The 51,352-nt window shown below is 29.5% G+C and carries 50 protein-coding genes and 2 other annotated features (1 of these 52 only partly in view); of the genes, 44 read left to right on the top strand and 6 right to left on the bottom strand.

Features of this window, described 5'->3' with window-relative positions:
* The 8 genes from L1S49_RS09175 to L1S49_RS09210 all read left to right on the top strand — a co-directional run.
* A protein-coding gene (locus L1S49_RS09175; RefSeq protein ID WP_021803140.1) for a spore germination protein crosses the window boundary here: on the top strand, positions 1 to 321 show its final stretch. It extends 1,077 nt beyond the left edge of the window; the window shows 321 of its 1,398 coding nt (coding positions 1,078-1,398); its start codon lies beyond the left edge, outside the window; the stop codon is at positions 319 to 321.
* A gap of 2 nt (positions 322 to 323) precedes the next feature.
* Entirely contained in the window at positions 324 to 1,445 is a 1,122-nt protein-coding gene (locus tag L1S49_RS09180; RefSeq protein ID WP_238903783.1) for a Ger(x)C family spore germination protein, read from the top strand.
* 122 nt (positions 1,446 to 1,567) lie between these two features.
* Complete coding sequence (locus L1S49_RS09185; protein ID WP_238903785.1) at positions 1,568 to 2,710, top strand: RNA-binding domain-containing protein; 1,143 nt, start codon at positions 1,568 to 1,570, stop codon at positions 2,708 to 2,710.
* Between the two features lie 51 nt (positions 2,711 to 2,761).
* Positions 2,762 to 3,184, top strand: a complete 423-nt coding sequence (locus tag L1S49_RS09190; protein WP_073020658.1) for a hypothetical protein — start codon at positions 2,762 to 2,764, stop codon at positions 3,182 to 3,184.
* A gap of 125 nt (positions 3,185 to 3,309) precedes the next feature.
* The gene (gene tyrS, locus L1S49_RS09195; protein WP_238903787.1) at positions 3,310 to 4,530 is read left to right on the top strand and encodes a tyrosine--tRNA ligase; all 1,221 of its coding nucleotides are present in this window, start codon (positions 3,310 to 3,312) and stop codon (positions 4,528 to 4,530) included.
* Positions 4,531 to 4,628: 98 nt separating this feature from the next.
* Positions 4,629 to 7,145: a hypothetical protein gene (locus tag L1S49_RS09200; RefSeq protein WP_238903789.1), complete on the top strand. Its 2,517-nt coding sequence runs from the start codon at positions 4,629 to 4,631 to the stop codon at positions 7,143 to 7,145.
* A gap of 5 nt (positions 7,146 to 7,150) precedes the next feature.
* Positions 7,151 to 7,414, top strand: coding sequence for an EscU/YscU/HrcU family type III secretion system export apparatus switch protein (locus L1S49_RS09205; protein WP_073020664.1), 264 nt, complete (start codon positions 7,151 to 7,153; stop codon positions 7,412 to 7,414).
* A gap of 5 nt (positions 7,415 to 7,419) precedes the next feature.
* The gene (locus L1S49_RS09210; protein ID WP_238903791.1) at positions 7,420 to 8,109 is read left to right on the top strand and encodes a metallophosphoesterase; all 690 of its coding nucleotides are present in this window, start codon (positions 7,420 to 7,422) and stop codon (positions 8,107 to 8,109) included.
* Between the two features lie 38 nt (positions 8,110 to 8,147).
* Here the strand turns inward: L1S49_RS09210 and L1S49_RS09215 are convergent, their stop codons facing one another.
* Both L1S49_RS09215 and L1S49_RS09220 read right to left on the bottom strand, forming a co-directional pair.
* Positions 8,148 to 9,122, bottom strand: coding sequence for a methyl-accepting chemotaxis protein (locus tag L1S49_RS09215; protein ID WP_238903793.1), 975 nt, complete (start codon positions 9,120 to 9,122; stop codon positions 8,148 to 8,150).
* Positions 9,123 to 9,154: 32 nt separating this feature from the next.
* On the bottom strand, positions 9,155 to 9,937 hold the full coding sequence (locus L1S49_RS09220; protein ID WP_238903796.1) for a DUF2225 domain-containing protein: 783 nt from the start codon (positions 9,935 to 9,937) through the stop codon (positions 9,155 to 9,157).
* Between the two features lie 111 nt (positions 9,938 to 10,048).
* Here L1S49_RS09220 and L1S49_RS09225 point away from each other — a divergent pair, with 111 nt between their 5' ends.
* The 5 genes from L1S49_RS09225 (at position 10,049) to L1S49_RS09245 (ending at position 15,084) form a co-directional block, all read left to right on the top strand.
* Complete coding sequence (locus tag L1S49_RS09225) at positions 10,049 to 10,846, top strand: GTP pyrophosphokinase family protein (RefSeq protein ID WP_073020672.1); 798 nt, start codon at positions 10,049 to 10,051, stop codon at positions 10,844 to 10,846.
* Between the two features lie 137 nt (positions 10,847 to 10,983).
* On the top strand, positions 10,984 to 11,760 hold the full coding sequence (locus L1S49_RS09230; protein ID WP_238903798.1) for a hypothetical protein: 777 nt from the start codon (positions 10,984 to 10,986) through the stop codon (positions 11,758 to 11,760).
* A 21-nt stretch (positions 11,761 to 11,781) separates the two neighbouring features.
* Positions 11,782 to 12,900, top strand: coding sequence for an AAA family ATPase (locus L1S49_RS09235; RefSeq protein ID WP_238903800.1), 1,119 nt, complete (start codon positions 11,782 to 11,784; stop codon positions 12,898 to 12,900).
* Between the two features lie 13 nt (positions 12,901 to 12,913).
* Positions 12,914 to 14,248, top strand: a complete 1,335-nt coding sequence (locus L1S49_RS09240) for a VWA-like domain-containing protein (protein WP_238903802.1) — start codon at positions 12,914 to 12,916, stop codon at positions 14,246 to 14,248.
* 185 nt (positions 14,249 to 14,433) lie between these two features.
* Positions 14,434 to 15,084 (top strand): hypothetical protein, encoded by a 651-nt coding sequence (locus tag L1S49_RS09245; RefSeq protein WP_238903804.1) that lies wholly within the window; start codon positions 14,434 to 14,436, stop codon positions 15,082 to 15,084.
* Positions 15,085 to 15,139: 55 nt separating this feature from the next.
* On the opposite strand, the gene L1S49_RS09250 is transcribed toward L1S49_RS09245, so the two are convergent.
* Positions 15,140 to 15,469 carry a HesB-like protein gene (locus L1S49_RS09250; RefSeq protein ID WP_021803125.1) on the bottom strand — a complete coding sequence of 110 codons (330 nt, stop codon included), beginning with the start codon at positions 15,467 to 15,469 and terminating at the stop codon, positions 15,140 to 15,142.
* A gap of 208 nt (positions 15,470 to 15,677) precedes the next feature.
* Between L1S49_RS09250 and L1S49_RS09255 the strand changes: the two genes are divergently transcribed.
* Both L1S49_RS09255 and aroD read left to right on the top strand, forming a co-directional pair.
* Positions 15,678 to 16,412 carry a hypothetical protein gene (locus L1S49_RS09255; RefSeq protein ID WP_238903806.1) on the top strand — a complete coding sequence of 245 codons (735 nt, stop codon included), beginning with the start codon at positions 15,678 to 15,680 and terminating at the stop codon, positions 16,410 to 16,412.
* 47 nt (positions 16,413 to 16,459) lie between these two features.
* Entirely contained in the window at positions 16,460 to 17,224 is a 765-nt protein-coding gene (gene aroD, locus L1S49_RS09260) for a type I 3-dehydroquinate dehydratase (RefSeq protein ID WP_238903808.1), read from the top strand.
* Positions 17,225 to 17,264: 40 nt separating this feature from the next.
* On the opposite strand, the gene leuS is transcribed toward aroD, so the two are convergent.
* Positions 17,265 to 19,715 carry a leucine--tRNA ligase gene (gene leuS / locus L1S49_RS09265; RefSeq protein ID WP_238903811.1) on the bottom strand — a complete coding sequence of 817 codons (2,451 nt, stop codon included), beginning with the start codon at positions 19,713 to 19,715 and terminating at the stop codon, positions 17,265 to 17,267.
* A 61-nt stretch (positions 19,716 to 19,776) separates the two neighbouring features.
* Positions 19,777 to 19,985 (bottom strand) — a binding site (T-box leader).
* A 126-nt stretch (positions 19,986 to 20,111) separates the two neighbouring features.
* Between leuS and L1S49_RS09270 the strand changes: the two genes are divergently transcribed.
* The 26 genes from L1S49_RS09270 (at position 20,112) to L1S49_RS09390 (ending at position 47,658) form a co-directional block, all read left to right on the top strand.
* Entirely contained in the window at positions 20,112 to 20,474 is a 363-nt protein-coding gene (locus tag L1S49_RS09270; protein WP_238903812.1) for a YccF domain-containing protein, read from the top strand.
* A 755-nt stretch (positions 20,475 to 21,229) separates the two neighbouring features.
* Positions 21,230 to 21,925 carry a response regulator transcription factor gene (locus L1S49_RS09275; protein ID WP_238903814.1) on the top strand — a complete coding sequence of 232 codons (696 nt, stop codon included), beginning with the start codon at positions 21,230 to 21,232 and terminating at the stop codon, positions 21,923 to 21,925.
* Entirely contained in the window at positions 21,900 to 24,173 is a 2,274-nt protein-coding gene (locus L1S49_RS09280) for a HAMP domain-containing sensor histidine kinase (RefSeq protein ID WP_238903816.1), read from the top strand. Before L1S49_RS09275 ends, L1S49_RS09280 begins: the two co-directional genes overlap by 26 nt.
* A 183-nt stretch (positions 24,174 to 24,356) precedes the next feature.
* On the top strand, positions 24,357 to 24,899 hold the full coding sequence (locus L1S49_RS09285) for an NADH peroxidase (RefSeq protein WP_238903818.1): 543 nt from the start codon (positions 24,357 to 24,359) through the stop codon (positions 24,897 to 24,899).
* Between the two features lie 165 nt (positions 24,900 to 25,064).
* Entirely contained in the window at positions 25,065 to 25,346 is a 282-nt protein-coding gene (locus L1S49_RS09290; protein ID WP_021803117.1) for a metalloregulator ArsR/SmtB family transcription factor, read from the top strand.
* Between the two features lie 70 nt (positions 25,347 to 25,416).
* The gene (lon, locus tag L1S49_RS09295) at positions 25,417 to 27,825 is read left to right on the top strand and encodes an endopeptidase La (RefSeq protein ID WP_238903820.1); all 2,409 of its coding nucleotides are present in this window, start codon (positions 25,417 to 25,419) and stop codon (positions 27,823 to 27,825) included.
* A 285-nt stretch (positions 27,826 to 28,110) separates the two neighbouring features.
* On the top strand, positions 28,111 to 28,263 hold the full coding sequence (locus tag L1S49_RS09300; RefSeq protein WP_156337861.1) for a hypothetical protein: 153 nt from the start codon (positions 28,111 to 28,113) through the stop codon (positions 28,261 to 28,263).
* 19 nt (positions 28,264 to 28,282) lie between these two features.
* Complete coding sequence (locus L1S49_RS09305; protein ID WP_238903822.1) at positions 28,283 to 28,918, top strand: accessory gene regulator B family protein; 636 nt, start codon at positions 28,283 to 28,285, stop codon at positions 28,916 to 28,918.
* Positions 28,890 to 29,054 (top strand): cyclic lactone autoinducer peptide, encoded by a 165-nt coding sequence (locus tag L1S49_RS09310; RefSeq protein WP_181602648.1) that lies wholly within the window; start codon positions 28,890 to 28,892, stop codon positions 29,052 to 29,054. The genes L1S49_RS09305 and L1S49_RS09310 overlap by 29 nt, the downstream gene beginning before the upstream one ends.
* A gap of 68 nt (positions 29,055 to 29,122) precedes the next feature.
* Positions 29,123 to 30,433 carry a sensor histidine kinase gene (locus tag L1S49_RS09315; protein ID WP_238903824.1) on the top strand — a complete coding sequence of 437 codons (1,311 nt, stop codon included), beginning with the start codon at positions 29,123 to 29,125 and terminating at the stop codon, positions 30,431 to 30,433.
* Positions 30,434 to 30,445: 12 nt separating this feature from the next.
* Positions 30,446 to 31,162, top strand: coding sequence for a LytTR family DNA-binding domain-containing protein (locus tag L1S49_RS09320; protein WP_021803115.1), 717 nt, complete (start codon positions 30,446 to 30,448; stop codon positions 31,160 to 31,162).
* Between the two features lie 128 nt (positions 31,163 to 31,290).
* Entirely contained in the window at positions 31,291 to 31,413 is a 123-nt protein-coding gene (locus L1S49_RS23200; protein WP_275299559.1) for a hypothetical protein, read from the top strand.
* Between the two features lie 105 nt (positions 31,414 to 31,518).
* Positions 31,519 to 32,535 (top strand): 3-deoxy-7-phosphoheptulonate synthase, encoded by a 1,017-nt coding sequence (gene aroF, locus L1S49_RS09325; protein WP_021803114.1) that lies wholly within the window; start codon positions 31,519 to 31,521, stop codon positions 32,533 to 32,535.
* A 17-nt stretch (positions 32,536 to 32,552) separates the two neighbouring features.
* On the top strand, positions 32,553 to 33,608 hold the full coding sequence (aroB, locus tag L1S49_RS09330) for a 3-dehydroquinate synthase (protein ID WP_238903826.1): 1,056 nt from the start codon (positions 32,553 to 32,555) through the stop codon (positions 33,606 to 33,608).
* A 16-nt stretch (positions 33,609 to 33,624) separates the two neighbouring features.
* Positions 33,625 to 34,902 carry a 3-phosphoshikimate 1-carboxyvinyltransferase gene (gene aroA / locus L1S49_RS09335; RefSeq protein WP_238903828.1) on the top strand — a complete coding sequence of 426 codons (1,278 nt, stop codon included), beginning with the start codon at positions 33,625 to 33,627 and terminating at the stop codon, positions 34,900 to 34,902.
* The gene (gene aroC / locus L1S49_RS09340) at positions 34,883 to 35,956 is read left to right on the top strand and encodes a chorismate synthase (protein ID WP_238903830.1); all 1,074 of its coding nucleotides are present in this window, start codon (positions 34,883 to 34,885) and stop codon (positions 35,954 to 35,956) included. Before aroA ends, aroC begins: the two co-directional genes overlap by 20 nt.
* Before the next feature lie 6 nt (positions 35,957 to 35,962).
* On the top strand, positions 35,963 to 37,099 hold the full coding sequence (locus L1S49_RS09345; protein WP_238903832.1) for a chorismate mutase: 1,137 nt from the start codon (positions 35,963 to 35,965) through the stop codon (positions 37,097 to 37,099).
* Between the two features lie 9 nt (positions 37,100 to 37,108).
* Entirely contained in the window at positions 37,109 to 37,915 is an 807-nt protein-coding gene (gene aroE, locus L1S49_RS09350; protein WP_238903834.1) for a shikimate dehydrogenase, read from the top strand.
* 14 nt (positions 37,916 to 37,929) lie between these two features.
* Positions 37,930 to 38,448, top strand: coding sequence for a shikimate kinase (locus L1S49_RS09355; protein WP_238903836.1), 519 nt, complete (start codon positions 37,930 to 37,932; stop codon positions 38,446 to 38,448).
* Between the two features lie 233 nt (positions 38,449 to 38,681).
* Positions 38,682 to 39,695: a 3-deoxy-7-phosphoheptulonate synthase gene (gene aroF, locus L1S49_RS09360; protein ID WP_238903838.1), complete on the top strand. Its 1,014-nt coding sequence runs from the start codon at positions 38,682 to 38,684 to the stop codon at positions 39,693 to 39,695.
* 26 nt (positions 39,696 to 39,721) lie between these two features.
* Positions 39,722 to 40,555, top strand: a complete 834-nt coding sequence (locus L1S49_RS09365) for a prephenate dehydrogenase (protein WP_238903840.1) — start codon at positions 39,722 to 39,724, stop codon at positions 40,553 to 40,555.
* A gap of 217 nt (positions 40,556 to 40,772) precedes the next feature.
* Positions 40,773 to 40,989, top strand: a binding site (T-box leader).
* Between the two features lie 66 nt (positions 40,990 to 41,055).
* Positions 41,056 to 42,357 carry a dicarboxylate/amino acid:cation symporter gene (locus L1S49_RS09370; RefSeq protein ID WP_238903842.1) on the top strand — a complete coding sequence of 434 codons (1,302 nt, stop codon included), beginning with the start codon at positions 41,056 to 41,058 and terminating at the stop codon, positions 42,355 to 42,357.
* 391 nt (positions 42,358 to 42,748) lie between these two features.
* On the top strand, positions 42,749 to 43,648 hold the full coding sequence (locus L1S49_RS09375; protein ID WP_238903844.1) for a DUF4931 domain-containing protein: 900 nt from the start codon (positions 42,749 to 42,751) through the stop codon (positions 43,646 to 43,648).
* A 162-nt stretch (positions 43,649 to 43,810) separates the two neighbouring features.
* On the top strand, positions 43,811 to 44,980 hold the full coding sequence (locus tag L1S49_RS09380) for a galactokinase (protein ID WP_238903846.1): 1,170 nt from the start codon (positions 43,811 to 43,813) through the stop codon (positions 44,978 to 44,980).
* Positions 44,981 to 44,998: 18 nt separating this feature from the next.
* On the top strand, positions 44,999 to 46,483 hold the full coding sequence (galT, locus tag L1S49_RS09385; protein WP_238903848.1) for a UDP-glucose--hexose-1-phosphate uridylyltransferase: 1,485 nt from the start codon (positions 44,999 to 45,001) through the stop codon (positions 46,481 to 46,483).
* 185 nt (positions 46,484 to 46,668) lie between these two features.
* Complete coding sequence (locus L1S49_RS09390) at positions 46,669 to 47,658, top strand: LacI family DNA-binding transcriptional regulator (protein WP_238903850.1); 990 nt, start codon at positions 46,669 to 46,671, stop codon at positions 47,656 to 47,658.
* A 160-nt stretch (positions 47,659 to 47,818) separates the two neighbouring features.
* On the opposite strand, the gene L1S49_RS09395 is transcribed toward L1S49_RS09390, so the two are convergent.
* Positions 47,819 to 48,373 carry a CYTH domain-containing protein gene (locus L1S49_RS09395; protein WP_073020723.1) on the bottom strand — a complete coding sequence of 185 codons (555 nt, stop codon included), beginning with the start codon at positions 48,371 to 48,373 and terminating at the stop codon, positions 47,819 to 47,821.
* A gap of 125 nt (positions 48,374 to 48,498) precedes the next feature.
* Between L1S49_RS09395 and L1S49_RS09400 the strand changes: the two genes are divergently transcribed.
* From L1S49_RS09400 to L1S49_RS09410, 3 genes are all read left to right on the top strand, one after another.
* Positions 48,499 to 49,539: a nucleoid-associated protein gene (locus L1S49_RS09400; protein ID WP_073020725.1), complete on the top strand. Its 1,041-nt coding sequence runs from the start codon at positions 48,499 to 48,501 to the stop codon at positions 49,537 to 49,539.
* 92 nt (positions 49,540 to 49,631) lie between these two features.
* Positions 49,632 to 50,027: a hypothetical protein gene (locus L1S49_RS09405; protein ID WP_238903853.1), complete on the top strand. Its 396-nt coding sequence runs from the start codon at positions 49,632 to 49,634 to the stop codon at positions 50,025 to 50,027.
* 33 nt (positions 50,028 to 50,060) lie between these two features.
* Positions 50,061 to 50,405 carry a hypothetical protein gene (locus L1S49_RS09410; RefSeq protein ID WP_238903855.1) on the top strand — a complete coding sequence of 115 codons (345 nt, stop codon included), beginning with the start codon at positions 50,061 to 50,063 and terminating at the stop codon, positions 50,403 to 50,405.
* A 62-nt stretch (positions 50,406 to 50,467) separates the two neighbouring features.
* On the opposite strand, the gene L1S49_RS23205 is transcribed toward L1S49_RS09410, so the two are convergent.
* On the bottom strand, positions 50,468 to 51,352 hold an 885-nt coding region (locus L1S49_RS23205), incomplete at its 5' end, for a hypothetical protein (RefSeq protein WP_275299560.1).

Below are 51,352 nucleotides of genomic sequence, written 5' to 3' on the forward strand. Positions count from 1 at the left end.
GCCGTAGGCGCTGGGTTAGCTTCTAGAGTAACAATTTTAGTTGTTGCTATAAGTACTTTATCATATTTCTTAATCCCAAAAACCTATGGAGCAATATCTTTATGGTCAATTATATTAGTAATAGTAGCCTCTTTATTTGGAATACCTGGATTTATTATAGGATCTATGATATTAACTAGCCACTTAGCTTCACTACAGAGCTGCGGATATTCTTTCTTGTTTCCATTAGGAAGCATAAGAAGGTATGGATTTAGAGATGTTATATTAAGAGGTAATTTAGAAGATATATCTAAAGATGTAATAAAGGATGAGGAGGAGTAGGCATGAAACTAATAAAATATGCGGCTGGATTAATAATAATTATTACTACAGCCTTCTCATTTACAGGCTGCTATAATTATCAAGATATTAATAAAGTTACATTTGTAACTGCTTCAATAATGGATATAGATGAAGATGATAATGTTTTAATATACTTAGAATGTATAAATCCATATAGAAGTACTAATGAAAGTTCAGATAAAGGGCAAAAGATGATATATGTAGGAAGAGGTAAGACTTATCTTGAAGCAATTAGGGATGTCAACAGAACCTCAGCCTATAAGATAAATTTTTCTCAAAATAGAGCACTTATATTTACAGAAAATGCAGTCACGAAAGGGATAAAAAAACATATAGACTTAATTAATAGAGACCAGGAGTTTTTAGTAAAACCTTATATGTTTATATATTACGGAACAGTGGATTCATTATTGAGTTATGGGCAAAATAAGGATGAATATTTAGGCCTATTTTTAGATGAGTTAACTTTAAAAACCAAAGCTACGCCTAGGGTTATAGCTGAAAATACAAATGATTATCTAACTGAAAGATTGGCTGGTAATGGAATAGCGTTGATGGGAGGTTTAAAGTTTAAAGAGGAGTTAGGAAAAAGTAATCTAGAGTTATTTGGTGGGGGAATATTAAAAAATGATACTTTAGTTAAAAATTTAGAGGTTGAAGATACTTTAAGTTATAATTTTCTAAATGATAAAGTAAGAACAGGAACTTTGGAAATAAAAAATCCTCAAGCACCTAATGAGTTTATAACTTTAGAAATCCTCAAAAGTAAAACCAAAACAGACTTAGAATATGATGGGGAAAGGATTAATTTATACAAAACTGTCTATTTAACAGTTACTATTGCAGAATCTCAGCATAGATTAGTTATAGATGATACTGTAATAGAGATTTTGAAAAGAAACGAGATTAATAATATGAAACAATTTCTTAATGATGTTTTCAATAAATACAAGAATGAAGGTGTAGATATATTTGAAATAGATAGATTGCTAGAGCGAAAATATCCTAATTTGGTTTTGGAAGATACTATAGGAATAACAGATTTAATATTAAACATAAAAGTGGATATTGAAGGGGCTACTAAAATAAAAAATACATATTAAAGATAGATATAAGTCATTTTTAAAATATAACAAATTTATATTTTGGAAATGACTATATTTTTTATACTTATTTGATTATTATATAATATAATGTATATAAGGAGCTAGTAAGGGGCATAGTTATGGATAGAAAGAAACTACTTACTTTAATAAAAAGAGATGAAGGAATAAAATTAGATTATAAACAGAAAATAGATATAAATTCTGAGTATGGTAAGAAAGAACTAGCAAAGGATATATGTGCTATAGCTAATTCAAGAGGGGGAAGAGGTTATCTTATAGTTGGTATTGAAGATAAAAGTAAACAGATAACAGGATATGAAAAGCAATACTCTTTTACTGAAGAGCAAATACAACAAATCATATCAACAAGATGTGAACCACCTATACCGATTAAAGTTGATGATATTTATATAGATGGAAAAGAAGTATCTGTAATAACTATTTATGATGGGCATCAAAAGCCTTATCAAATAAGAGAAAATGGTGCTTTTTATATAAGAAGAGGATCAACTACTGATGTAATGAGAAAACAAGAGTTACTTTCAGCATTTCAAGAAAATTTAAATCTTATTTTAGAATCTTATCCAGTTATAAGAAGTAGTCAGGAAATTTTAGATAATGATACTATAGAAAAGTATTTTAAGAGCAAGGGGATAATTTTAAATAGTGATAACAGAGAATTTTTATTGGAAAGTGCATCTATAATATATAAAGATAGAGATTTAGGAAAATATTGCTGTACTTTTGGTGGTTTATTGGTATTTTCTAATTTTAACAACTTGTATATTCCCCATAATATGGTTAGAATAAAATTAAACAATAAAAATAATATAGTAATAGTTCAGGGCAAATTATTAGATATAATAGACAAATGCGAAAAAGTATTATCTGAAGAATTACCTAATAATTATCCTAAAGAAGCTGTAATTGAAGCATTGAAAAATGCGGTATTGTATAGAGATTATACGCATACAAATAGAGATATAGAGATAATTATTAGCAGAAAGTCAATAAGTGTAATTAGTCCAGGAAATTTGATTTATTCCAAAGAATCTAGTCAAATACCAAATGATTTAAGTAGAAATTCATGGCTTTATGAGAAATTAATTACTTTAGATGATAAAAAGAGATTTTTGCAGACCAGAAGGGGCTTTTATTTAATGAGAAATTCTTTTATTGGAAAAGGGAAAGTAAAAATTATTAATTCAAAGGCTGAAGGAACCTTTAAGGTCATTTTTCCAGGAACATCTGTGTTTGAATAATAAAAAAATAGAAATTTCTATTTTTTATTAAATATATAAGGGGTGGTACCAATGATTCATGTATTTTGTGGACAACGAGGATCAGGAAAAACCAAAAAGCTTATAGATTTGGCTAACGACAATGTTCAATTTGCAAGAGGAGAATCAGTTTATATCGATGATGACAATAGAGCTATGCTAGTTTTAAATCGAAATATACGATTTATTTCAACAGATGATTTTAAGTTAAAAGATTATGAAAGTTTTTATGGCTTCTTATGTGGGCTTATATCTGAAAATTATGATATAGAATATATCTATATTGATGAGTTATCTAATATTGTAAGAGGAAAGGACCTATGTAGCGCTAATTCTTTATTTGAGAAAATTAATGAATTAAGTAGGAGGTATGAAGTTAAGTTTTTTATAAATCTTAATCATGATTGCGAAGATTTACCTGAGTTTATAAAACAGTATAACTATAATTACAACTAAAATTGAAAACAATTACCTTGATATATAAAGCCCCAATGGGGCTTTTAATTTTAAGTATATGTTGATTAATAAATGAATTATTTATATACTAATATTATCTTTGTATGAGTTCTAGGAGGAATAGTATGGAAACAGTTTTGGATGAATTAATGGAACGTGGGTATATAAAACAATTTACTCATGAAGCTGAAACAAGAGAATTATTAGAAAAAGAAAAGATTACATTTTACATAGGATTTGATCCAACAGCAGATTCACTACATGTAGGGCACTTTATCGCAATGATGTTTATGGCACATATGCAAAAAGCAGGACATAGACCTATAGCTCTTCTAGGAGGAGGAACTGCAATGGTTGGAGATCCTAGTGGAAAAACAGATATGAGACAAATGCTTACAAAAGAACAAATAGAGTCTAATGTTTCATCAATAAAGAAGCAAATGGAAAAGTTCATTGATTTTGAAGATGGCAAGGCTCTAATTGTAAATAATGCAGATTGGTTATTAAATTTAAACTATGTAGATTTTTTAAGAGAAGTAGGAATGCATTTTTCTGTTAATAGAATGCTTACAGCAGAATGCTTTAAACAAAGACTTGAAAAAGGATTATCCTTTTTAGAATTTAACTATATGTTAATGCAAGGATATGATTTTTATGTATTAAATAAGGAATATGGATGTAAAATGCAGCTTGGTGGAGATGACCAATGGTCCAACATGATAGCTGGTGTTGAATTAATAAGAAGAAAAGCAAGTAAAGATTCTTTTGCAATGACTTGCACACTACTTACTAATAGTGAAGGTCAAAAAATGGGTAAAACAGTAAATGGAGCATTGTGGTTAGATCCAGAAAAAACTTCTCCTTATGAGTTTTATCAATATTGGAGAAACGTTGGAGACTCAGATGTTCAGAAATGTTTATCCTTATTGACATTTGTGCCTATGGATGAAGTAAGAAGGTTAAGTAGCTTAGAGGGTGCAGAAATTAATGAAGCTAAAAAAGTTTTAGCTTTTGAGATTACTAAATTAGTTCATGGGGAAGAAGAAGCTAATAAAGCTAAAGAAGCATCAGAAGCCTTATTTGGTTCAGGCGTTAATATGGATAATGTACCTACAACTACTATTTCAGAAGATAGTATAGGGAAAAGCATATTGGATGTATTAGCAGAATCTAAAATTGTTCCATCAAAGGCAGAAGCTAGGAGATTAATACAGCAAGGTGGACTTTCAGTTAATGGAGAGAAAGTAGTTGATATAAAGAGAGAGCTTACTATTAACGATTTTCAAGATGGTTCAGCACTTATTAAAAGAGGAAAGAAAAACTATAATAGAATAGTTGTAGAATAAAAATTGAAAGCAATAAGATTTTTTAACTTATTGCTTTTAGTTTTGTATAATAAGATACGATAATAATATATAGTATTTTGTATGGGAGTGGAGCTAAGATGCCTGGTATTTGGAATATAAATTCAGTATATAATGTAGGTTCAAAAAAATTATCATCTAAGTTAACATTTGAAGTAGGTGAAAAATTTGCAGGCAGAGTAATGCGAATTAGCCAAAATAAAGGAGAGTTTACAATAAAGCTTCTTGATGGCTGGCAATTCATGGCGCAAGTCGATGAAAATTTAACACCAGAACAATTAGAAGGACTACTAAAGTTTCAGGTACTAGGGTTTCAAGATGGGAAATTAAAATTAAAATTAGTTAGGCAAGAAGATAAAGCAACTAGTGAGGAGAACAATCCACTCAATGCATTAATTAAATCTCAAGGTTTAGCGAAAGAAGAAATTGAAACTTTAAAGCAGTTAGTAAAATTTAATATACCACTAACTAAAGAGAATATATCAAAGTATTCGTCTATATTTAATTTCAACGAAAAAATAAAAGTTGATGAAAAAGAAGTAGATAATTTTATAAATAATTATATTTCAAGTAAAAATATCCCTATTGACTCAGAGGAATCTAAAAATATTAGGGAAAAACTACAAAGTTTTTTTAAAGAATTTAAAACTATGAAAGCAGAGGATATTTTAACTTTTATAGAAAATGATATAGATTTAACCGAATCAAACATAAAGGCGTTTAATAGGATATTTAAAGGTGAGGAGTCTATAGAAAAAATTATTTTGAAAGCTCCTGTAGAAGGAAGTAGTATAGAAAAAAATATTGATAGCGATGAGATTGTAAAATTAAATGTAAAAAATACAGAAGATTCTATTAATAAGGAATTAAAGAATATATCACCCAAAGAAGCCTACGTAAATTCAAATAAAGAGAAAAAAATAAGTGTTTTAGATATGTTAAGAAAATTATCAGGAGATTTTGAGGAAATTAATAATAATAAATCAGTTGACTTAAACATAGATAATAAGGTTAGTGGTAAGGATATAATAGTAAGCAAAGATAGTGTTATAAAATATCTTAAAGATAACAATATAAACACAGAACTAATAACGGATAAGGATATAGAAACATTTGTAGAATTAATAAGAAATCAAACTTCAGAAGAGTTTAATAAACAGGATTTAAAATCAAAGAACATACCATTTAATACAACAAAAGATATAAAAGCGTTGATAGATTTATTAGGAAAGCAAGTGAGTATATCAGAAAATTATGGGGAAGATGATGGGAATAAATCATCAATTTTAAAAAACAATGACTTCTTACAGGAAAAAGAATTAGGTAGTGATATACAGAAGTTGAATCAACAGTTAATAAAAGAAGGTTTTACAAATAAAACTTTAAGAGACACAATTATAAATTATCTTAAGGAGAATAATGTAAGCAAAAAACCTATAACGGATAAGGATATAGAAGCATTTGTAGAATTAATAAAAAATCAAACTCCAGAAGAGTTTAATAAACAAGATTTAAAATCAACGAACATTCCATTTAATACAACAAAAGAGATAAAGGCGTTGATAGATTTTTTAGGAAAGCAAGTGAGTATATCAGAAAATTATGGGGAAGATGATGGGAGTAAATCATCAATTTTAAAAAACAATGACTTCTTACAGGAAAAAGAATTAGGTAGTGATATACAGAAGTTGAATCAACAGTTAATAAAAGAAGGTTTTACAGATAAAACTTTAAGAGACACAATTATAAATTATCTTAAGGAGAATAATGTAAGCAAAAAACCTATAACGGATAAGGATATAGAAGCATTTGTAGAATTAATAAAAAATCAAACTCCAGAAGAGTTTAATAAACAAGATTTAAAATCAACGAACATGCCATTTAATACAACAAGAGAGATAAAAGATTTTATAGATTTATTAAAAAAACAAGTACCTACTTCGTCAAATGATAAGGGAAATGAGATAAGTAGTTCATCAGGTTTAAAAAATGACGAACTGGTACAAGCAAAAGAGTTAGTTAGTAATGTAAATAAAGCTATTCCAGAGATGATAAAAGAAGGTATTAAAGAAAAAGCTTTAGACATTAAAGATATAATTAAAGAGGTTATACTATCTTCTAAATATGGAGATGATGAAGGTGAAGCCTTTAATAAGGTTATGGAGTTTATTAAAGGTAATGCAGCAGAAGTAAAGGTGTTTAATTCAGTAAGCAATAATTATTATTACATGAATATACCTTTAAAAGTGAAGCAAGATGAATACGAATGTAAGCTTATAGTTAAAGATGAAAGAGGAAAAGGGAAAAAATTAGATTCTAGCAATATAAAAATGATTGTATCTGTAAAAACATTAAATTTAGGAAATGTGGATGCATATATAAAGCTTCAAAACAAGAATTTAGATATTGATTTAAAATGTTCAAAGGAATATGTTAAAATTCTTGATAAAGAAAAAAATAAACTTATAGAATCATTAAATACCATAGGATATAATAGTAAAGTAATAGTATCTAGAGCCATAGAAGAGGTTAATATAAGTACATCAAGGGAATTTTTTAATTCTACTAATCTAGTTATATTAGATAGAAAGGTGTAAGGATAATGAAACAGAGAAAAAAAGCAGTTGCACTTAAGTATGAATTAAATAATGAAGCTCCTATAATAACAGCAGCTGGTATGGGACCAATAGCTGATAAAATAATTGAAAAAGCTGAGGAAAGTGATGTGCCTGTAGTTTATAATAAGGAATTAACCGATTTATTATCAAATGTTGATATCGGAAAAGAAATTCCTGAAGATTTATATGAGGCTGTAGCATATATTATTGCATTTGTAACAGATTTGGATAAAAAGAATGAAAGGTGAGTATTATGGCATTATACGCTATATCAGATCTTCATTTATCTTTTAGTACGGATAAACCTATGAGTATTTTTGGAGATAATTGGATAGGGCATGAAAATAAAATAAAAAAAAATTGGGAAGAGAAAGTCAATGAGAGTGATACTGTTTTAATTGGGGGAGATATATCTTGGTCAATGAGCGCAGATGAATCTAGAGAAGACTTAAAATGGATTAATGCTCTTCCAGGTAGGAAGATAATAATTAAAGGTAATCACGATTATTGGTGGAGTAGTATAACAAAGCTTAATTCGCTATATGATGGGATGAATTTTATACAAAATAACTATTTTAGTTATAATGAGTGGGCAATATGTGGAACTAGGGGATGGATATGCCCTGATAGTGATAAGTTTGCTGAGAAAGATAAGAAAATATATGACAGGGAACTTATAAGGCTTAGATTATCTTTAGATGCAGCCAAAAGAGATGGATATGAAAAATTTATATGTATGATACATTATCCTCCAACTAATGAAAAATTTAATTCATCAGGGTTTGTTGAAATTTTTAATGAATTTAAAGTTGAGAAAGTTATATATGGTCATTTACATGGTCCAGCTCTTGGTAAGGTAATACAAGGAACATATGATGGAGTTGAGTATATTATGACATCCTGTGATTTTATAAATTTTGACCCAGTTAAAATAATGGATTAGTATAACATAAAAGGAACCTATTAAAGGTTCCTTTTATGTTATTTATTTATAATATTTAAAATAGATTCTATGGAATCATGAAGATCATTACAAGCTTGAGAGTCTATTTTTACTGCGGCAGAAATCTCTTGAGTTAAGGCTGTGTTTTCAAGAGTTATAGTTTCTAAATCTCTAACCAAACTAATAGAATCATCTTTACTAGTTGCAACAGAAGTTAGGTTTTCAATAAATTCATCTATTTCAGTAACAGCTTCATTAATAGATGTTTTAATATTTTTAAAAGTTCCTTTAGTTGATTCAATAGCATCTTGTTGAGAGCTTAATGCAACATTTCCAGTACTCATAGCTGTAGAAGCACTTAAAATGTCCACTTTAATTTCTCCTAATAAATTAGTTATACTTTGAACAGCTTGCTTAGAATTTTCAGCTAGCTTTCTAACTTCTCCAGCAACTACAGAGAATCCTCTACCAGCTTCTCCAGCACGTGCAGCTTCAATTGCAGCATTAAGTGCAAGTAAGTTTGTTTGGCTAGCAATCTGGCTTATAGAATCAGTAATTGAATTAACATATTCAAGCTTGCTAACTAATTCATTGATAGTATCAGAACTTACAGTAAACGCCTGTTTAAGTTCGCTTAAAGAATTATCTAAAGTATTTATAGTCTCAACACCTTGATCAGCAGAAGAATCTGTATCAAGAACCTTAATATGTACATTAGTTACGTTATAGGCTAACTCTTCTAGTGAAGCACCAATGCTTCGTATAGAACTACTAACATTAGATAATTGATCACTTTGTTTTATAGATGAATCTGCTAAAGAAGATACAGAGTCTTCTATGTTACCGATAGAATTTTTTAAACTTTCAGAGTTTGCCTTCGTACTTTGTAACTCTGAAGATATTGAATCTAATATAGTAGAATCATTAGTAGGTTCAATAATAGCGTTTTTTGAGGAAATATCTTGCGAAATTTCCTTAGGTTCAACATTTTTCTTTTTTGAGAATAAACTCATAGTAAAATCCTCCTAAGTTTTATTTGATAATATTATTTGTTTTTATAATCTTTTATAAGATCTTTACAATCTCTTGCAAGATCTTTAACTTTTTGAGGAACTCCAGGGGTCGTAATAACGCTAGAGAACCATCTTAATGCCTCATCATAATTACCAACTCTTCTATTTAATTCACCAATTAAATACATTATACTATATCTATGCATACCATATATAGGGAAATCCTCATTACTATATGCTTCGTTAAAACCATTCAAAGCTTGAGATAAAAATGAAATCTCGTTGTCAGTATCTTCTAGGAGCCTGTACATCCAAGCTGTTTTCAAACAAATCATTGCTTTAGTACTATTTTTTGCTTCCATGAATATAGCGTTAACTAAGGCTAATTTGAATCTCTCTATAGCTACTTTCTCATCAAAAACTTCAGGATATTCTCTTCCTTTCCATTTTGGAGTAATTGAGGATAATATAATTTCCTTTTGAAAAGCCTTTATTTTAGGAAAATCAGCTTTCATGGCAGTATATCCACAACTATTACAAACCCATACATCATATAGATAGGGGTTAATTACATCATAATGAATAAATAAGTCAGAATCTTGTCCCCTCATTCTAGGGGAATTAACTTTAACAGATTTAACCTTGAAAGAAGCACTACAAACAGGACAATCTACTTGTTTATCAAATATATGACTCATAGGGTCCAATTCTTTCTTCTCAACTATAGTCTGTTTTTGCTTTTTTTCTTCATATACTTTTAAACCGTTTAAATTATCGAATCCCAGATTCTCTAATCCGGAAAAAATGTTACCCATTGTCAACACCTCTGTAAAATTGTATTAATATCATTATATCATAAATTTTAATTATCAGAAGTACTTTATTTTGGTATAATAAATATAGATTTAAGGAGTAGGTGAGACAATATGGCGATAAATGACTGGAAAAAATTTCTGATACCCTATGAGCAGGCAGTAGAGGAATTAAAGATAAAACTAAAAAGTATTAGAAAAGAATATAGAAAGAGAAAAGAATACTCACCAATAGAATTTGTGACAGGAAGAGTGAAAGAAGTTAGCTCTATGTTAGAAAAGGCTAATAAATTTGAAATTCCTTTAGATAGATTGCAGTATGAGTTAGAAGATATTGCAGGAGTAAGGATAATGTGTCAGTTTGTTGACGATATAGATAGAGTGGTAGAAATATTAAGAAAAAGAAGAGATATGCAAATTTTATATGAAAAAGATTATGTGAGAAATGTTAAAAGTTCAGGATATAGGAGCTATCACATGATAATAAAATACCCAGTTAATATGGCGGACGGACAAAAAGAAATTTTAGCAGAATTTCAAATAAGAACTTTGGCTATGAACTTTTGGGCAACTATAGAACATTCCTTAAATTATAAGTATAAACATCAAAAACCACAGGAAATAATGTCAAAATTGAAAAGTGCAGCCGATGCAGCCTTCAGACTAGATGAAGAAATGCTTTTAATAAAAGATGAAATAAAAGATGCTCAAAAATTATTCGAAGTTAAGTCTGATGTAATATCCAGCATAATGAATAATATATTAACATTAATGGGATTAGGTAGAATAGCTGAAGCTAGCAGATTTCAAAATTCTCTTAATAAATTATTAGAAGAGGGAGAAATGTGGGAATTTAACAACTTACTGTTTTTAATTCAGCGAGAAATCGAAAAATATAAAGAATCTAGATAAAGGAAACTTCAAATAATAGAAGTTTCCTTTTTGATAATTATTATTAAGTAATAGATAAAATCTTTTTAGTGGTATATAATTATATTAAGAAAAAAGTTATTTTATATTATTAACATAGAGATTGAAGGGAAGTAAAAATGGAGAAATATGATTTGGAAATAAAAATTAAGGATAATCCTATTTATATTAGAGAAATAGATAATCCTAGTGAAGATATTAAAATATTGGCAGTAAGAAAAAATGGAACAGTTATAAAATATATAAAAGAACCTTCAGAAGCTGTTCAAATAGAGGCTATAAAAAACAACCCACTTTCTATAGAATATATAGAAAATCCAACTGAAGAGGCTTCAATAATAGCTGTTAAAAGCTTATGGAATGCATTAAAGCTTATAAAGTATCCAACAGAAACAATACTTAGAGCTGCTATACAAACTAAGGGGTGGGCAATTCAGTTTGTAAATAATCCTAAAGAAGAACTTCAAATATTAGCTGTAGAAAATGATTATGATGCAATAAAATATATAAAAAAACCAACTGAAAATGTGGTGTTAAAAGCCATAGAGAACTACTGGGGGGCTATTAGGTTTGTTGATAATCCATCAATGGAAAGCAAGAAAAAGGCTATATCATTAAATGAAGAAGCTATAAACTATATAAATTATACCTATGAAGAATTAGTTGAACTAATTGAAGTTAATATTAATGTAGTAAAGTACGTTTATAACGATATAAACATTGATTTAGTTGTAGATATACTAACCAAAAAGGTTAGGGAAAATAGTATAGATGAGAAATACTTAAAAGATTTCTTAAATCTAGAGGTTTTAGAAATGGACAAAATAAATTTTATAAATAATTTTGGTAGTAAGACAGCAAGAAAAATCTTAGTTGATTATAAACTTTCAATTTAGCTTAAGAAAGGACGAAAAAAATTGAATTTTAGAGAAGCATTAAAAACAGTGGAATTAATTATAGAGGCCAAAGATGTACCACTACTAATTGGAGAAAGTGGAATAGGAAAAACATCATTAATAAAAGAATTAGCAAATAATAAAAATTGTGAATTAGTTACTATAGATGCAAATTTATTAAAGGAGGGAGAAATAGGAGGATTACCAACTGTAGAAAAAAGAGAATTTTTAGTGAAGGGAATTTCTAAGAGTAGAAAAGTAACTGAATACGCTACTCATTCAAAATTGATAGAGGTAGATAGTTATATAGAGCAAGGTAAACAAGTGGTGTTGTTTATAGATGAATTAAATAGATGCGAACATACAGTTCAACAGGAACTTATGAATTTAATATTAAATAGAGAAATAAATGGATATAACTTAAGTGAAGATGTTTATGTAATAGCGGCTATGAATCCATCTAACAAATATGATGATTATGAAGAAAGTGAATATCAAGTAATAGATATGGACCCAGCCCAAGAAGATAGATTTGTTTGGATCCAAATGGAATCAGAACTAAAAGAATGGGTAAGATGGGCTATGACAAAAGGGCAGATACATGAGCATATAATAGAGTTTATATCAACTTTTCCAGAATTTCTTCATACACCAAACTCTAAGGAGCATATAAAAGCTACCCCAAGAAGTTGGGAGAGGGTTTCTAAAGGCTATAAAGTATTTTTAAAGCATAAAGACTCTATGGCTAAAAATATATTTTTTAATTTGGTTAAAGGAAACGTGGGAGCTTCAATTGCTGGAGATTTTATAAACTTTTTAGACAATTTAAAGAATCCATTAATTAAACCAGAAGAGGTATTTAGAGAAAATATATTAGTATTTGATATTAAAGATAGAATCTCAAAGGAAAGTCATTCACGCCTATATATATTATCTAAAAATTGTTTGAATTATATTGAGTCATTATCTATAAGAGAAAAAGAGATATCTGTTTTTTCAGAGTTACTTGGTTTTTATCCAAAGGATTTAAGGCTAGGAATAATGAAAGAAATAAAAAGTGATTACTCAAAGGAACTTTATGACGAGATGCTTGAGAATGAAAACTTCCTAGATGCATTTTTTAATATCTATTCTAATTAATTGGGGTGATATTATGGATTTTGAAAAAAATAGTAAGGAATTATTGAAAGTATGTTATGAAATAGAATCTCAGAATGATTTTAAAGATTATCATAAAAGGAGATTTTGGGAACTAATAGAGTTTATAAATATAAGTCTTTTATCCAGCGAAGATAATTTCTTTGGACAATTTATGATTCAGATTAAGAGGGAGATTAATTTTAACATTACTTGGCCCATAGCAACGGAAGTTACGCTGGAAGGCTATAAAATGCATTTTAACCCATTTTTAATGCTTCCTTTATCTCTTAAGGAAATGGAAGCACTTATAAAACATGAGATATATCATATAATGTATAACCATTATGAAAGGGAGCGTAGTCTAAAAAACAAAGTATCTACCTTAGCTATAAATATAGCAATGGACTTATCTATAAATCAGTATATAAAAAATCTACCTGCATTTTGTAAGAAGCTTCATACAGTAAACATAGAGTATGATTTAGATTTAAAAGAAGATATGCCCATTGAAGTATATGCAGAAGAGATACAAAAGGCTATAGATAAAAGAAAAAATAAAAAGGTAATAAATAAAGATTCTAATATACAAAGGTCTATAGACTTAGAAAGAGCTCATGAGTTATGGGAAAGAGGAGAGTTAACCTTAGATAATATTAAAGATATAAAGAAAAGAACCTCTAAAAGTGCATATAAAGGGAAAGCGCCTAAGGATATTGAAAAAATGATTTTATCTTTTGATGAAAAAGAAGAAATAGATTGGAAATCTCATTTAAAAAGATTATTGAATACCTCTAAGATAGGTTATAAAAAAACCATAACTAGAAAAGATAGAAGGCAGCCTGATAGATTGGATATTAGAGGGGTGTTACCTAATAACATACAAGAAATATTAGTTGCTATAGATATATCTGCATCTATGAGTGATGGGGAAATAAAAAGCATAATGAAAGAAATATTAGCTTTATGCAGAAATAAGCTTGGAAGGATAAAAGTAATTGAATGTGATAACCAAATTAGGCGTGTTTATGAACTTAAATCTACTAAGGATATAAAACAAAGAATGAATAAAAGTGGAGCCACTCAATTTTCTCCAGTATTTAATTATATAAAAGAGAATAACTATAGAAATCATATATTGATATATTTTACAGATGGAGTAGGAGAAAAGGAATTAACAGTTAAACCTATAAACTATAAAACTATATGGGTTTTAACCTCAAAAGATAATCTTTCATTAGATAAAAACTATGGTGTAGTTACAAGATTAGAAAAGGTACAAGTTGAAGGATATGGTTATGATTATGGACTACAAGCAGTGAGAGATGCTATACATGATTGGGCAAGGTAAATAAAAGAAGCTATTACAGGAAGTGATAGCTTCTTTTATTATAAGGAAATTGTTAACAAAGAGTTTATGGTAATATTGTTAAGGAGATGCTATTATTTCTATAGGGAGATAATAATTATTGATGTCAATAATTGTAGAAAAATGAAAGATGGTGTGGTATAATTATCAAAATAGGGGGGGATTGAATGAGACAATTATCCGTAAAGAATTGTTTTTTTATTGTGGTCATAATTCTTGTGATAAGCTTTTCATTAAATATTTATTTTGCCTTAGATAATAAAAAGTATGAGAAAAAGATAGGCGAAAAATCCAATAATGAAATTTGTTCAATTAAAGATAAAAATGAGGCCAATCTTATAATGCTTGAGATGGTTACAGAAAAGGGAAGTATATCTAAAAAAGACATAACTAAGCTATACTCTAATTACAATGATATTTCAAAGAATTTATATACCTTACTTGAGGAATATAATGAGTATAAAGAGGATAGGACAATATTTAATAAGAAAGTTGTAGAGAGTAATGGATTAATTTTAGATGATATTTATGCAAAGGGAAATACATTTATTTTATATATAATGGAGAATAATGAAACACAAAGTGTAGAAGGTACAAAAGTGTTTAAACTTAATGAATCAGATAAGGTTAATTTTAAAATGTTATATAATCTATCATTAGAAATTCAAAAATACTTTGAAGATCTTACTGAAAAGTTTCCTATTAGTGGGAATGAATTTAAAAATGAAATTATAAATAACAAATTATGGATAGACATCTTAGATGATTTAAAGAAAATAAATGATAAATATAGTAGCTTTACTTTACCAGTAAAATAGAAATATAAAAAAGGAAGAAGTTCATTAAAATGAATTTCTTCCTTTTTAAATATTATTAGTGACATCCACCACAAGTTCCGCAACCGCTACTTTCAGATTCTATAACAGGTCTTAAACTTAATCCTCTTCCATCATTTTCATCAGTAGAAAGAATTATAAAACCTCCGAATTCATCTATAAGATTTTCTTCAGCAAAAAAAGTAATATCATTAACTTTTTCAACAACATCATTTTCTTTAGGTTCTTCAACTGATATATTAAAAGCAGGACCACTACATCCATAACCAGCAAGATTTACTCTTACGTTAAAATCAGTAATATCATTTTCACCTAAAAATCCTTTAAACTCAGTATATGCTTCTTCACTTAATATAAATTTATTCATCAACTTCACCTACTTATTTCAATTAATAATAATTATTAATTACATTATAGAATATTTTATAACAAACTTCAAGGGGGGATTTATAAAAAATATTTCTAAAAAATGTAAAACGTGTTATTATAGTAAAGAATGTATTTAATATAAGATCATTAATCATAATATATAAGATACAATTAATTGACATTATAGTTAGAATGGAAGTGATTATATGCTTTTTGATAGAGCATATTATATAGATAAAATAAGAGAGTATAATAAAAAAATCAAATGTGAAAAAATCAATAAATTTGAAGTTTCTAAAATCGACGGATTAAAAGGAATAATTCCTCATTATCTTTATGAATTAAATGAGGAGATAGAAGAACCTATAATAGAATTAAGCGATAATACTAAGACTTGGATGCGATTAACTCCATTAGAAATAGAAGGCTGCTATGAAAGTATAAAAAGAGCAAAAGGAACTGTTGGGGTAGTAGGATTAGGACTTGGATATTTTATTCAAGAGATATTAAAAAAGAAGGAAGTTAAAAATATAACTGTATATGAAACTTCAAAAGATGTTATAGAGATTTATAAACATAATTTTGGCGAAGATGATAAAATAGAAATAATACAAGAAGATGCTTTTAAAAGCCAATCAAGAAATTTTGATTTCTTTTTTGTTGATATTTATGAATATAAATTGACTTCTAAAATAGCTGAGGATTATAATTTTTTTAATGAACTTCATGATATAAAGGAATATTCTTTCTGGGGGGTTGAAAGGTTTCTGTTAAGTTGTACTATGGAGGATTTAATGCATTTATGTATTCCAGAAGAATGGATGGATATGGCAAGAGATTTATATGATAAATTTAATGATTCCTATTACTTTAACCAGTTTAAACCGCTAGACTATAAAGAGATAGAGAAATTATTAAATGCCTTTGAGCGAATATTATAAAATTATTGGAGAATAAGCTGTGGAGAACTATTGGGGGGATTAAGTAAATGGAGAAAGTAGTTAAAGTAAAAGATGTAGTGATTGGAGAAGGTTTACCTAAAATATGCGTTCCAATGGTTGGTGAAAGTCTTTCTGAGCTTTTAGAAGAAGCAAATTATCTAAAAGATTTAGATGTAGATATAGTTGAGTGGAGAGTAGATTTTTTTGAGCATGTTACTGATATAAAAAAAGTAAAACAAGCTTTAAAAGAAATTAGAGAAGTATTAAATTCTAAACCTATTATATTTACATTCCGTAGCAAAAAAGAAGGCGGAGAAAAAGAGATCAGCTCAGAATTTTATGTTGAATTAAATAAAACAGCAGCAGAAACAAAACTTATTGATATAATTGATGTTGAATTATTTAATGAAGAAAAAGATGTTAAAACATTAATTGAAGTAGCTCATTTAAATGATATAGCAGTTATAATATCGAATCATGATTTTGATAAAACTCCAGCTAAGGAAGAAATAATATCACGTCTAAATAAAGCTGATGAATTAGGAGGAGATATACCTAAAATAGCGGTTATGCCTAATTCTGTTGAAGATGTAATTACCTTATTAGATGCAACAAGAATAGTTAAAGAAAAGTATATTGAGGGTCCAATAATTACGATGTCTATGGCAGGAAAAGGTGTAATAAGTAGAGTTTCTGGAGAATTATTTGGATCAGCTTTAACTTTTGGAGCTGCTAAAAAGGTTTCTGCACCAGGACAAATCTCAGTAGTTGATTTACGCAATATAATAGAGGTACTTCATAAAAACCTATAATATGTGAAAAAGCAGTAAGGCGTACCCTACTGCTTTATCTTTATTTAACAACTATATTTACAAGTCTTCCTTTTATAACTATTACTTTAACAACATTTTTACCATCAATAGCGGCTACAACTTGTGGGTTAGCTAAAGCTTCAACTTTAATTTCTTCTTCAGCTAAACCAGAAGCAATATTTATCTTAGCTTTGATTTTACCATTAATTTGAATAGCTATTTCAATTTCGTCCTTAACTAAGGCTTTCGGATCAAATGTTGGCCATTTTTCGTTAAAGATAGAATAAGAATTACCAAGTAATGACCATTGTTCTTCAGCAAAGTGAGGAGCAAATGGTGCTAATAATTTTAAATAATCGTCTAAAGCTTCTTTTAAGAAGGATGCATTCATATCACTTTCTTGAGTGTACTTAGAAAGTGCATTTACAAATTCCATCATTCTAGCTATAGCTGTGTTAAATTGAAGTTTATCTGTATCTTCTGTTACTGATTTTATAGTATTATGTCTCCAGAAGTTTAATTCTTTTTCTGCTTTATCTAAAGTAGTTTTGGAATCTTTATTAGCTTCTATAAATTCTCTTGAAGTTTCTAGGACTCTTTCAATTCTTTCAACAAATCTATTTACAGATTTTATTCCATCATCGCTCCAAGCGCCACCTTCAGTATATGCAAAACCAAACATCAAGTACATTCTAAATACGTCTGCACCGTATTGTTTTATATAATCATCTGGAGATATAGTATTTCCTTTTGATTTACTCATTTTAAGGCCATCTGGTCCAAGTATAAGACCTTGATGAGTTAAGCTTAAGAATGGTTCATCAAAATTTATATATCCCATATCTCTTAAAGCTTTAGTAACAAATCTTGCATATAATAGATGCATACATGCATGCTCAGGTCCACCTACATATTTATCTACAGGAAGCATTTTGTTAATCATATCTGTATCAAATGCTTTTTCAGAATTATGAGCGTCTGCATATCTTAAATAATAGAAAGATGAGCAAACGAAAGTATCTAAAGTATCAGCTTCTCTTTTAGCTGCGCCACCACAACAAGGACAAGTCGTATTTATAAAATCCTCATTTTTAGCAAGTGGTGACTTTCCATCTGGAGCAAATTCTACATCATAAGGAAGCATAACAGGAAGATCTTTTTCAGGTACTGGAACAGTTCCACACTTTTCACAATGGATCATTGGAATAGGTGAACCCCAGTATCTTTGTCTAGATACTAACCAGTCTCTTAATCTGTAGTTAACTTTTTGTTCTCCAAGATTGTTTTTCTCTAGTTTCTTAACTAGCTTAACCTTAGCTTCTTCTGTTGTTAAACCATCAAACTCTTCTGAATTTACAAGCTTTCCATATTCACAATAAGGAAGTTCTTTAGAATCTCCATTTTTAGCTACGATTACTCTTTCTATAGGTAATTCAAACTTTGTAGCAAAAGCAAAATCTCTTTCATCATGAGCAGGAACAGCCATAACAGCTCCAGTACCATAAGTAGCTAAAACATAATCTCCAACCCATACAGGAACAGTTCTTCCGTTAATAGGATTTATGGCATATGAACCAGTAAATACACCAGTTTTTTCTCTAGAAATTGATTGTCTTTCTATATCAGATTGCTTTTTAGCAGCTTCTTTATAAGCTTCTACAGCTTCTTTTTGATCAGCTGTTGTGATTTCATCAACCAATGGATTTTCAGGAGCTAAAACTACATAAGTAACTCCAAATAAAGTATCAACTCTTGTAGTAAATACATCAAAGCTTAAATCTGAATCCTTCATATTGAAAGTAACTTGTGCACCAGTAGATTTTCCTATCCAGTGTTTTTGCATTGCTACTGTTTTTTCTGGCCAATCTAAGGTATCCAATTTTTCTAATAATTCATCAGCGTAATCAGTGATTTTTAAGAACCATTGAGTTAAGTCTTTTTTAGTTACCTCAGTTGAACATCTTTCACAGGCACCATCTACAACTTGCTCATTTGCAAGAACTGTATTACAAGATGGACACCAGTTAACAGGAGCCTTCTTTCTATAAGCTAATCCTTTTTCGTAAAGTTTTAAAAATAACCATTGAGTCCATTTATAATAATCAGGCTGGCAAGTTACAACTTCACTTTCCCAGTTAAACATAGCGCCCATAGCTTTAAGTTGCTTTTCCATAGTTTCTATGTTTTTTACAGTTGAATCCTTAGGATGTATTCCAGTTTTTATAGCATAGTTTTCTGCTGGAAGACCAAAAGCATCAAAGCCCATTGGTTGAAATACATTATATCCATTCATCTTTTTAAATCTAGCCCAGCTATCTACTGGTCCATAATTAAACCAATGCCCTGCATGAAGCTGACTTCCTGATGGATAAGAGAACATCTCAAGGACATATAACTTCTTATCTAAATTTTCTTTATCAAACTCATATAATTTTGTTTCTTCCCACTTATCTTGCCATTTCTTATCAATGGAAGTTCCGTAGTTTCCCATAGTATTTTCCTCCTTAAACAATAAAAAATAAAAAAATAAAAACCCATCATCTCATAAAAAATTAAGAGACGAAAGGTTAAGTTCCGCGGTACCACTCTTGTTGAAATAAAATTAATTATTTCCACTTGAAACTTTAACGCAGTTAACGTCTTTGCTTTTCACAAAGAAACTCCTAGACAAGTTCATATTTATTCATTACTGTTTTGCACCAAACAACAGCTCTCTAAATAAATGAAATAAAATATTACTACTTCTAATCAATGCTTTAAAATATTACATTATCGTTATTATATTCTATTACAGAATTTAAATCAAGAAATTCCTTTATAAAGATATTTAATAGCAAAAAGAATTAAAGGATAGTATAATATTAAAAATGAATACTGGAGGAGTAATATGAATTTTTTAGGAAATTTAGTTTGGATAATATTTGGGGGATTAATTCATAGTATAGGTTGGCTTCTAATAGGAGCATTGTGGTGTTTAACTATTATTGGGATACCTATAGGGGTTCAATGTTTTAAGATGGCATCTCTTCAGCTTGCACCTTTTGGAAAAGATATTGTGACTGTAGATAGTGGAGGAGTAAGTTTAATTGCAAACATATTTTGGTTAATATTCGGTGGACTAGAGCTTGCTATAGGAAATGTCATTTCAGGTGTAATAATGTGTGCAACTATTGTTGGAATTCCTTTTGGACTACAGTTTTTTAAAATGGCGTCATTAAGTTTAATGCCTTTTGGGAAAGAAATCAGATAATATTAATAAGGCTATTACAAATTTAATTTGTAATGGTCTTTTTGTTTTTAAGAGAGAATTGTTTTAAATAGTAAAACTAAACATTAGGCTAAAAGTTATATAATATTAGGTGGAAGAGGGGGCCCAACATGAGGCCCAAGACAAGGCCCAAGATAAGGTGATTATAGAAATAAAATCTGGGTTAAAGAGTAAAAGTATGAAGAAGCCAAGGGAAGAAGCTCCTACAGTATAGAAGTTAAAAGGAATTTAATGAGACTTGAGGAGAAGTCTCTACAGTGCAGAAGTTAGAAGGAATTTGATGGAGCTGCACTACTGTTTTGTAGAGACTGTCATTTAGTCTCGCTAGATTCCTTTAAGAAACGCTCCTACAGTGCAGAAGTGCACTTTGTTGCGGTAGACGCGCTTTTCAGCGTCAGTCTAATCATTAAGAGGAATTTATAAAGTTTAAAGAAATCTAATGGAGCTTGGGAAGAAGCTCCTACAAGTTAGAAGTGCAGAAACTCAGAAGATCAGAAATTTAGAAACGTAGAAATTTAGAAATTTTTCTAAGAAAATATGAAAAAATACTATTCTGTGAGTTTATTATTTCTAGCTCTAAGTGAGGATTTAATATAAATCTTTAAATTTAATAATTTGTAATGGAATCTTAAGAATTACAAGGGTAACTTTGTAATTTTTTTTATTTAACATTTTAATAGAGCTAAATCAGCAGGGGGTGTTATAATAATGCTAGGAATTTTAAGGGGGATGCTAGTATGGAAAAATACAATGTTTTAGTAGTTGACGATGAGGTTGAAATAACGGATGCAATACAAATATATTTAGAAAATGAAGGATATAAAGTATTTAAAGCTTACGATGGATTAGATGCTTTAGACACACTAAATTCTGTGGACATACATCTAATAATAATGGATATAATGATGCCAAAACTAGATGGAATGAGAGCAACTTTAAAAATAAGAGAAAATAAAAATATTCCTATAATAATGCTTTCAGCAAAATCAAGGGATACAGATAAAATTTTAGGACTTAACATGGGAGCAGATGATTATATTACAAAACCCTTTAATCCTCTAGAACTTATAGCTAGAGTTAAATCTCAATTAAGAAGATATGTGAACCTTGGAAACTATGGAGGAGAGTCAAAGGAAATCCTTAGAGTAGGAAGCTTATATCTTAATAAGGAGACTAAAGAGTTTAAAGTTGATGAAGAGGATGTAAAGATAACTCCATTAGAATTTAAAATTTTAACTTTACTTATGGACAACCCAGGACGAGTTTTTCCTATAGAAGAAATTTATGAAAGAGTATGGAATGAACCCTCTTATAATGCAGACACAGTTACAGTTCACATAAGAAGAATTAGAGAAAAAATAGAAATAAATCCGAAAGAACCAAGATATTTAAAGGTGGTGTGGGGAATTGGCTATAAAATTGAAAGGCAGTAGAAAAGTTGGGGTTATATGTATAATATTATTTATTTCTTCAATTTTAGTTGGTGGATATGCGATATTAGATATAAAATTTAATGGATATTACTTGGATAAAGATAACTATACAGAAACAATTGAATTCAAAAACATAATGTCAGAATACGTTGAAGCTGTAACTAAATCTTACATTAGATATGGGGAGTCAAAAAACAGCGATAAATTTAACGAAGTAACTGAAAATGATTTAAAAGCAAAAAGAACTGAGTATGAAGAAAAATATACACAAGGAAAGGCTAATTTAAATCAAGCTTTAAGCAATGGATACATTAGTGAAAATAGTTCAGATGAAAATTCTAGTAGTTATTACAGTCTTACAGATGTAGGTAATGTAAGCGGATATTTTGATGGATTAGATAAGTTAGAAGCAACATACAAAGTTGACGATGAAAACTTAAAAAAAGTAATATTAGATGAAAGAAGAGTTCAGTATAATTCCTATGAGAATTGTATAGAGCAGTATAAGAATCTTCAATATGTACTTTATGAAAACAATAATGTAGTTAAAACAAATGTTGAAAAAGAATATATAAATGATGATAATTTAAAAGAACTAATATATAGCTCAAAATCATATTTAATTTTAGATGGAACAAAACTTGGGAATTTATTTCAAAATGTTGAGGGAACATTTCCACCTGACTATTTTATATACAATACAAAGAGCTATGAAGATATAAAAAACTATAAATTAAAGTTCATGTTATTTGTTCCAAAAGATTTATATTATGATGATATGATTAAAATTTATTCTAATAAGTTCACAATGCAACATGATAAGTATAAGAAAGAATGTATTGTTATAGCAATTGCAGCGTTTATATCATTAATATCATTTGCATATATAATGAAGTTTAGAAAAAAAGTGTTTATAAGATATAATAATGACCATAAGGAAAAAATGACTTATAGATTGTATAAGAAATTATGGCTAGAGTTAAAACTTATATTAATTCCAATAGACGCATTAATACTATTTGTGCTTTTTGATAGTTTTGAATATATGATTCGTTACGGTTCACATGGAAATAAGTTACTGTATTTAATAGGGATTTTTATTTCTTATGTAATCAGCTTAGAAACCTATAAAACACTACTAAAAGAAATAGATAAAAAGGGATTAAAAAATGTTATAAAAGAAACAAGTTTATTATATAAATTTTATCTATTAATAAAAGAAACTTTTATTATAAGGAGTGTTGGAGTAAGAATTGCAGTATTTAGTGTAGCGACTATTGTATTTATATTTTTTACTGCATTAGCATTGCCCATGTTATTTGAAGGATATAGGGGCGTTTACTTTTTTCTATTTATGATAATTTATATATTTATTTATATATGCTCTATGGGGTATTTTGTTTTTAAATTTGTAGGAGGTTTTAACAAAATAGTCCTAGGTGCTCATAAGATATCTCAAGGAGATCTTAATTATCAAATTGAAGGTAGTTCTATAGCTGTTTTAGATGTATTAGCTAAAGACATAAACAATATGAGAAGTGGGCTTGGAAATGCCATTCAAAATGAAGTTAAAAGTGAAAGAATGAAAACGGAGCTTATAACTAATGTTTCTCATGATTTAAAAACACCATTGACTTCTATAATAAATTATGTGGACTTAATTAAAAAAGGTGATTTTACTAAGGAAGAGATTGAGGATTATATTAAGATAATAGATAGAAAATCTCAAAGACTTAAAGTTTTAATTGAGGATTTATTTGAAGCATCAAGTGCAGCTTCAGGTGAAATGGAGCTAAATATAGAAAAGCTAGATATTGTAGCTTTACTTAAACAATCTATTGCTGAGTTTGAGGAAAAAATAAAAATTAGCAAGTTAGATTTTAGAATAAATATACCTAATGAAAAAGTTTATGTTAAGGTTGATGGTAAGAGGACTTGGAGAATATTTGAAAACCAAATATCTAATATATTAAAGTATTCTTTAGATAATACAAGGGTATATATAAATCTTGAAGAAAGTGAAGATAGAATCATAATAATATTTAAAAATATATCTGCCTATGAAATTGACTTTAATGAGGATGAGATAACAGAAAGATTTAAAAGAGGGGATCAGTCGAGACATACTGAAGGATCGGGTCTTGGTCTTGCAATTTCAAAAGGTTTAACAGAACTTCAGGATGGCATATTTAAAATAAAAGTTGATGGAGATTTATTTAAAGTGGAAATTCAACTAAAAAAAGCATAGATATAAAACCGCTGCATATATAGTTATACAGCGGTTTCTTTATATATTTTATTATAAATCATGGAAAATAATTTGGAAAAAGTTTAAGAAAGTACTTTACAATAAATAATAATTGTTATAGAATAATAATTGTCGAAAATAAATAAGATGAAAATTAAAGTTATATAGAGGAGGATTTTTTTTATGAAAAAATTTGTTTGTACAGTATGTGGATATGTTCATACAGGAGATGAAGCTCCAGCAAAATGCCCAGTTTGTGGAGTTCCAGCTGAAAAGTTTATGGAGAAATCAGGAGATTTAGCTTTTGCAGATGAGCACGTAATAGGTGTAGCAAAAGGCGTAGATCCTAGAATAATAGAAGGATTACAAGCTAACTTTATGGGAGAATGTACAGAAGTTGGTATGTATTTAGCAATGTCTAGACAAGCTGATAGAGAAGGATATCCAGAAGTTGCTGAAGCATATAAGAGAATAGCTTTTGAAGAAGCTGAGCATGCAGCAAAATTCGCTGAATTATTAGGAGAAGTAGTTGATGCTGATACTAAAGCTAATCTTCAAGTAAGAGTAGATGCAGAGCATGGGGCTTGCCAAGGTAAAAAAGATTTAGCTACTTTAGCTAAACAATTAAACCTAGATGCTATACACGATACAGTTCATGAAATGTGTAAAGATGAAGCTAGACATGGAAAAGCATTTAAAGGATTATTAGATAGATATTTCAAATAAGATTTATAAGGGGTTATTGCAGAGTAATTTGTGATGACCTCTTTTTATTATTTATAAAATTCTGAAAAGAAAAATAAGTTACAGATAACTACAAGTATTGACAATGATTATTAGTTATGATACTATAGTTCTATAATTATAGAACTACAAGGTGAGGAAGTCTTTATGAAACTTGATGAAAATACTATACAACAAGCAGTTAAAGTTTATAAGGCTTTAGGAGAGCCTACAAGAATAAAAATAATTCAGATTTTATATAAGACTGAGGAATTAAGTTGTAATGAAATAGAATATAAAACTTGCATATGTGCTAAGTCAACTTTATCGCATCACATGAAGCAACTAGCAGATTGTGGACTTATTGAACTTCGCAAGGATGGTATATATCATTATTACAGCTTAAATAAAGAACTATTAAACAAATTTGTAACAATAATTTGGGAATAAAAATAAAAATTTTTTAATAAATAGTTCGATAAAAATAGAACTATCGAATAATTTAATGGAGATGATGAAAATGAAAGAATTAATTAATAATACAGCATTACCTATAATAGCAATCCCAAATACAGTTTTAATGCCAGGAAAATCAATAACATTAAAAGTTAATTCAGCAATAGGAAAACATATCACTAATAAAATGGAGAATGAGAATTTTTATGGTGTTGCATTAGCTATTAGAGAGGAATATGAAGGTGGAGATTTTTCTAGAGAAGATTTTTATACAGTTGGAACATTAGTAAAGCTAGAAGAAAGTAAAAAGATTAAAGATGGATATAATATAACTTTAGAGGTTATAGAAAGAGTAGAAGTTGAGGACTTTGTGTTAGAAGACAATAACTTCAAAGCTATTTATAACACTATACCTGATATAGAAGACCTGGACAAACAAAATCAAAAAGAAATCATGCAATACATGAGAAACCTAATTTCAGAAATAAGTAAAAATTTCAGAGGCTCTGAAACTTATGTGGAATATGTAAATAGCCTAGAGGATATTCAAGGAATAATAGCATATGTATTCCCATTTATGAACCTATCTTTTAGTGAGAAACAAGCTTTCTTAGAAATTCGTTCTTTAAGAAAAAAGAGTTTAAGATTTTTGGATATACTAATAGAGCAAAAAGAAACTATTCAATTCCAGATGGAGCTTGCTCAAAAATTTAATGATAAAGTTAATAAAAGCTATAGAGAAAACATGTTAAGACAGCAACTTAAAGCTATCCAAGAAGAGCTGAATGAAGGTTCAGAGGATAATGTTAAGAGTAAAAATAAAAAGAATTACAGAGAAAAAATAGAAGCTGCTAACATGCCAGAAGAAGTAAAAGAGATTGCTTTAAGTGAATTAGAGAAGTTTGAAAGACAAGGACCTAATAGCTCAGAAGCAAATGTTATTCAAACTTATCTTGATTTATTAGTTAGTCTTCCTTGGGAGAAGAATAAAGTTAAGGATATAGATATTGAAAAGGCTAGAGAGATACTTAACAGCAAGCATTATGGTCTTGATAAGGTTAAGGATAGAATAATACAGCACTTAAGCATATTGAAGCTAAAAGAAAACAAACAAGGATCTATATTACTTTTAGTAGGGCCTCCAGGAACAGGAAAGACAAGCCTTGGAAAAAGTATAGCTGAAGCCTTGGGAAGAAAATATGTCCGTATTAGTTTAGGTGGAATAAGAGATGAAGCAGAAATCAGAGGACATAGAAGAACTTATATAGGAGCTTTACCTGGTAGAATAATTCAAGGAATGAAAAAGGCAGGAGAAAAGAATCCAGTATTCATTTTAGATGAAATAGATAAGATGATGGTTTCAAATAGTGGTGATCCGGCAAGTGCTTTATTAGAAGTTTTAGATCCAGAGCAAAACAATACTTTTGCAGATCATTATTTAGAAGTACCATATGATTTATCAGATGTATTCTTTATAGCAACTGCTAATTCATTAAGAAGTATACCAGGACCACTAAGAGATCGTATGGAGATAATAGATATATCAAGCTATACAAGTAAAGAAAAGTTTTATATAGCAAAAGATCATTTATTACCAGCGGTTTTAGATGAAAATGGTCTAAACTCTAGTCAACTTCAAGTTGATGATGATGCTATGAAAGCCATAATAGATAATTATACAAGAGAAGCGGGAGTAAGAAGTTTAAAGAGACAATTATCTTCAGTTGCAAGAGTTTCAGCAGAAAAGATAGTTCTTAATAAGGTTGAACTTCCACATATAATAAAAGAAGACATGCTATTTGATGTTTTAGGTCATGAAATAGCTCGTTATGATAAGGTTAATCAAAAAAATGCTCCTGGTGTAGTTACAGGGTTAGCTTGGACACCAGTAGGCGGAGATATACTATTTATTGAAGGTGTATTTATGCCAGGTAATGGACAATTAATGTTAACTGGACAACTTGGAGATGTAATGAAGGAATCAGCAAGGATTTCACAAAGCTTAATTCGTTCAAGGTTTGCTTTAAATCTAAAGTATCTTGAATTAAATAAAAATGATTTACACATCCATGTTCCAGCAGGGGCTATACCTAAAGATGGTCCATCAGCAGGAGTAGCTTTATTTACAACTATAGCTTCATTGATTACAGGAATAGAAGTAGATCCAAAGTTAGCTATGACAGGTGAGATATCCTTAAGAGGAGCAGTTCTACCAGTTGGAGGGATCAAGGAAAAAGTAATAGCAGCACACCGTTCAGGTATAAAGAGAGTTATCTTACCAAAAGATAATGAGATGGATATAAAAGATGTTCCACAAGAAGTTAGAGAGGATTTAGAATTTATTCTGGTTGAAACAATAGAAGAAGTAATAAAAGAAACTATCGGAATAGAGCTTCCTAAAGTGGCAATGCTTCAGATTGCTGCTACAGAAGAAAAAAATAATGAGAATTTAAAGTTAATTAATGTTGATTAATAATATAAAAACAGAGACTTTACCGATTTTTGAGGTAAAGTCTCTGTTTGTTTTATCCTACATAAGTTATCTAGATATTAGATATTTCTACAAAATTATTAATGTAATAAACGTTCAATATTTAGTAATAATCGTAGAAATTTATGAAAATAAGTATGATTTTTACCTTTAAATTATGCATTGTTATATAAGTGTGAATATTATACATTTTCATGCTAATATTTATATTAAGATAAATGTTGTAAATTTATGGTGGATAATAATACTTTATAGAGGTGGGAAATTGTGAAAGATAGCATAGCATTATTTTTAGTATTTACTTTGCTATTGATTCCTTTAGTTTTATTAAGTGGTATAGAGTTTATAATAAAAATACTATTAATGACTGGAATTGCTGTATCATTAGGGGTTCAATATGCTTTAATAAGCAAAGATTAATTAAAGTTGTGGTGATTTTATGAAAACTATGAAAGTTAAAAGAAAAAACTATATTGAAGAAATATCTAATAGTTTAACTCAAGTTTTAAAAACTAGAAGTAGCAATCCTAATTTTAATGAAAATATAGTTAAATATGGAATAGAAATTGTTTTGATAAATTTTACAAAGAGCGCATTTATCATGGCTCTTGCAGCTATGTTAAATATATTTTGGATAATCCTTATAATAATGATAAGTTATGGAGCGTTAAGAAGATATGCTTATGGTGTACATGCTTCCACAAGCTTAGGATGTACATTAACTACTATAATATGCTTTTTTTCAGGAGCCTTTTTAAGTAGTTATGTACCAGAAAATAAGTTTATACTAGCAGGTATGTTTACTATTTCAATTATCAGTATTCTTGCCTTTTCCCCAGCAGATACAGAGGCAAGACCATTACTTGGAAAGAAAAAGAGAGACAAGTTAAAAAGAAAATCAATTTATGTGTGGCTAATTTCATTTGTTTTAGCTATATACTTAAAAGACTTTAGGATAGGTTTTTTAATAACCTATGGAAATCTGCTAGAGGCATTTATGATAATGCCAATAACCTATAAGGTGTTTAAAAGGAGGTATAAAAATTATGAGAGATATGAACAAGGGACTATTTGAAGAATTAAAGGATATGGTACTAGATGGGGTTGAGAAAGCATCTGTTAAGGTCGCAGAAAATTCTACTTCAAAGTGTATATTTTGGATGGCATATGAAACTAAAATGCCTGAAGAACTTTTAAAGGAAGAAGAATAGTAAATAATTGAAGTTATAGTACATATCTGCTAATATTAAATAAAAAGGCAACTAGTGGGGGAAGAGTTTTGTTTAATTTCATTATTGTAACAATAGCTTGTTTTTCTTTTATTTTTTCAGTATATAATATAGGCATTGTTGACGTAGATAAGAAAAAAATTGTAAAGAATTTTATAATTGTAGATCTTTTTATGATACCTATTGCAAATATTAATGTATCCTTAGGTATGCCAATAATGTTTTTAATAAGCTTTTTACTTCTGTATTTTGATAATAAGAGATTATTTTTGAATATTATTAATTGTATTTTTGCAACTATTATAGTTTTTATATCAGATGGTTTAGTAGCAAGTATAGCAATACCAATTATAGGCGAGGAATTCTATACGGCTATGGAAATTCCACGTTTTAAAATAATGGTACATATAGGAATGCTAGTAATAGTTATAATTATTACTCAAGTGGTTAGATTTCTAATTAGAAAGTTCAAAGTTAATCCAGAAAATATAAAAATAAAAAACAAAATGACTATATTAATGATAGTCAACATTTGTATAATAGCTATTACATATTACTTAAATGCCATTGTAGCCCAAACATATATGGCTAGGAATACAACAATGCTTATTTATGTTGCATTGATGATAGTTTATCTTATATCAATGTCAGTAATTACTTTTGTTGTAGCAAACAACATGAAAAAAGAAATACAATATGAAAATCGTAAAATAGAATTAGAAAACTTAAAGGAGTATAACTCCAATTTGGAAGCTATGTATAACGATATGAGAGGATTTAGACATGACTACACTAACATATTAACTGCAATGTCTGGATACATAGAAGAAAAAAATATAGAAGGTTTAGAGGAATTTTTTTATAAAAAAATCGTTCCTTTAAATAGCGAAATGAATAGAAAAAACAATAGAATAGGATTACTACAAAATATACATATCACAGAAATTAAGGGACTTATAGCATCAAAGGTCATAAGAGCTCAAGAGTTAGGAATAGATGTGTTGGTAGATATTGTAGAGCCAGTGGACAAGATTAATATGGATATAATAGATTTAAGCAGAACTATAGGTATATTATTAGATAATGCCATTGAAGCTGCTATTGAATGTGAAAAATCATGGATAAAATTAACTTTTATACAAAAAGAGAATTTTGTCCTTTTAGTTTTTATAAATTCATGTGTTGAAAGAACCCCACAAATATATCAGATATTTGAGAAAGGTTTTTCAACTAAAGGTGATAATAGAGGGTTAGGTTTATATAACTTAAAAGAAATAGTTAATAAATACCACACGATATCACTAGATACAAAGGTTGATAAAGGCGAATTTACTCAAGTTTTACAAATTTCTAATAGTTAAATAGGGGGAGTTATGCTAAATATATATGTTTGTGAAGATGACGAAAAGCAAAGAGATAGTTTTGCTAAATTTATTGATGACATAACTATAATAGAGAACTTAGATATGAAGTTAGCGTTAAGTACAGGTGATCCGTACGAGCTAATAGAATATGTTAAACAAAGCAAATACTCAGGTGTGTATTTTTTAGATGTAGATTTAAATTCTAATATAGATGGTATAAGATTGGCAGAAAAAATAAGAAAATATGATTCAAGAGGATTTGTTATATTTGTTACGACTCATGCAGAAATGAGCTATTTGACTTTTGTTTATAGAGTTGAAGCCTTAGATTATATTATAAAGGATGATTATTTAAATATAAAAAATAGAATACATCAATGTATTTTAGAAGCTCTTGATAAATATAGCAGAAGAAAAAAAGACAATGATGTTTTTACTATCAATACTGATGAAAGAATAATTAATGTTGAATATGATAAAATACTTTTTTTTGAAACTTCCAAGAAAATTCATAAAATTGTACTTCATGCTACAGATAGGCAAGTTGAATTTTATGGACAAATGAAGGATATAGAAGAGGACTTAGATGAAAATTTCATAAGAGTACATAAATCTTATTTAGTAAATAAAAAAAATATATCTGAGATAAATAAATTAAGCAGGAAAATAACTATGAAAAATGGGGAGCAGTGTATTATTTCTATAAAAGCGTTAAGAAAAATATAGAAATATTGAGAATATATAAAAAATTTAAATAAAAATTAATGAAAAAGTTTTCTCAGTATTGACATACTATTTTTATTAGTATACAATTTAGAAAAAGATTTTTACAGAAATTCACATAGGAGGTTAGTATGCTTAAAGGAGTTAATAGAATAGCAGGACAATTATTTGGATACTTTTACTTTAGCTGGGGCTTTTATTTTAGCGCTGGTTCATCGTTCTGCAATAAAATACTGTTAATTTCTAATGAGTAGAAATAACCTTAAAACCTTGTATCAAGAAATAATTATGTTGGAATAATAAGACTCATTAGATGAGTCTTATTTTTTTTATAAAAAATCATTAAGGGGGCAATTTATATGATAGTAATTTTAAAACCAAAAACAGCACAAGAGGAAGTAGAAAAATTATCAAAATCTATTGAAAGACTTGGGGTAGAAGTACATCCAGTTATAGGTAAGGACTTAATAATCTTAGGATTAATTGGTGATACCACTAAAATAGATGCAAGAAAAATAGAAGCTAATAAAAGTGTTGAAAGAGTAATGCATGTTCAAGAACCTTTCAAGAAAGCTAATAGATTATTTCATCCACAAAATTCTGAAGTTAAAATAACTGATGATATTTCCATTGGAGGAAAGAAGATAGCTTTGATAGCTGGACCATGTTCAGTAGAAAGTGAAGATCAAATTATAGGAATAGCTAAAAATGTTAAAGAATCAGGAGCAAGACTATTAAGAGGAGGAGCATTTAAGCCAAGAACTTCTCCATACAGCTTCCAAGGATTAGAGGCAGAAGGATTGGATCTATTAAAAATAGCTAAAAAAGAAACTGGTTTACCAATAGTTACTGAGTTAATGTCTGAGAAGTATTTAGAAAGATTTGTTGAAGATGTTGATATAATTCAAATCGGAGCTAGAAACATGCAAAACTTCGATTTATTAAAAGAATTAGGAAAAATTGATAAACCTATACTTTTAAAGCGAGGATTATCAGCAACTATCGAAGAACTTTTAATGTCAGCTGAATACATTATGGCTGGTGGTAATGAAAGAGTAATACTTTGTGAAAGAGGAATAAGAACTTTCGAAACTTACACAAGAAATACTTTAGATTTAAGTGCAGTACCTGCAATAAAGAGATTAAGCCATTTACCAGTAGTAATTGATCCAAGTCACGCAGCAGGGAAAAATTGGATGGTAGATCCTTTGTCAAAAGCAGCTGTAGCGGTTGGTGCTGATGGACTTATTATAGAGGTTCATAATGATCCAGCAAATGCTTTATGTGATGGACCTCAATCTATTAGACCAGAGGAATATGATAAATTAGTTAAAGAACTTTCTGTAATAGCTCAAGCTGTAGGAAGAGAAATATAATTAAGGGGGATGGAGCCTTGGAATTAAAGGTAAATTTAGAAGAAAACTCATACCCGATTATAATTGAAAAAGGAAGTATAAAAAATATTAGCAAACACCTTAAAGATAGGTTTAAGGGAAAGAAAATAGCAATAATATCAGACAATATTGTTTATGGGATATATGGTGATGGCCTTAAAAAGGCACTTGAGTGTGAGGGATATACAGCAAAAGGTATAGTTATCCAGGCTGGAGAAAAGAGTAAATCTTTCTCTACTCTTCCAGCTGTATATAACGAACTCTTAGAGTTTAAATTAACTAGAACTGACATAATCCTAGCATTAGGAGGAGGAGTTGTAGGAGACTTAGCTGGGTTTGTAGCTTCAACTTATTTAAGAGGAGTACCTTTTATTCAAATTCCTACTACACTTTTAGCACAGGTTGATTCTAGTGTTGGAGGAAAGGTAGGAGTTGATTTAGAAAAAGGTAAAAATCTAGTAGGAGGCTTCTACCACCCTAAACTTGTTATTATAGATCCAGAGGTTTTAAATACTTTATCAGATAGAATATTTAAAGACGGTTTAGCAGAAGTAATAAAATACGGCTGTATTAAAGATAAAGATTTATTTGATAAACTTAAGGCTTATAAAGATAAAAAAGCGTTAATAGAAGATATTGAAGAAATAATATATAATTGCTGTGATATTAAAAGAAAAGTTGTAGAGGAAGATGAAAAAGATACTGGGGAAAGAATGCTTCTTAACTTTGGTCATACTTTAGGTCACGCAATTGAGCAATATTATAAATATGAAAGATATACTCACGGGGAAGGAGTAGCTATAGGTATGTATCAGATAATGAAGAGTGCTTATAGTAAAGGATTAGTAGCTGAGGGTGTAGCAGAAGAAATAAAAGATATTCTTATTAAATATGACTTGCCTTATTCTTTAGACGGAGAAAATATTGATGAACTTATTAATGTAATAAAATTAGATAAAAAAAATATCAATAACTCCTTAAGTTTAATACTCTTAAAAGAAATTGGTGAAAGTTATATATATCTAAGTGATGAAAATTTCTTTTCGGATATTTAATTAAGGGGGCTATTAAATGAATAGTGTTAAGATTACTCCAGGAAAGCTTAAGGGAGAAGTTAAAATTCCACCATCAAAAAGTATGGCTCACAGAGCAGTTATATGTGCTTCATTAAGTAAAGGAAAAAGTAAGATAACTAATATTGAGTACTCTGACGATATAATTGCAACCATAAATGCTATGAGAGCTTTAGGATCTGAAATAGAGATATTTGATGATCATTTAGAGATAGATGGTAGTAGTGTTTTCTCCAAAAATGTTGGAGAAATAGATTGTAATGAATCTGGATCAACTCTAAGATTTATGGTTCCACTGGCTATAGCTAAAGAAGCAGAAATGAGATTTATAGGTAAAGGTAATTTAGGCAAAAGACCTTTAACAACTTATTATGAGATATTCGATAGACAAGGAATTGAGTATAGCTATAAGGATGGAGAACTTGACCTTAAAGTTAAAGGAAGCATTAAAGGAGAAGAGTTTAAGATAAGAGGAGATATAAGTTCTCAATTTATAAGTGGATTATTATTTACGCTTCCTCTTATTAAAGAAGATTCTAAAATTATTATAACTACTAATTTAGAATCAAAAGGATATATAGATTTAACTTTAAGTATGTTAGATTACTATGGAATCAATGTAGTAAATAATGACTATAAGGAATTTATAATCAAAGGTAATCAGAAGTATACACCTAAGGATTATAAAGTGGAAGGTGACTTTTCTCAATCAGCATTCTTTTTAGTTGCAGATGCCTTAGGAAGTGATGTTTTAGTTAAGGACTTGAACATGGATTCTCTTCAAGGAGATAAAGAAGTTATAGAAATAATAGAAAGAATGGGATGTAAAATCTTATCTAAAGAAGAAGGAATTAAAGCTAAAGTAAAAGATTTAACTCCAACAATAATAGATGCAGCTCAGTGTCCAGATATTATACCTGTTTTAACCGTTTTAGCTTCCTTAACTACAGGAATAACTAAGGTAATAAATGCAGAAAGACTTAGAATAAAAGAATGTGATAGGTTAAAAGCCATTACTAGAGAATTAAATAAGTTAGGTGCTAGTGTAACAGAATTAGAAAACTCTTTATTAATAGAAGGAGTGGAATCTTTAACTGGAGGAACTGTGAGTTCTTGGGATGATCATAGAATAGCTATGAGTTTAGCTATAGCAGCTACTTGTGCCAAGGATGAAGTTATTATAGAAAATCCAAGTTGTGTAAAGAAATCTTATCCTAGCTTTTGGAGAGATTATAAATTATTAGGAGGGAAAGTAGATGAGCGTTTGGGGAAATAATATAAAAATATCTATTTTTGGTGAATCTCATGGAATAGCCTTAGGAATCAATATAAGTGGGCTGCCTTCAGGTATACTTTTAGATATGGAAGCTATAGAAAAAGAAATGGAAAGAAGAGCACCAGGAAGAAGTAAGATAGCTACTGCAAGAAAAGAAGGCGACAAAGTAGAAATAGTAAGTGGTGTATTTGAAGGAAGAACAACTGGAGCACCTCTTTGTGGAATCATAAGAAATGGAGATACTAGAAGCCAAGACTACTCTAAACTTAAAAGTTTAATGAGACCAGGGCATTCAGATTATCCTGCTATGATTAGATATAATGGGTTTAATGATGTTAGAGGTGGTGGACACTTTTCAGGAAGAATAACTGCTCCATTAGTATTTGCAGGTTCTATAGCAAGACAAATACTAAAAGAAAAAGGTATAACAATAGGTGCACACATTAAATCTATAAATAGTATTGAAGATGATAGCTTTAATCCATTAGCTATAGACGAAGCTTTATTAACTTCTTTAAAAGAAGGCGATATAGCAACTATAAATAAAGCTAAAGGCGAAGAAATGAGAGAACTTATTTTAGCTACTAAAAAGCAAGCAGACTCATTAGGTGGAGTAGTAGAGTGTGCTGTTACAGGAATACCAGCAGGAATAGGAAATCCATTTTTTGATTCAGTAGAAAGTACTTTGGCTCATTTAATGTTTTCAGTTCCAGCAGTAAAAGGAATTGAATTTGGAGCAGGTTTTGGAATTACTAAAATGAAAGGTTCTGAAGCTAATGACAGCTATTATTATGATGGTGATGAAATTAAAACAAAAACTAATAATAATGGTGGTATCTTAGGAGGAATTACTAATGGTATGCCAATTATATTTAGGGCAGCTGTAAAACCAACTTCATCAATAGGCTTATATCAAGATACAGTTGATGTAGTTAATAAGGTTGATGATAAACTTCAAGTTGTAGGAAGACATGATCCTTGTATAGTAACTAGAGCTGTAGTTGTTATAGAATCAGTAACAGCACTAGGAATTTTAGATTTGATGATGGGGTGAAAAATAGTGGATGGATTAGATGGCTGGAGAAGTAAAATTGACGAAATTGATTATGAAATCATAAAGTTATTTCAAGAGAGAATGGCTTTGGTAGCTAATATAGCTAAATATAAAGAAGAAAATAATCTTCCCATATTTCAAGAGGATAGAGAGAAAAAAGTTATAGAGAAGAACTTAAAGTATGTTACTAATGAGAATATGAAGGAATATGCCGAAGAATTTATTCATGATTTAATGAATGTAAGTAAAAAATATCAATGCAAAAAAGTTTTTTCAGAGAAAAATATAAATTTAGATGTGAAAGAATGTAGAGATAAAAAAGACATTGATAGTTTTAAAATAGGTTATGGCGGAGTAGAGGGAGCATTTTCAGAAGATGCTTTAATTAAGTACTTCGGTGATAAGGTTAAGAAAGTAAACTATGAGCAGTTTGAATGGGTTTTTGAAGCTCTTAAAGAGGATAAAATCGACTATGGTGTATTACCTATAGAAAATTCCTCAGCAGGTGTAGTAAATGATGTATATGATTTATTAAGAAAATACGGCTTTTATATTATTGGAGAAGAGTATATATCTATAAGTCAACATCTACTGGGACTTAAGGGGACTGAGATTTCTGATATAAAGGAAGTATATTCCCATCCTCAAGGTCTTCAACAAAGTAGTAGTTTTTTAAAGACTCATGAAGATTGGAGGAAAATACCTTATCATAATACAGCTTTAGCAGCTAAATTAGTTAGTGAAGGCAATGATACTACTAAGGTTGCAATTGCATCTGAAAGAGCTGCAAAGATTTATAATCTTGAAATACTTCAAAGAAATATCAATAATGAAGAAAGCAATAAAACAAGATTTATAGTTATAGGTAAAGAACTAGAAAATTCGGAAGATAAGATATCAATTATATTTAAACTAGAGAACAAAGTAGGTACTTTATTTAATGTATTAAAGTTTGTAAATGACTATGGTTTAAATATGCTTAAAATTGAATCAAGACCTGTTGGCAATGAACCATGGGAATACTATTTCTATTTAGATTTCCAAGGAAATTTACAAGATGATAAGGTTAAAGATGTATTAACATTAATAGAAAAAAATAGTTCATATTTTAGGTTATTAGGGGCTTATAAAAGTAAATATTAGGGGGCTATTATGTTATTATATGGTTTGTTAGGAGAAAAACTCACTCACTCATTATCCCCAGAAATTCATGATGTTATATTTAAGAATTTAAATATAAAAGCAAGATACTCTTTATTTCAAGTAGAAAAAGAAAATGTCTGTAAAGTGATTGATTCTCTAAAGGTTTTAGGTATATCAGGAATAAATGTAACAATTCCTTATAAAGAAGAAATAATTAAGTATTTGGATGAAATATCAGAAGAAGCAAAAAATATAGGTGCAGTTAATACTGTAGTTATAAAAGATAATAAATCCTATGGCTATAATACAGATTATTTTGGATTTGGGAGTATGCTTAAAAGAGAAGATGTCACCGTAGAAGGAAAAACGGTGGTAGTTTTAGGTGCAGGGGGAGCAGCAAAGGCTATTATACAGTATTTTAAAGATAGTAAGGCTAAAGAAATATATTTAGTATCTAGAAATAAAGAGAAGATATGTGCAAAATACTCAGGTGTAACAGCTTTGGATTATGAAGAACTTAAAGAAGTTTCTGGAGATATAATCGTTAATACAACTCCTTTAGGTATGTATCCGAGCATAGAGGGCATGCCAGTTAGTGAAGAGATACTAATGAAGTATAAAGTAGCAGTAGATGCTATCTATAATCCACTAAAAACAAGATTTCTATTAAAAGCAGAAGCTCTTGGACTTAAAGCTATAAACGGATTATATATGCTTATTGACCAAGCTATAAAGGCAGAAGAAATTTGGCACGATCAAGCTATTGATGGGAAAATCGGGGAAGAAATATATGAAGATTTATGCAAATTATTTTGAGTGAGGAGAGAAGTATGCGCAAGAATTTAGTGCTAATAGGAATGCCAGGATCAGGGAAAACTACTATTGGAAAATTAGTATCAGAAAAGCTGAATTATGATTTTGTTGATATGGATGAATATATGAAAACAAAATATAAAAAAAGTATAAATGATATGTTTTTAAATGGGGAAGATTATTTTAGACAAGAAGAAAGTAAATGCTGTGAGGAGATAAGTAAAATCCAAAACAGTATAATATCAACTGGCGGTGGAGTAATAAAAAAGAAACATAACGTTGATTTACTTGGATATACAGGTATAATAATATTTATAGATAGGACAGTTAATGATATATTGTCAGATATAGAAGTTTCCTCAAGACCACTATTAAAAGATGGGAAAGAAAAGTTATATAAATTATATGAAGAAAGGTACAATCTTTATAGGGAGTATGCTCATATAATTATAAAAAACGATAAAAATTTAGATAAAGTTGTAGAAGAGATTGTAAACAAGTATAAAGAAGCTAATAATTCTTTATCTGATGTCTAGCCACTGTAACACTCCCACGCACTGTGTGAAAGCGACTATGCCAAATATAAAATTTGGAGTATCTGCTTTTCTTCAAGTGGGAGATAACAGTGGCACGACCCTAGATAAGTTCAACTAAGATTCAGATGGAGATCAAACACCATCTGAATCAAGTTTCACTTGATAATGTAGTTTTGTAGTACGGTAGGTTAAGGAAAAGTAAAATTAAATGTAAATTCAGGAGGATGGTAGTAATGATAGTTATAATGAATAGTAACGTGAAAGATGAAGAAATTAGAAAAGTAGTAGGAATAGTAGAAGGATTAGGTGTTCAAACTAACGTTTCAAAAGGCGATAGCCTTTGTGTAATTGGGTTAGTTGGAGATACCTCTAGGATAGATGGAGACAAACTTATGGCACTAGACGGAGTAGATAAGGTTCTAAAGGTTCAAGAACCTTATAAAAAAGCAAATAGACTATTTAAACCAGATAATAGCATAATAGATGTACGAGGAAATAAAATTGGAGGCAGCAATTTCTCAGTTATGGCAGGTCCTTGCTCAGTAGAAAGTGAAGAGCAGATAATAGAAGTAGCTGAAGCAGTTAAAAAATCAGGAGCTAACTTCCTAAGAGGAGGAGCTTTTAAGCCTAGAACATCCCCTTATAGTTTTCAAGGCTTAGAGCTTGAAGGACTTAATCTTTTAATGAAAGCAAGAGAAGCAACAGGCCTTCCAATAGTTACAGAAATAATGTCTACAGACTACATTGATGAGTTTGTAGAAAAAGTGGATGTAATACAGGTTGGAGCTAGAAATATGCAAAACTTTGACCTTTTAAAACAATTAGGTAAATGCTCTACCCCTATACTTTTAAAAAGAGGACTATCGGCAACCTATGAAGAATGGATAATGTCGGCGGAATATATAATGGCGGGCGGTAATGAAAATGTAATTCTTTGTGAAAGAGGTATAAGAACTTTTGAAACTTATACAAGAAATACTTTGGATTTAAGTGCTATACCAGTATTAAGAAAGTTAACTCATCTACCAATAATAATAGACCCTTCTCATGCTGGAGGTATGTGGTGGTTAGTTGAATCTATGGCAAAAGCTGCTGTAGTAGCCGGAGCAGATGGACTTATGATAGAAGTTCACAATGACCCAGCTAATGCTTTAAGCGATGGTGGTCAATCTCTTAAACCACAAGTTTTTGATGATGTTATGAAAAAAGTAAAAGTTTTGGTTGAACTTGAGGAAAGGAAGCTTTAAGACTTATAAGCTATTAGGTAAGAAATATGAAGATTACTATAATAGGCTTAGGAGTCATAGGTGGTTCCTTTGCAATGGCATTAAATGCTTTAAATGAGCATGAAATTTATGGTGTGGATAGAAATAAAGACACTTTAGAAAAGGCTTTAGATTTAGGGATAATAACAAAGGGATGCACATCTGGAGATGAGTTTATTAAAGAAAGTGATTTAATAATAATTGGATTATATCCATCTCTTGTTATAGATTTTCTTAAAAAGAATAAAGACAATTTCAAAGATGGAGCTATTATAACTGACGTTACAGGTATAAAAGAAACTTTTATAGCTGAAGCTTTAGATATAATTCCAGAAGGTGTAGACTTTATATTTGGTCACCCTATGGCTGGTAGAGAAAAAAAAGGAATAGATTTTGCCTCAAAGGAAGTCTTTAAAGGAGCTAATTATCTTTTAACTCCACACAGTAAAAATAAGGAAGCTAATTTAAAGCTTATGGAAGAATTAGTGTTAAAAATAGGCTTTAAAAAGGTTAGAAAGATAACACCAAAAGATCATGATAAAATCATATCTTTTACCTCTCAATTACCTCATGCAATTGCTGTAGCGTTAATAAATAGCGATAATCAAGAGTTCGATACTGGGTCATTTATTGGAGATTCATATAGAGATTTAACTAGAATAGCTAACATAAATGAGGAATTATGGAGTGAACTATTTTTAGGTAATAAAGAGAATCTACTAAATAGTATAGAAGATTTTGAAAAGCAACTAGATTTCATTAAGGATGCGGTGAAAGAGGCTGATATATATAAGCTAAAAGAACTTTTTATTGAATCAGGTAAACGAAGAGAAAAACTATAAAAATGTAATAAATAAAAATCTGCCCATAGAATTTAGTTCTATGGGCAGATTTATTAATTAAAATTATTATTTAATAATTTATACAAATTATTGAGATAATGAGAGTGTAAACCTATAAAAATTAAAATAGTTAATAAATTTTGAATAAAACAAGGATTGATATATGTAAGAAAATGAAATATACTAATTTCACAGTAATGTTATAGGAATTATATGAATGTAAGCTGTGATTAGGAAAAGTAAATTATACATACTTTACAGAGAGGAACTTAGTGGTGAAAAAGTTCTAAGGAAATATAATTGAAATGCACCTAGGAGCTTTAAACCGAAATAATAGTAGGTGGTACGGGTTCTCACGTTATAGAGAAAATGAGATGAATGTGTATATGCATATTCAATCAGAGTGGAACCGCGGAGTATATTCTGCCTCTGAATTATAGAGGCAGAATTTTTTTATGTCCCAAAAAACAAAAAAATAAATTTCAAGGAGGAAATTCATAATGGGAATAGTTTTATCAGTATTAATTTTAGCACTAATTTATTTCTTAAAGACTAAGAAAGTTAGTTTTGGAAACAGAGTTTTATTAGCTCTAGTTTTAGGGGTAGTAATAGGTTCATTTTTCCAAAATGATGTTCAATATATACAACCCATAGGTGGAGCATATGTTAATCTTATTAAAGCTTTAGTTGTACCTTTAGTTGTTTCAGTTATAATTACTAGTATAACAGCTTTAGAAGACCCAGCAAGATTAAAGAAAATAGGTTTAAAAACATTAGGGTGGTTTTTCTTAACAACAGCAATAGCAGCAGTAATAGGAACAGTTATTGCATTAGCATTTAACTTAGGTGATGGCGTACAGTTTGTTGCATCAGAAGAGTTTAAAGCTAGAGAGATTCCTACATTTTCACAGATAATTTTAGATTTAATTCCAGCAAACCCAGTATCAGAAGCAGCAAGTGGAAAGATAATACCTGTAATGGTGTTTTCAATAATAGTAGCAGTAGCAATAATAGTAGAAGGTCATAATAAACCTGAACTTGTAAAGCCAGTTAAAGATTTCTTTAAATCTTTCTCACAAATAATGTTTAGAGTTACAAGATTCGTAATGCAATTAACTCCATACGCTGTATTTGCATTAATGGCTCAAGTATCAGCTAAATACGGTATATCAAGTTTATTACCATTAATTAAAGTTATAGGAGCAGTATACTTAGCTTCAATAATACAAGTAGTTGTAGTTCAAGGTGGACTTATTGCTTTCGTAGCAAAATTAAATCCAGTGAAGTTCTTTAAAAAGATTTTCCCTGCTCAATTAGTAGCATTTACCACAAGAAGCAGTTACGGTACATTACCTGTAACAATAAAAACTTTAACTGAAAGAGTAAAAGTTTCAGAAGAACTTGCAACATTTATAGCACCATTAGGGGCTAACATGGGAATGAACGGATGTGCAGGATTATATCCAGCAATAGTTGCAGTTTTTGTAGCAAAAGTATTTAACATACCAATGGACTTCTCTAGTTATCTTTTATTAATAGGATTAACAACAGTTGCATCTATAGGTACAGCAGGGGTTCCTGGTACCGCATCAATAATGGCAACAGTAGTGTTATCAGGTATGGGATTACCTATTGAAGGACTTGCTTTAGTACTTGGAGTTGATACAGTAATAGATATGGCTAGAACAGCTACAAATGTTACTGGAGCAGCAGTAGTATCAACTTTAGTAGCAGCATCAGAAAATGAATTAGATAGAGCTGCTTTTGAAGAAGAAGATAAAGAATTTGAATTAAGTATGTAATTTTTATATAAGCTGTCACATTAGCTATTAGATTTAGCTAAATGTGGCAGTTTTTTTGTATAGAAAGTTTTAAATAGCAGAAGCAAAAGGGCTGAAGAGGATAAACATATATAATTTTATAGTAGGTATAAGATAAGGAGAGAAAGGAATTTAATGAGACTTGAGGAGAAGTCTCTACAGTAAAGAAGTGATAAAGATTTGATGGAGCATTCCTGCGGAATCTCCTACAGTATAGAAGTGCAGAACATCAAAAGTTTAGAACATCAGAAGAGCAGAAGTTTAGAAAATCAAAAGATCAGAAGTTGAAATGAATTTGATGAAGCCTCTACGAGACTTCTACAGCATTAAGGTGTATACTAATTATAAGGAATATACTTTGAGAGGTAGTTTAATGAAGAATATTAGATATGATTTTTTAACTAAGTCAAATATTGTTTTTGCTAAAAAGAGAGAGAATAGACCTAATAATTTTGAAGATACAGTAAAAAAACCACTTAAGATATATAGAGAAGATTGTCCTTTTTGTCCAGGAAATGAGGATGAGAGCATGGATGAAGTTGTTGAGTTTAAGAATAATTTTGGTATAAAAATTATTAATAATAAATATCCTGTGGTTAGTATAGATGAGGCAGATAATTATGGACATCATTATGTGGTTATTGAGGATAGTAATCATAATGGAGATGAAAATACAATAACACAAGAAAGATTTTTTCAGGTATTAAGGGCATATAAAGTAGCTATAAATAATATTAAAAAAGATGAAAAGATAAAGTATGTACAGATATTTAAAAATTGTAAGAGAGGCGGAGGGGCATCTTTAGAGCATCCTCATTCTCAAATAATTGCACTTGATCATATACCTAAGAAGTACTTAGAGCTATGTGGTGAAACGTGTGATGTTTGTGAAGAAAGGGAAAAAGAAGAAAATGATAATTTGAGAATTGTAGCTAGAAATAATCATTTTATTGCTTATGCTCCTTTTGCGTCAGTAAATGCATATCAAATAAGAATAGCTTTATTAGAACATAAGGGATCACTTTTAGATTTAGAAGGGGAAGTACTAATAAGTCTTGCTGAAATATATGAAAAGGTGATGAGTAAATTAAGAAGAGTATTAGAAGATTTTCCTTATAATTTAGGATTTTATTCTCTAGAAGATGAAAATTTTCATTTTTTCTTAGATATATATCCAAGAAAAATAAGCCTTGGTGGATTTGAGTTGTCGAGTGGAATGTTAATAAATTCTAAGCTGCCAGAAGATGTAGCAAGTGAAATAAACAAATTATAAAAGTTACCACTAAAAGAAATTTTGGTGGTATTTTTATGTTTAAAAATTTATGAAAACCTTTAATAAATCTATTGACTACCTAAGTAAAAAAGAAGTAAAATTAAAGTAAATAAAAGATATATTTTACTAAAATAACTATGAATTAAAAAGGTGGAGAGTATTATGGATTTAAGGGAATGTAAAAATGAGTTTATAAAAATTTTTGGAAAAGAAGATTTTAGAGTGTTTTTTGCTCCAGGTCGAATTAATCTTATTGGTGAGCATACAGACTATAATGGTGGGAATGTATTTCCAGCAGCTATTACTTTTGGGACTTATGGCTTAGCTGGAAAAAATGACTTAAATAAGTTTCGCTTGTATTCTATGAATTTTCAAAGCCTAGGTGTAATAGAATTTGGTCTTGAAGAATTAGACTATAACAAAAAGCATGATTGGGCAAACTACATTAAAGGGATGATTCGTTATTTAAAAGAAGCTGGTTATGAGATTAATGCTGGTGTAGATATAGTTTTTTATGGCAATATTCCTAATGGAGCAGGATTATCTTCTTCAGCATCAATAGAGCTAGCAACTGGAGTGATACTAGAAGGTCTTTTTTCATTAGATATAGATAGAATCGATTTGGTTAAGATAGGTAAAAAGGTTGAAAATGAGTTTATAGGGGTTAATAGTGGAATTATGGATCAATTCGCCATAGGAATGGGGAAAAAGGAATGTGGGATTTTACTTGACTGTGAAACTTTAAAGTATTCATACGCTCCAATAAAATTAGAAAACTACGACATAGTTATTATGAATACTAATAAACGTAGAGAATTGGCAGATTCTAAATATAACGAAAGAAGAGGAGAGTGTGAAGAGGCTTTAAGAAGATTACAAAAGGTAGTTGATATTAATTCATTAGGACAACTTAGTGAAGAGGAGTTTGAAAAAAATAAGCATGTAATAGATGATGAAATTTTAACTAAGCGTGCCAAACATGCTGTTTATGAAAATCAACGTACCCTTAAAGCTTTAGATGAATTAAATAAAGGAAATATCTTAGCTTTTGGTGAATTGATGAATAGGTCGCATATTTCCTTAAGAGATGATTATGAAGTCACTGGAAAAGAATTAGATGCCTTAGTTGAAGCTGCTTGGGAGCAAGAAGGAGTAGTTGGAGCTCGTATGACTGGAGCAGGTTTTGGTGGATGTTCTATTGCAATGGTTGAAAAGAAAAATACAGGGGATTTTATAAAAAATGTGGGAAATAAATATAAAAATATTATAGGATATGAAGCGGATTTTTATATAGCAAGTATAGGTGATGGGGCTGGAGAACTTAAAGAATAGCAATTTTGGAGGATAATTATGTTTGTTTATGAAGTAATACAAGGGTTATTAAATAAAGCAATTGAATGTTGTCTTATAGATAAACAAGATGAGGTATATGTAAGAAATCAGATATTGGCCCAGCTAAAATTAAATGATTTTATAAAAAGTGATATAAAAATTGATAAAAGTATACCAGATCTATTAGAGGATATAGTTAAGTATGCTATAGAAGTAGGAGTAATTGAAGATAGCTTTCATGAGAAAGATATATTATCTACAAATATTATGAATTGTTTTATGCCAAGACCATCTGAAGTTAACGATAGGTTTTATAAATACTATAAAATTAATCCTAAAGAGTCTACAGAATACTTCTTTAATTTGAGTAAAAATAGTAATTATATTCAAACAAAAGCTATAGCAAAAAATATAAATTATAAAGCAGATACAGAGTATGGAAATATAGATATAACTATAAATTTATCAAAACCAGAAAAAAATCCTACGGATATAATTAAAGAAAAAGCAGTAAAAAGTAGTAGTTATCCTAAATGCTTATTGTGTATAGAAAATGAGGGCTATGAAGGAAGAGCAGGACATCCTGCTAGAGCAAATCATAGAATGGTAAGAGTTGATTTATTTGAGGAAGAGTGGTTTTTACAATATTCGCCTTATGCTTATTATAATGAACATTGTATATTATTATCAAAAATTCATAGGGATATGAAAATAGATAGAGCAGCATTTAGCAGATTATTAAGTTTTGTTGATATGTTTCCACACTATTTTATTGGTTCAAATGCAGATCTTCCAATAGTAGGAGGGTCAATATTATCTCATGACCACTATCAAGGTGGAAGATATGAATTCGCTATGGAAAGAGCAGAAGCTGAGGAGTTTTTTAAGATTGCAGAATACCCTAATATTGAAGCTTCTATAGTTAAATGGCCAATGTCAGTAATCCGTTTAAAAAGTAAAGATATTGAGGAATTAACAAATGCTTCGGAGAAGATTTTAAATATTTGGAGAGGATATACTGATAAAGAGGCAGATATATATGCCTATACTGGAGATATACCTCATAACACAATAACGCCAATTGCCAGAAAAAGAAATGGATTTTTTGAGATGGATTTAGTGCTTAGAAATAATAGAACTACTGAAGAACATCCATTAGGAATATTTCACCCCCATGATGATGTTCATCATATAAAGAAAGAAAATATAGGATTAATAGAAGTCATGGGGCTGGCGGTATTACCAGGTAGATTGAAGGATGAACTTAAGGAAGTTGAAAAATATATATTAGGAGAAGATAACCTAATAGAAGAGTATCATAAACCTTGGGCAGAAGAATTAAAGATGATTTATAAAAGCAAAGTAAAAAAGGATAATGCTCAAGAAATAGTTAAAATTGAAACTGCTAAAAAGTTTCTTAAGGTCTTAGAATATGCTGGAGTATTTAAAAGAGATGAAAAAGGTAAAGAAAACTTTAGAAGATTTATTAAAGAAATAATATAGAAAAATTGAGGCTCTAAATTTAGAGCCTCAAAACAATATTATGAGAGTTTTTAAACCATGTACAATTAAATTTACTTACTGAGTAAAAGTATAGTTAAATTCAAAGAAAAGAATGGTGAATTTTAGTTAAAATAAAGATATAATTGAAATATATATAATATTTATTAATTTAAAAGGAGAAAATAATGGCGACAATTAAAGATATTGCAGATAAAGCAGGAGTGTCAATAGCTACAGTTTCAAGAGTTTTAAATTATGATGAGACTTTATCAGTAGGTGATGATACTAAAAAAAAGATTTTTAATGTAGCAGAGGAATTGTCTTATGAGAAAAGACAACCAAAGAAAAAAACATTGGCTAAGATAGCTCTTATTCATTGGTATACAGAAAAAGAAGAATTAAATGATTTATATTATATGTCTATTCGTATAGGTGTAGAAAACAGATGTAAACAAAATAACTTGGCTATAGTAAAGTTTTTTAAAAACAATATTGATGAATTAATGAAGGAAAAGATACAAGGAATTGTTGCTGTAGGAAAGTTTAGCAAGAAAGAGGTAGAAGATTTAGCTAAGATAACAAGTAATATAGTATTTGTGGATTATGCTCCAGACGAAGAAAAATATGATTGTGTTATAACCAATTTCGAGATAGCTACAAAAAAAATATTAGATTATTTAATGGAAAAAGAGCATAGAGAAATAGGATATATCGGTGGAAGAGAAACCTTTAACGATAGAACATCAGAGATAAATGATTCTAGAGAAGTTATTTATAAAAGTTACTTAAAAGAAAAGAACTTATTTAAGGAAGAGTATATGTATATAGGAAAATACTCTGCAAGTGATGGTTATGATTTAATGAAAAAAGCTTTAGAGGAGCATAAGGATAACTTGCCAACAGCATTTTTAGTTGGAAGTGATTCTCTAGCTATTGGATGCCTTAAAGCACTAAATGAAAATAAAATAGCTGTTCCAGATAGAGTAAATATTATAGGTATAAATGATATAAGTATAGCTCAATATGTTTATCCATCTTTAAGTACTATTAAAGTACATACTGAACTTATGGGTGAGACTTCAGTAGATTTATTGATAGAAAGATTAAATGACAGGACTATCAGCAAAAAAGTTAGTATAGCTACAGAACTTATAATAAGGGAAAGTAGTTTTTAAAATATTAAAATTGAATACAAGTAAAGCTTAAACTAAATACGAGTATTAAATGAATTTAGTTTAAGCTTTACTGTTTTTTTAGATCAAGGAATATATATAGATATATATATAACTATATAACTATATAACTATATATAGTGTTAATGCGGGTTTGCAGAGATTACAACCCTTTTTCAGAGGATATTCCCTTGTCTTTTAATATTTCATATATTGTCTTGGAAGTTGTATCCTCCAAACTATAACCTAAAAGTTCTAAGATTTCTTTAAGTTCTTCTTCAGAAGAGGTTTCAAACTCAACATAGGGAAAAGGACAAAAACTTTTTTCATTAATATCTATTTCAATTAAAGTGTTTTTGTATTTATAACTTTCTCTATATTTCTTTATTGAATCAATAAGTTCTAATCCTAAGGCTTCAAATATTTTTTTACCAACTTCCCCATCTTCAATAATAGTTTCATTCTCTTCCATAACTTTAAATCTCTCTTGAGAGAGCATTTTTTTTGTAGTAATAAAGCTAAAAGATTTTCTGTTTAATAAATCTTCAACTATTCTAATTCTAGCATAACCCTTTTTTGATAGAAGTCTTCTATCTGGAAAATCATATATATTGTTAATCTGATTTTCTTCTTTTACCTTTTCAGCGTTAATCATTTTTAAATCCCTGCGAAACTTATCTAAATCTATATCGATAATACGGGTTTCTAACTCTTTCATATAATATCAGTCCTTTCCTAAATTTAATTCTATTATAAATCAAATTATTATTCTAGATAAATACCTATAAAAATATGTGATATAATAGGGACTGAAATATACAGGACTATAATGGAGGTACCCCTATGGAATACGTTAATGATATAAATATTGTAGAGGCGGTTATTCATATTCTAGATAATAACTCAGACGAACCAATATTAAATGAATATAAATTAGATTTAGGTGATGAAATTTATAAGTATATATATAGACATATTGAAAAAGCCTTAAAAGATGAGGAACTAAAGTATGCCGTATTTAATCCAGAGAGAAATATAGTAAAAGAGTTATCTCAAGAGTATTTAAATGGTGCGAATACTGATTTGGTTTCTATATCTCAAGAAATGGGAAGACAACTGTTTGCAATAATGAAGGGGAATGGAAATATTCCATCCTGTGATTTAGTGGTTGCATCAATATCTACAGACCAAGGAATCATGTTGGCTTTATTAAAAATGGACTATGTAAGGAACTTTGCTCATAAAGTAGATTTTTTGGATGATAAAATAGGAATTGGTATAATCCAACAATATGGTGGACTACCAGCATCTTCTCAAAGAATACAAAAATGTGCTTTTATAAAACCATTAGCAAAGGATCAAGATTTTAACTTAATGGTGATTGATAAGCAAAAGAAAAATAAAGAGGAAGAAGAGTACGGTTCTAATTATTTTATAAATCATTTTTTAGGTTGTACAGTTATAACAAATGAAAGAGATATGACTAAAAGCTTTATGAAAGCAACAGAAACTTGGACCAGAAATAACATTAATCAGGATGCTGATAAGGCAGAGAAGATAAGAACAACTATAAAAAGTAAACTAAAAGAAGAAGAGAAGATAAATATACCTGAACTTTCTAATGAGCTTTTTAAAGAAGAACCAGAGGCGAAAAGAGCATTTGATGATTTTATTATATCTCAGGGATTAAATGAAGAGGTTCAGATAGATAAACAATATGTGGAGAAAAAATTAAAAAGAGTTAGACTAAAGATAGATAAAGAAATAGATTTATATATAGATGAGGAAGCTTACCACGATAATTCTAAATTTGAAATAGTTAGAAATGGTGATGGAAGTATAAATATGGTGATAAAACATGTAATAAATTATATAGAAAAGTAATATAGTAGCTTCATTACTCCAAAAGGATTTAAGGTAGAATTGTAGAATATATTATATAAGTGAGAATTTTACAAAAATCTGGAGGGGTGTATATGTTTGGAAAATTTATGAATGGATCACAAGGACTAGATAGAGGCCCAAATAAAGGATTAAATAGATTACCGATAGTATATGTAAGAAATAACACAGAGGAAAATATAGAAAATATAAGTTTTTCTTTTGATAATGTGGTACTTATAGGATCAGAAATTAAAAAGGTTAAACCTAATACAACTAAGAATGTATCTTTATATCTAACTTATAGACAAAGAGATCAGCTAGAAAGAGAAGATTATGATTTAATAATGAATCATGGAAAAGAAAATAAATATACAATAAGTGAGGCCTATGGAGCGGAGCATATAAGGGACATTTTGGTTGAGATTATGAAGATTTATAATGATGGAAGTTTAGGAATAAAAATTGAGGAAAACTATTTAAGCTGTTAAATAATATTTAATTGTTTTATGAGGTAGATTAGTATGCAAACACAATTATTACCAATAGTTTATATAAGAAATAATACATCGCAGATCATAGAAGATATCTATTTTTCTTTTGACTCTATAGAGCTTATGGGTTCAAAAGCTAAGAAAATAAAACCGAATACTACTAAAAATATATCTCTATACTTAGCAGATAGGCAGAAGTTTCAACTAGCGAGAGAAGATTATGATTTGGTAATGCATCATAGAAATGAAAATAAATATGTAGTAGTTGAATGTTATGGAATTTCCCCTTCTCTTAATATTTTAGTGGAAATCATGACAGTTTATAAAGATGGAACATTAGGAATTAAGGTTGATGAAAAGTTTTCTAGAATATAGAAAGTGTGTATGATAAAGGCCAGTATTTAATTAAATACTGGCCTCAAAATTTTAGTCTAATACTAAGCTATTCTCATTAGGGTTATAGAAGCTGTTACACCTGAATCTATAAAATCAGTAGTACCATTTATTCTTAATCTTAATACATCTGAAGTAGATAAAGATAAAATTATATGGCCAACAGCTTCTCCGCTTGTGCCTGGGAATGAGATAATACTTCCAGGGATATCGGAATTATTCACAAATAAATTTATAGAAGAATTGTTTGTATCTGTAGCATTAGCAGAAAAGGTTATATGATATATTCCACTAATTTGTACAGTTATATCTGATCCATTAGCCCCTAAAGTTACATTGGATGGAACAACAGAATTAAATTCAAATATCTTAAATATTAATCCTTCTATATTATTTGTTGCTGCTGTAGTACTAAAGAAAGAGGCATATCCTGATGCAATACTTCCAGTAGCTCCGGTAGCACCGGTAGGACCAGTAGCACCGGTAGGACCAGTAGGACCTGTAGCACCGGTAGGACCAGTAGCACCGGTAGGACCAGTAGCACCGGTAGGACCAGTAGGACCAGTAGCACCGGTAGGACCAGTAGGGCCAGTAGCTCCAGTAGGACCAGTAGGGCCGGTAGCCCCAGTAGGACCGGTAGGACCAACAGCGCCGGTAGAACCGGTAGGGCCAGTAGCACCAGTAGGACCAACAGGACCAGTAGAACCAGTAGGGCCGGTAGCACCAACAGGACCTACAGGGCCAATGTTACCAGTAGCTCCAGTAGGACCAACAGGGCCAGTGTCACCAGTAGGACCGGTAGGGCCAACAGCACCGGTAGAACCGGTAGGGCCAGTAGCTCCAGTAGGACCAATAGGACCAGTAGAGCCAGTAGGGCCGGTAGCACCAACAGGACCTACAGGGCCAATATTACCAGTAGCCCCAGTAGG

The organism is Clostridium sp. YIM B02506, assembly GCF_022324845.1.
In the GTDB taxonomy this organism is placed as follows: domain Bacteria; phylum Bacillota; class Clostridia; order Clostridiales; family Clostridiaceae; genus Clostridium_T; species Clostridium_T intestinale.

What these genes read in the sequence shown, in the direction of transcription:
- L1S49_RS09180 (WP_238903783.1), top strand. Translation starts at nt 324, where the DNA reads ATGAAACTAATAAAATATGCGGCTGGATTAATAATAATTATTACTACA.
- L1S49_RS09185 (WP_238903785.1), top strand. Translation starts at nt 1,568, where the DNA reads ATGGATAGAAAGAAACTACTTACTTTAATAAAAAGAGATGAAGGAATA.
- L1S49_RS09190 (WP_073020658.1), top strand. Translation starts at nt 2,762, where the DNA reads ATGATTCATGTATTTTGTGGACAACGAGGATCAGGAAAAACCAAAAAG.
- tyrS (WP_238903787.1), top strand. Translation starts at nt 3,310, where the DNA reads ATGGAAACAGTTTTGGATGAATTAATGGAACGTGGGTATATAAAACAA.
- L1S49_RS09200 (WP_238903789.1), top strand. Translation starts at nt 4,629, where the DNA reads ATGCCTGGTATTTGGAATATAAATTCAGTATATAATGTAGGTTCAAAA.
- L1S49_RS09205 (WP_073020664.1), top strand. Translation starts at nt 7,151, where the DNA reads ATGAAACAGAGAAAAAAAGCAGTTGCACTTAAGTATGAATTAAATAAT.
- L1S49_RS09210 (WP_238903791.1), top strand. Translation starts at nt 7,420, where the DNA reads ATGGCATTATACGCTATATCAGATCTTCATTTATCTTTTAGTACGGAT.
- L1S49_RS09215 (WP_238903793.1), bottom strand. Translation starts at nt 9,122, where the DNA reads ATGAGTTTATTCTCAAAAAAGAAAAATGTTGAACCTAAGGAAATTTCG.
- L1S49_RS09220 (WP_238903796.1), bottom strand. Translation starts at nt 9,937, where the DNA reads ATGGGTAACATTTTTTCCGGATTAGAGAATCTGGGATTCGATAATTTA.
- L1S49_RS09225 (WP_073020672.1), top strand. Translation starts at nt 10,049, where the DNA reads ATGGCGATAAATGACTGGAAAAAATTTCTGATACCCTATGAGCAGGCA.
- L1S49_RS09230 (WP_238903798.1), top strand. Translation starts at nt 10,984, where the DNA reads ATGGAGAAATATGATTTGGAAATAAAAATTAAGGATAATCCTATTTAT.
- L1S49_RS09240 (WP_238903802.1), top strand. Translation starts at nt 12,914, where the DNA reads ATGGATTTTGAAAAAAATAGTAAGGAATTATTGAAAGTATGTTATGAA.
- L1S49_RS09245 (WP_238903804.1), top strand. Translation starts at nt 14,434, where the DNA reads ATGAGACAATTATCCGTAAAGAATTGTTTTTTTATTGTGGTCATAATT.
- L1S49_RS09250 (WP_021803125.1), bottom strand. Translation starts at nt 15,469, where the DNA reads ATGAATAAATTTATATTAAGTGAAGAAGCATATACTGAGTTTAAAGGA.
- L1S49_RS09255 (WP_238903806.1), top strand. Translation starts at nt 15,678, where the DNA reads ATGCTTTTTGATAGAGCATATTATATAGATAAAATAAGAGAGTATAAT.
- aroD (WP_238903808.1), top strand. Translation starts at nt 16,460, where the DNA reads ATGGAGAAAGTAGTTAAAGTAAAAGATGTAGTGATTGGAGAAGGTTTA.
- leuS (WP_238903811.1), bottom strand. Translation starts at nt 19,715, where the DNA reads ATGGGAAACTACGGAACTTCCATTGATAAGAAATGGCAAGATAAGTGG.
- L1S49_RS09270 (WP_238903812.1), top strand. Translation starts at nt 20,112, where the DNA reads ATGAATTTTTTAGGAAATTTAGTTTGGATAATATTTGGGGGATTAATT.
- L1S49_RS09275 (WP_238903814.1), top strand. Translation starts at nt 21,230, where the DNA reads ATGGAAAAATACAATGTTTTAGTAGTTGACGATGAGGTTGAAATAACG.
- L1S49_RS09285 (WP_238903818.1), top strand. Translation starts at nt 24,357, where the DNA reads ATGAAAAAATTTGTTTGTACAGTATGTGGATATGTTCATACAGGAGAT.
- L1S49_RS09290 (WP_021803117.1), top strand. Translation starts at nt 25,065, where the DNA reads ATGAAACTTGATGAAAATACTATACAACAAGCAGTTAAAGTTTATAAG.
- lon (WP_238903820.1), top strand. Translation starts at nt 25,417, where the DNA reads ATGAAAGAATTAATTAATAATACAGCATTACCTATAATAGCAATCCCA.
- L1S49_RS09305 (WP_238903822.1), top strand. Translation starts at nt 28,283, where the DNA reads ATGAAAACTATGAAAGTTAAAAGAAAAAACTATATTGAAGAAATATCT.
- L1S49_RS09310 (WP_181602648.1), top strand. Translation starts at nt 28,890, where the DNA reads ATGAGAGATATGAACAAGGGACTATTTGAAGAATTAAAGGATATGGTA.
- L1S49_RS09320 (WP_021803115.1), top strand. Translation starts at nt 30,446, where the DNA reads ATGCTAAATATATATGTTTGTGAAGATGACGAAAAGCAAAGAGATAGT.
- L1S49_RS23200 (WP_275299559.1), top strand. Translation starts at nt 31,291, where the DNA reads ATGCTTAAAGGAGTTAATAGAATAGCAGGACAATTATTTGGATACTTT.
- aroF (WP_021803114.1), top strand. Translation starts at nt 31,519, where the DNA reads ATGATAGTAATTTTAAAACCAAAAACAGCACAAGAGGAAGTAGAAAAA.
- aroA (WP_238903828.1), top strand. Translation starts at nt 33,625, where the DNA reads ATGAATAGTGTTAAGATTACTCCAGGAAAGCTTAAGGGAGAAGTTAAA.
- aroC (WP_238903830.1), top strand. Translation starts at nt 34,883, where the DNA reads ATGAGCGTTTGGGGAAATAATATAAAAATATCTATTTTTGGTGAATCT.
- aroE (WP_238903834.1), top strand. Translation starts at nt 37,109, where the DNA reads ATGTTATTATATGGTTTGTTAGGAGAAAAACTCACTCACTCATTATCC.
- L1S49_RS09355 (WP_238903836.1), top strand. Translation starts at nt 37,930, where the DNA reads ATGCGCAAGAATTTAGTGCTAATAGGAATGCCAGGATCAGGGAAAACT.
- aroF (WP_238903838.1), top strand. Translation starts at nt 38,682, where the DNA reads ATGATAGTTATAATGAATAGTAACGTGAAAGATGAAGAAATTAGAAAA.
- L1S49_RS09365 (WP_238903840.1), top strand. Translation starts at nt 39,722, where the DNA reads ATGAAGATTACTATAATAGGCTTAGGAGTCATAGGTGGTTCCTTTGCA.
- L1S49_RS09370 (WP_238903842.1), top strand. Translation starts at nt 41,056, where the DNA reads ATGGGAATAGTTTTATCAGTATTAATTTTAGCACTAATTTATTTCTTA.
- L1S49_RS09375 (WP_238903844.1), top strand. Translation starts at nt 42,749, where the DNA reads ATGAAGAATATTAGATATGATTTTTTAACTAAGTCAAATATTGTTTTT.
- L1S49_RS09380 (WP_238903846.1), top strand. Translation starts at nt 43,811, where the DNA reads ATGGATTTAAGGGAATGTAAAAATGAGTTTATAAAAATTTTTGGAAAA.
- galT (WP_238903848.1), top strand. Translation starts at nt 44,999, where the DNA reads ATGTTTGTTTATGAAGTAATACAAGGGTTATTAAATAAAGCAATTGAA.
- L1S49_RS09390 (WP_238903850.1), top strand. Translation starts at nt 46,669, where the DNA reads ATGGCGACAATTAAAGATATTGCAGATAAAGCAGGAGTGTCAATAGCT.
- L1S49_RS09395 (WP_073020723.1), bottom strand. Translation starts at nt 48,373, where the DNA reads ATGAAAGAGTTAGAAACCCGTATTATCGATATAGATTTAGATAAGTTT.
- L1S49_RS09400 (WP_073020725.1), top strand. Translation starts at nt 48,499, where the DNA reads ATGGAATACGTTAATGATATAAATATTGTAGAGGCGGTTATTCATATT.
- L1S49_RS09405 (WP_238903853.1), top strand. Translation starts at nt 49,632, where the DNA reads ATGTTTGGAAAATTTATGAATGGATCACAAGGACTAGATAGAGGCCCA.
- L1S49_RS09410 (WP_238903855.1), top strand. Translation starts at nt 50,061, where the DNA reads ATGCAAACACAATTATTACCAATAGTTTATATAAGAAATAATACATCG.